This is a genomic window from Pseudomonas sp. NMI542_15 (assembly GCF_021283425.1).
GTDB classification, from domain to species: Bacteria; Pseudomonadota; Gammaproteobacteria; order Pseudomonadales; family Pseudomonadaceae; genus Aquipseudomonas; species Aquipseudomonas fortuita.
Genome location: NZ_JAJSRO010000002.1, coordinates 455,451 through 513,121 on the forward strand (window position 1 = coordinate 455,451; position 57,671 = coordinate 513,121).

The window sequence follows — 57,671 nt, forward strand, 5'->3', positions numbered from 1 at the left end:
ACCACCACGGCGGCATTGAAGCGCTCGACGCTGACCGCGATATTGACGAACAGCCCGGGGCGCCATGCGCCGTTGGGGTTTGCCAGGGTGGCGCGGACCGTGGCGGCGCGGTTCTGCTCGCCGAGCAGGCTGCCGACATAGTTGACCTTGCCCTCAACCTGGGCGCCCAGGTCTGGTGCGCTGACCGTGACATTGCGGCCGGTCACCACCTTGTCCAGATCACGCGGCGCCACGGCGAAGGTGGCCCAGACCCGGCTCAGGTCAGACAAGGTGAAGGCGTTGCTGGTCGCGTCGACCACCTCGCCCACGCTCAGATGCTTTTCCACCACCACCGCATCGAATGGCGCGCGCAATTCATAGCGGTTGCCAGCGCCCGCCGGGCCTACTGCGGCGACCTTTTGCCGGGCGTTGGCCAAGGCGATTTCGGCCTCCTGTAACACCTGCCGCGCTTGCAGGTAATCTTGCTCGGCACTGATACGCTCCTGCCATAACTGCTGTTCGCGCTGGAAGGTCAGCCGCGCCAGCTCCAGACGGCGCTGGGCTGCCTGCTGCTCGCTGCGCAGGTCAGAAATCTGCTGGCTGGCGATCACCGCCAATACCTGGCCGCGCTTGACCGCCTGGCCCAGTTCGGCTTGCACCGCCTCGACCACACCGGGTACACGCGGCACCACGTGGGCAGTGCGGTCCTCGTCGAAGCGGATTTCCCCCGGGAAGCTGAAGGCGGTACCCAACTCACGAGGGCCGGCGGCAGCCAACTGCACACCGGCCGCCTCGATCTGGGCGATGGACAGGTGCAATTGGCCCTCTTCTTCGCCGTGCCCTTCCCCTGCATGGCCTTCATCGGCCTTCTCGGCACCATGGCCGTGGCTGTCTTCGCCATGGTCGTCGTGGCGGGCCTGGGCATTCGACGCCTGGCCCAGGTTGCCGGTCCAGGCCAGGCCACCCAGGCCGAGCGCGGCCATGGCGGCGACCAGAAGGGCTATCTTGCGTGGGTTAGTCATGCTTGCTCCTGCTGTTCAAGGGGGTGCTCAGGTCATCGAGGTCGCCATAAATCCGCTCGACCTGCGCCCGTGCGTCGGTCGCCGAAGCCAGCGCCTCGAGGTACAACCCGCGGGCCTCGATCAGCGTGCGCTGAGCGTCGAGTACATCGAGGAACGCGAACTTGCCCATTTCGAAACCACGGGTGGCGGTGTCCACGGCCTGCTGCGCCGAAGGCAGGATGGTGCGGTCGTAGGCGTCCACCTCCTGCATCGCCGTGTGCCACTGGCTGACTGCGCTGCGGGTTTCACTGCGCAGGCGCAGTTCCACGGCGTTACGCAGGTCACGCGCCTGGTCGGCACGGCGTGCAGCCGCCAGCACGTTGCCCTGGTTGCGGTCGAACAGCGGCAATGGCATGGACAGGCCCACCACATTCACCCGCTCGCGGTCCTCGCGGCTGTACTGGCTACCGAGGCTGACAGTGAGGTTGGGAATACGCTGAGCCTTTTCCGACCCCAGGGACGCTTCGCCGCGCTCGACCTGTGCAGCAGCCAGACGCCATTCGGCGGTGTGTTCGACCCGGTCGAGCAAGGCATCGGCGCTGGGCGCGACGCCAGGCGAAAGGTTGGCAGCCTGCAACTGATCGAAGCTTGCCAAGGGGCTACCGGTCAGGCGTGCCAGCGCCTGATAAGCCACGCCGCGCTGGGTCTGCGCGCGTCGTACTTCAGCCTGGGCCTGGGCCAGTTGCACCTGGGCGCGGGTGGCCTCCACGGGGGATGACTGGCCAGCGATCACCCGCCCCTGTACCACGCGCAGCCCGCGCTCGGTCAATGCCTGCGACTGCTGCGCCAGTTCCAGTGCTGTCTGCGCGCGCAAGGCGGCGTGGAAGGCCTGCACCACATCGGCACGCAGGCCATTGCGCTGGCGCTCCAGGCCAAGCTGGGCAATGGCCTGGCCGGTGCCAGCCACAGCAATACGTGCGCCGCGCTTGCCGCCCAGTTCCAACGGCTGGCTGAGGGTGACGGTGGTGGTGCTGGTATCGCGGCGGGTGTCCTCGACCTCCCAGGCGAGCTCTGGGTTGGGGATCAACCCGGCCTGGCGCCGCTCGCCGTCGGCAATGCCGATTTCCCGGCCGGCTGCGGCCAGCTCCGGGTTTTGAGCAAGAGCGGCGGCAAGCGCCTGGGGCAGGCTCAGGCTCTGACTGGCCTGGGCACTGGTGACACTGGCCAGCAACAGGCAGAGCAAAGCGGTCTTGCGGGGGATGGGCACGTACAAATCCTCGTCGACGCGTTTAGGCGAAGGACTGTAGGAAGCCGTGCTTATCGGGGCGGTGGCAGGAAAATTACAATTTTGTAATGCAGGCGCAGAAAGCCAAATCCCCCGTAGGCGGGGGCCTGCACACCTCAACAGTTCGATAATCGCCCACTTTCCCGGTGCGGCGTTTTAGTCCAATTGACTAAACTAACCAGGCGGTACAAAACTAGGTGCATCCAACAACAACAAAGCGATGCTCGTCATGAACCCCCTTATTCTCGTGCTCAACGGCCCTAACCTGAACATGCTGGGTACCCGCGAGCCTGCTCAATATGGCCACGAAACCCTGGCTGACCTGGCCCAAAGCTGTGCCGACACTGCCCATGGCCAGGGCCTGGAAATCGAATTCCGCCAAACCAACCACGAAGGTGAACTGATCGACTGGATCCACGCCGCCCGCGGCCGCTGCGCCGGTATCGTGATCAACCCCGGCGCCTGGACCCACACCTCGGTGGCCATCCGCGACGCCTTGGTGGCCAGTGAACTGCCGGTCATCGAAGTACACCTGTCGAACGTGCACAAGCGCGAGCCGTTCCGCCATCTGTCATTTGTATCGTCCATCGCCGTCGGGGTGATTTGCGGGCTGGGCAGCCATGGCTACCGCATGGCCCTCAGCCACTTCGCCGAAATGTTCCAGGAGCGCACGGCATGAGCCAGCACGCCATCCTTGCCGGCTTGATCGGCCGCGGCATCCAGCTGTCGCGCACCCCTGCCCTGCACGAACACGAAGGTGACGCCCAGGCCCTACGCTACCTGTATCGGCTGATTGATGCCGACCAGTTGCAACTGGAGGACAGCGCCCTGCCCGGGCTGCTCGACGCCGCGCAGCACACAGGCTTTACCGGGCTTAACATCACCTACCCGTTCAAGCAGTCGATCCTGCCGCTGCTCGACGAACTGTCGGATGAAGCCCGTGGCATCGGCGCGGTGAATACCGTGGTGCTCAAGGACGGCAAGCGCGTCGGCCATAACACAGACTGCCTGGGTTTTGCCGAAGGCTTGCGCCGCGGCCTGCCTGATGTGGCCCGGCGCCAGGTGGTGCAGATGGGTGCCGGTGGCGCCGGGTCGGCCGTGGCCCACGCCCTGCTGATTGAAGGGGTCGAGCAACTGGTGCTGTTCGAAGTGGATGCGGCCCGCGCGCAAGCGCTGGTAGACAACCTGAATGAGCATTTCGGCACGGGCCGCGCAGTACTCGGCACCGACCTGGCCGCGGCGCTGGCCGAGGCAGACGGGCTGGTCAATACCACGCCGGTGGGCATGGCCAAGCTACCGGGCACACCGCTACCGGTCGAGCTGCTGCATGCGGACCTGTGGGTGGCGGAAATCATCTACTTCCCGCTGGAAACCGAACTTCTGCGCGCGGCTCGGGCACTGGGTTGCCGCACGCTGGATGGCAGCAATATGGCGGTGTTCCAGGCGGTAAAGGCGTTCGAGCTGTTCAGCGGGCGCCAGGCGGATGCGGCGCGGATGCAGGCGCACTTTGCCAGTTTCACCTGATAGGCAAGTGTTGGCTTCTTCGCGGGCACGCCCGCACCCACAGAGAGTGCGCATACTTCGCTGATTGCACTGTCGTTGTAGGAGCGGGCATGCCGGCGAAGAGGCCGGCACAGCCTAATCACCTTTCTCATACAGCAGTGCCTGTATCAGCTGTTCCTGCCCGCCATAATCGCCCTCGCCAAAGTGCACATGGCGCACCTGTCCTTCACGGTCGACAAAGTAATGGGCCGGCCAGAACTGGTTGCCCCAGGCATTCCAGACCTTGTAGTCATTATCCACCGCCACCGGGTAACCGATACCCAGCCCGGCCACCTTGTTTCGCAGGGTGCCCAGGTCATGTTCGTAGGCGTACTCCGGCGTATGCACGCCCACCACCACCAGCCCCTGATCGGCATAACGCCGCGCCCAGTCGTTCACATGAGGCAGGCTGCGCTGGCAGTTGATGCAGTCCCAGGTCCAGAAGTCCACCAGCACCACCTTGCCCTTAAGCGCCGGCCCATCCAGCGGGGTCGAGTTGAGCCACTGGCTGGCCCCCGACAGCGACGGCATGGCGCCGTAGCGGTCACGGGCCATCAGGTGCCCGGCCAACCCCAGCCCCGTCAGCGCCAGGGCTATGCCTCCCACTTTCAGCATCAGGCGGCGATCAGTTGTCATGGCAACCGCCAGTGGCGTAGGTGCGGTACTGCACGCTCTGCTGTTGGCCCTTGGAGTCGAGGTAGTCCATGCGGGTGTTCACCAGGCCGCAGGCGTTGCTCTGCTCGTCCTGTACCGACAGCACTTTCTTCACATCCAGATGCTCACCGTAGCGGTACTGCATGGCGCCGGCAGCGCCCATGGGTGCGGTGGTGGCCTGGGCGGCAATGGCACCAAAGCTGAGCACGGCGAACAGGCTGGCGCTGGCGACAGTCTTGAAATTCATGGCATCTCTCCTGTGTAACGTTTGGCAGTGGGGCGTGTTGTTCCCCGGTCAAGAGCCATTTGACGCCTGCCAAGTATCCCGTCTGTGTCACTCAACGCCGGGATGTGCGTCCTTCTGTAGCTGCATTCCTGTCAGCGAAACCTCGTAGAATCCTGGAAAACCCTGCGCGGGCAGGCCGTTATAAAAAAGAAGGCGCCCACGAAGGGCGCCCCGGCTGTACAAACGGATACAATAGCTTCAAGTTTTTAGAAACTAACGTTTGTTGTCACTCGCCGGTTCAACTTTATCGTGACGACTGTACAACTCAGCCCTCGACGCACGCTCTGTAAGCGGCCCCCTGTTTTCACCCTTGCTGGAACGCTGAGTGGATTTATTGTCGCCCTCATCCGAGCAACTACCGCGTTGAACAGTTTGCTTGTCTTTCATAAAAACCTCGATAAAGCCACCTGCTTACAATGGCTCATCATCATTTTCTTCGAGAAGTGGAGCGCTGGTAAAAGCATGGTTTGTCATGCGATCTGTCAGCGCAGGGCTAGTGCAGCCAAGCGCGTCTCCACGGGGTATCCGGGCCGTCAGAATAGCGGCTGAATTTCGGTGCATTCGAGGCCAAAAGCTTGTCTGCAGGCTCTGGCCCGGCCTCAGTAACAGGTTCAGGATCGATGTAATTATTCCGATCATCAGTTGTAGGCTGAACAAGACGATCATTGCCCAAACCTTGGCGATCCTGATCTATTTCCGGATCACGCTCCGATGAGCCCTGCCCTGCCTGGTTTTTACCGTACATAAGCACCTCTCATAAGCCCAGATAATCTGAGCTTAATGAGTATGCGCCCTGCCTGAAAATAAAAGACAGGTATCAGACCACTGGACACAATCTATTTATGAGCATAAATAACAACGACCTTCTTTACGTACAGTGCCTGTATTGAACCTTCCTCACGGTCCTACCTCGTCTGCCTGTCGGGTATCGCCAGGCGCTCGAGAGGCCTTCAACAAGAGTGTAAAACTGCCTGTGAGTTGATGACGAAGCGCTTTGGGCATGATGAAAGCGAAATGCACGAGCCATGAGCCGTCCCCCAGCAGAAAGCTCTCCCGCCGGTAGTGGGCCACTTGTTGCTCAGAAATACCTATGCAAACGGCGATTACACAATCGCTCGGCTCTTCGCTCACGGGCGTGCCCCTTCAAGAATGGGTATTGAAGCGCCTGAAGGGTGGTGGGTTCAGGCGCAAAGGCAGGCCATCAGGGCTTGGCTGCACGCTCCTTGTGCCACTGGACTTTAGCTACGCCATAAGGGGAACCGGTGACACCGATGGCTACGTGCTGGATCTGGCCGCCACGCTGGAGAAACGTCTCGATTTGCTCGCAGAGGCGTTCGTGGGCTCTTTGGGGCGTTCCGGGGTGTGTCTGGTACATGCAGGCTACTCGGTGATGAGCCACTGAAATACAGTTACCCGAAACGACATTGTACGCTTTGTTCTGCAACCAGGCTCCGAGCCGGAGCAGAACCCGGCTTTTATCGGCCAAGCGGTCAACTCCCAGTGCTGTGCTGCTTTGACCCGAGCCGCTTCACCCGCCCCCGCTACAGTTCTATACACCTGCCAGATACACTGCAATACAAACCCCCGCAGGCAAGCGCAAAAGGGCCGGGTACACTGCGCCAAACCCACTCGAACAGGAACGCTGCGCATGGAACACGTCGATCACATCCTGATCGTCGACGACGACCGCGAGATCCGCGAACTGGTCGGCAACTACCTTAAGAAGAACGGCCTGCGCACCAGCATCGTCGCCGACGGCAGGCAGATGCGGGCCTTCCTTGGAGCCAGCAGCGTCGACCTGATCGTTCTCGACATCATGATGCCCGGCGACGATGGCCTGCTGCTGTGCCGCGAACTGCGCGCCGGCAAACACCGCAATACGCCCGTGTTGATGCTGACGGCCCGCAACGATGAAACCGACCGCATCATCGGCCTTGAAATGGGCGCCGACGATTACCTGACCAAGCCGTTTTCTGCCCGCGAACTGCTTGCCCGTATCAATGCCGTGCTGCGCCGCACGCGCATGCTGCCACCCAACCTCACCATCAGCGAAAGCAGCCGCCTGCTGCGCTTCGGCCAATGGCGGCTGGACACCACCGCCCGCCACCTGCTCGACAACGAAGGCACCCTGGTGGCCCTGAGTGGCGCCGAGTACCGCCTGTTGCGGGTGTTTCTGGACCACCCACAGCGGGTGCTCAGCCGCGAACAACTGCTCAACCTGACCCAGGGCCGCGAAGCCGACCTTTTCGACCGCTCCATCGACCTGCTGGTCAGCCGCCTGCGCCAGCGCCTGGGCGACGACGCCCGCGAACCCAGCTGCATAAAAACCGTGCGCAGCGAAGGCTATGTGTTCTCGCTGCCGGTGCAACTGCTCGAGTCGCCGTCATGAAGTGGCCTCGTACCCTGGCCTCGCGCCTGGGGCTGATCTTCTTGACCGGCCTGATCCTGGCCTACGGCTTGTCGTTTGGGCTGCAGGCCTACGAGCGCTACATCAGCAGCCGCTCGATGATGCTCAGCAACCTGGAACAGGACGTGGCCACGTCAGTGGCCATCCTCGACCGCCTGCCTGCAGCCGAACGTGCGGCCTGGCTGCCGCGCCTGGAACGGCATACCTACCGCTACCGTCTCGACCAAGGCCTGGCCGGCGAGGCGATGCCCGGCAGCGACCCGCCCATGGCCGCCGAGTCGATCGTCAAGGCCATCGGCAGCGACTACCGCCTGACCTTCCAGGACATCCCCGGCCCGAATGCCCACTTCCAGGCCCACCTGAGCCTTGCCGACGGCGCGCCGCTGACCATCGACGTCACCCCATCGGCGGTCCCGGTGGCCCGCTGGCTGCCCATGGTGCTGCTGATCCAGCTGGCAGTCTTGTTGCTGTGCACATGGTTGGCCGTGCACCTGGCCATTGGCCCTTTGACTCGCCTGGCCCGCGCCGTGGACAACCTCGATCCGGACAAACCCGGCGTACAGCTGGATGAAAGCGGCCCGCGCGAGGTGCGCTACGCCGCGGCGGCCTTCAACGCCCTGCAGGCGCGTATCAGCGCCCACCTGAAGGAACGCATGCAGCTGCTGGCGGCCATCTCTCACGACCTGCAAACACCGATCACACGCATGAAGCTGCGTGTCGAAGTGATGGACGACGGGGTCGAAAAGGACAAATTGTGGAGCGACCTGGGCGAGATGGAGCACCTGGTGCGCGAAGGCGTAGCATACGCCCGCAGCATGGATACCAGCACTGAAGCCGCGTGCAGAATTGACCTTGATGCCTTCCTCGACAGCCTAGTGTTCGACTATCAGGACAGTGGCGCCCAGGTGCAGCGTAACGGCAGCACGCGCAGCCTGCTGGAAACCCGCCCGCACGCCCTGCGCCGAGTGCTGGTGAACCTTGTGGACAACGCCCTCAAGTTTGCCGGCGCTGCCGAGCTGGAGGTGTGCCGCGAGGGCGGCATGACCGTGATCCGCGTGCTCGACGATGGGCCTGGAATACCCGCTGACGAGCTGGACGAAGTGCTCAAGCCATTCTACAGAGTGGAGGGCTCACGCAATCGCAGCACCGGCGGCACCGGGCTGGGGCTGGCCATTGCCCACCAGCTGATCCAGGCCATGGGTGGTCGGCTGATCCTGAGCAACCGCGACAGTGGCGGGCTGTGCGCGCGAATCGAGCTCAACTGAAAGCCGAGCCACCACCTGCAATTCGGCACACAACCCCAGCACCGTCGATACACTGCTGCCCCCCACCGCTACACACGCCCGGTCGCACGGCCAGCCAATGCAGGTGTTCAGTCTTCCAGCGGCTTTGGCGGCGCAGCCGGCTTGGCTGGCTTGGCTGGCTTGCTGTCCTTGTCCTTGGCCTTGGCCTTGGTTTCCGGTGCCGCCGCTACCGGTTCAGGTGCAGTCACGGCCTTTTCGCTTGCGGGCAGTTCATCCACCGCCTTGAGGATCACCTGCGGGTCGATGGCCTCGCCTGAGTCGTCGTCCTTGAGCATGTGCCGCTCACCGTCCTTGCCCACCAGGATCACCTTGGTGCCCTTGCTCGCGCCCAGCTTCAGCTCACGAATCAGGGCCATGGTGGTCTGTTGTTCGAGGTTCTTGTCCTCGCGCTTGCCCATCATGTTGGCGACGCTGTACAGCACCAGATTGCGCTCCTTGAAGGCCGCCTGGGTGGCCGGGTCCTCCAGAGCCTTGTTCAATCCGCGCAAGGTTGGGTCTGCGCTGCTAGGCGCAATGACCACCAAGGGCCTGGCCTTGCCCACTTCCTTGGCCAGCGGTGCGTCACTGTCAGCCGCCAGCAGCGGGCCGGTGACAGCGAGCAAAGTAGCGAGGGTCAGTGACCGGACGAGCATGCGTATCTCCTTATTCTCTCGATAAACCAAAGACTACAGATCATGGAGAAAGATCCGACGCGGGAGACTAAACCAGCAGCCCCAGACGTGCTCGGCACAAAGGTAACTTCCGATTTCCATAACCGGCCGGCAACATCTGCGCAAACATCACCGCCACTCAGAGCATAGCGCAAAGCCACTGGCGCAACGCCCACCTGCCCGAGGTCTGAACCGCTACTGGAGAAGACGCGGCGAATGCATGTCCAGCGCTTCCAGCGTCAACTGCAGCAATACTGCGTGCTCCCGTTGCTGATTGCTGATCTGCAACCGTGCGATTTCCTCCTCCCGGCCACCCAGGGCCATCAGCCGCTCCAGTTCGTCGTGCATGTGATGCGGCACTTGCAGGCGAACGGGGAAGCGCTTGCGCAGGTAATCCTGCCAGAACCACTGACGTGACAGATAATGTGCAACGCCTTCCCGGGTCTGTGCCGCCAGGACCATGTCCCGGGCCACACGAATATCCTGCTTGCTTAGCGCAGCAATACCTGGATAGAGCATTTCGTCTGGCTGGCCAGGCAAATCCAAAGCCCTGCGCAAGGCGATCCGGTATGCCAAGGCGAATTCGATCGACTCATTGCCCGCCCCCTGCCGTTGGGCGTGTTCTGCGGCAATCTGATCGAGCAACGCCAACCGCCACAACCGACCACCGAGACAGAGCAAGGCCCGCTCAGGCTGCTGGGCAACCCCGCCGCGTTGCGCCCGCCATATCATCATCCGCAGTTCCAGATCAGCGAAGCGGGCCGTGGCGTTATCCTGGCAGTCGGTCGCCGCGGCGTGTTCGAACACTTCACGCTTGAGTGCATCATCCTCGTTCATCGCCTGGAACATGTCGAACACACGGGATGCGAGCGCGCACGCGGTCGAAGAGAACTTGAATGCTCCCGAGGCCGTGAGCACCGACAGGGTATTGAAGAAATCGGCCGATTGCTCGTCGGCTTCAAGATGGACCCACAGCATGGCCATTTCATCCCGACGTTCGGCTGCCGATACATCGAGAAAACGCAGCCGGTAGGGAACCCGGCTTGCCTCAAGCCAGTGCCAGGCCGAAAACCCTTCAGGCGTCGCCGCCAGCAGGTTGCCAGAAAGCCCGACTCTGCCTGCGCGCCATAGCTGCGACCGGTAAAAGCCATCGGGCAGTGCAGAGATACTGTTGTCACTCAGGTCAAGGGTTTGCAGGTCAGGCACCTCGAGCACCCCATAAGGCAACTCGGGCATTTGGGTGCCTGACAGGTGCAGCGCATGTAGCTCGGTCATTGCGAAAACGGAAAATGCCCTGCCCAGAGGGTTGTCCGAAAGGTTCAGGTATACCAGCGAACGACAAGCCGCAAGAATCAGTGCCTGGCTTTCGTCAAGCACGATCTGGTTACCCGACAGATCGAGCACCTCCAGCCTTTGGGTAAGCATCATCGGCAAAGGCAAACGCCTGAGCCGACAATGGGTGATTTCCAGGTTGCGCAAGTTGGGAAATGCCCTCAGGAACTCATCCGGAATCCGCTCCAGGCGCATGGAGCGCAAGGCCAGGATTGAGACGTGCGGAAAAGTTATTTGCGCCGGCAGTACTGGCAGTTGTTGCAAGCGGCTGCGGGTCTGGGTCAGCATGAAGCGCCCCCTCTGCACAGCCGCACTGTCTTGAAGCTCGGGGACAAGCAAGCGCCAGCAGTCGGTCAAGCCCTTTCTGAACTCACGCCGGGCGGCCAGCTCAGGTGTCGGAAAGGCATTGCGTACCCATCTGTTCAGGTGGGTGTTGAGCAGTGCGAATTGCTGTTCCAGCGTACGCAACCTGGCTTGCGCGTTGTCTTGCGCCAGCCAGCGGCCGATCTGCTCATCACTGAAGGCCGGGTACAGGTCTCGAAGCCGTGCCTGAGACGCCCTCGGTCTGGACAGCCCCAGCGCGGCCCATAACCGGCCGCCAGCAAGGGGGTAGCCAATCCGGCCATCATCAAGCCTTTGCGGCGCGAAAAACGAGCCGCTTGGCCGCTCCAGCCTGAGCAGACTTACCACCGCCTGCCTTTGACCGGTTGCAACATTCGCCAGCGCCTGGCGCAGTGCGGGCACGAAAGCATGGCCTTGGCCGATGGCCGCCTGAGACGGGTGGTCATAGGCTGCAGCCAGGGTCTCGAACAGCTCGCCCGCCTGACTGACAGAAGGCCGCGCAGGATCGCGCAAGCGAAACACCCCATGCTGGTGAAGCAGGTCGAATGTTTGCCCCGTTCCCTCGATCGTCAGCAACGGCTCGCTGGCATCCCCGTCAAACAATCTCCACCCAGGCCCCTGCGCACCCCGCACGTGGGCCAACAGATTCAGCACCACCCGCGCCAGGTCGAGGTTTTGCGGTGTATCAATGCTCAGCGCCTCATACACGCGCGCGATTCGGATCCGCGCAACCTGCAACCTTGCCGCCTCGGCCATGAACAAGGGCACGCGGCCGGTCTCGCGAAGCTGCTGCAGGTCATCCTCGCTGGCATCGCGCAGCACCTCATCTGCTGCCAAGCGGTGCAGGCTGGCAAAATCCCGGCGTAGCGAGCGACCCGTCGGCGTGTCGGGATTCTGCTCTTCGTACAATTCCTGGAACAGCTCTCGCCGCCCTGCCCAAGCCACATCAGCCAGTGCTGCACCCTGCATGCCGGCGGCCTGAGAAAGATTAATCACCCGCTCCAGCAACTGCGCATCAGCGGTGGCCACGCCTTCACGCAACTGATTGACCAACGTGCGGATGCGGCCGGCGAGGAGCACGCGGTAAACGGTGTCCACCAGCACGGCTTCTGGCGCCCGGCCATACACATGCCATGCCCGCAAGTGCTGGTCGTCAAGGCCATGGATGGCCAGCGACTGATCGATCTGCGCGTCATCGAGATCGCTCAATGGCCTGCCCAGACGACGAAACAGCTGGCGTGTGTCATCCCACTCGGCGGGCTGCTCGCACCACAGCCGCCACGCGCCGGCACCGTTGTGACGCAGCGGCGGTGCATACCCTTGATAAGGGAGCAGTTGCCACTGTTCATCGGCGTCGCGCCAACTCACCTCATACCAGTGCCCATCCATGCTGATCCAGCGACGCTCGCCCAGCTGGTGAACCCCCTCCGTGTCCAGCACTGCCGCGTCCGGCGGGGCTTCGCCGCGATAGGGCACCAGGTCTGCGTTCCACAGTTTTTCTTCACCGCTGGCCAACTGCGCCGGCACCAGCTTGTCCACCTCGATGCAGGCGCGACGCACCGTGGCGACCACGGCGACGGTTGCCCCGACAGCCAGCAGGCCTTTGCCTACATTCAGCAGGTGCGCCAGCGCCGCATTGCGCTCGTTGTCCTGCCAGTCCCCGACAGCCTGAAACGTCTGCTCAAGCAGCTCCCAGGCCATCACCCCCAGCAACACCGCGCCAATGCCGGGCACGAAGTACCCTGCGATCCCCGCCAGGGTCCAGCCTTCAGCGCGCAAACGGCGGTTATGCGCTGCCTGGACCTCGCGATCAAGCATGGCCACGGGTGGGGCAATGATTGCAGCATCGTCCTTGATCCGGGCGACCCAGTCGTCAGCGATATGTTCGAACAGCGGCAAGCGATACGCACAGGTTTGCTCATCCAGGTCCCTGGTTGCCCAGTCGCTAACGTCATCGAGCCGTTCGCTGACGGCCGAGAAGAATCGCTGGCTATCGCGACGGCGCACGAAGCGGTTGAAAAACCGCCGATAGCCCTCTTCGCGCAGGCGGTTGCCAAGCACCCGGCGGGCATAATCTTCCAGGTCGCTGCGCACGCTCCAGGGGCCGTGCGGGTCACCCGGTACATACACCAGCACTAGCTTGCTGGTGTTGTACAGCAAGCCCTCATCGATCACGTCCAGCACCACGATCTGCTGCAAGCTGCAACCGAACACCCTCAATTGCCGGATGTGAACAGGTGCGCCTTCGAGCTTGCCCAGCGTGCCCTGAAGGCAAAACTCCACCACCCACTGCAGCTGGCCTGCGCTCAACACATCTTGCGCCCTGGCTTGCAGAGCATCTACCAGCATGCTGTAACGTTCCCTTCGCGCCAGCAACCCTCTGACTTCGGGCTGCAGGACAGCGTCCAGATGCGCCTGGTACTTCTGCCCAAGGTCCAGCGCTCGACACATTTTGGCGAAGGCCGGTGCAGACAGTTCACTGCGCTTTACACCGTGCTCATCCACCAGGCAGTTGCCACGCGGCTGCTCGCGCAGCTGGTCTGCGGTAAAGTTGCCCAGAGCGGCCTCGAGCAAGGGGAGTTCGTAGTAGTCGCTGCCTACGACTGGGAGCCTGCTGGTCACATAACTGACGGTGGGCGAGGTGAAGGTGTACCACTGGCGAAAGTACAGCCGATCAGCGTCGAGTTCGCCGTGAGCGCCAAGCGCTTCTTGCAGCAAGGTCTGTGTGAATGCATCCAGGTTGCTTAGCTGCGCCAGCGCTGCCGACAGGCCTTCGCGGCAGGCCAGCAATTGCGTCAGCGCCTCAGTCAAGAGAGTGAATTCTGCCACGCTCAGCCGCATCATCCAGGTCGGCAGCCGCTGCGCGATGTACTGGTCCTGGCAGGCTTGCGCCCTGGCAAGGGTATCGGCCGCAGCTGGTAGTTGACTGCTAGTGTTCTGCATCTCTGCCTCCTTGATGGCATGGAGATGCGAGTCTGAAGACTGTTGCGCCGGGTTGACGCCTACCCGACTACCACCCGTTCAGAACAGCAGCAACTGTTGGTCGGTAAGGCGAGCGAAATCATCGCCGACAAAGGGCAGGATGGCATCTGCCACCGGTTGTAGCTGCCGGCTGATGTAGTGGTCGTAGTCGATCGGTGCCTGCAGGTTTTCCAGCGGCTCAGGGCCGGCGGTGGTAATCACGTAACTGATCCAGCCGCCACGTTGGTACTGCAGGGGGCGCCCCAGGCGCTTGTTGTACTCGTCGGCAAGGCGTGCGGCACGCACATGCGGCGGCACGTTGCGCTGGTAGTCGGCCAGCGGCCTGCGCAGGCGCTTGCGATATACCAGCAGTGCGTCCTGCTCGCCCGCCAACGTACACCGCACATACTCGCGGACATAATCGCGGTAGGGTTCGCCGCGAAACACACGGCCATAGAGCGCCTGCTGAAACGCCCGGGCCAGCGGCGACCAGTCGGTGCGTACCGACTCCAGGCCTTTGTAAACCATCTCTTCAGAACCGTCGGCCCGCTGCACAAGGCCGGCATAGCGCTTCTTGCTGCCTTCATCGGTGCCGCGGATGGTGGGCATCAGGAAGCGCCGGTAATGCACTTCGAACTGCAGTTCGAGGGCACTCTGCAGGTTCATGGTTTCGTGCAAATGTGCTTGCCACCATCGATTGACTTCGGCCACCAGTTCGCGGCCGATACGCGCCGCGTCTTCCTCGGCATGGGCACCCTTGAGCCAGACGAAGGTAGAGTCGGTGTCGCCATAGATCACGTCATAGCCGCGCGCCTCGATCAATGCCCGGGTCTGGCGCATGATCTGGTGCCCACGCATAGTGATGGACGAGGCCAACCGGGGGTCGAAGAAGCGGCAACCGCTGGAGCCCAGCACACCGTAGAACGCGTTCATGATGATCTTCAGTGCCTGCGACAATGCCGCGTTACCATCACGTTTGGCGGCCTCCCTGCCCTGCCACACACGCTCGACGATGGCCGGAAGGCAATGCTGGCTTCGCGAAAAGCGCCCACCCCTGAAGCCTTCCACCGAATGCTGGTCATCGGGAACACGCAAGCCTTCCACCAAGCCCACCGGGTCGATCAGGAAGGTACGAATGATCGACGGGTACAGGCTCTTGTAGTCCAGCACCAGCACCGAGTCGTACAGGCCTGGACGCGAATCCATGACGAAGCCACCGGGGCTGGCTTCGTCAGGGCGGCTGCCAAGGTTGGGGGCGACAAAGCCCATGCGGTGCATCTGCGGCATGTACAAGTGGCAAAACGCGGCGACCGATCCGCCGCTACGGTCTACCGCCAGGCCAGTGACCGACGAGCGCTCCAGGAGGAACTCGAGCAGGCGGGTGTGGGCGAAGATGCGAGTAACCAGCTCACAGTCCTTGAGGTTGTACCGCGCCAGGGCCGGTTTGTCCTCGGCGAAGCGCCGGTTGATCTCGTCCATGCGCTGGTACGGCGTGTCGATGGCTTTGCCTTCACCGAGCAGCGTCTGGGCAACGCTCTCGAGGCTGAATGACGGGAAGCTCCAGGTTGCCGAGCGCAGCGCCTCAATGCCGTCGATCAACAGCCGCCCCGGGGCATCGGCAAATACGTGGCCACCACCGGCATGGCTACGCAACGTCATCAGTGCACCCTTACGCCCCAACACCAGCGGTACCTCCAGCGATTTGGCGTGTTCATGCAGCAGGCGCAGGTCGAACTGGACCAGGTTCCAGCCGATGATTGCGTCCGGGTCATGCTCGGCCATCCACTGATTGAGGCAGCTCAGCAGTGCAGCACGGTCGGCGCAGTAGTGCAGGTCGAAATCGAGGCCGTGGACCGTGCCATTGGCCGGGCCGAGCATGTACACCTGGCGCTGGCCACAGCCTTCAAGGGCAATGCTGTACAGCTCGCCGCGCTCGCTGGTTTCGATGTCCAGCGACACCAGGCGCAGTGGCGGGCGATAACCTGCCAAGGGCTTGAGCTGAGCATCGCAGAGCACGCCCTGGGCATCGGGCTGGCCGGTGAACTGTACCGGGGCAGTGATGAAGCGCTCCATCAGGTAGCGTTCGGGTGGGCGGATATCCGCTTCGAACACCTCGATACCCGCCGTGCGAAGGCGTTGCTCGAGTTGCATCAGTTGCCGGTGCTGCCGGCAGTACAACCCCAGCACCGGGCGCTGGTCGAAGTCCTTCAGGCGCAGTGGCCGCAGCTCGACGCCGGGCTCGTTGGCCAGCAACACCCGCGCATGCGCCTCATGCACCTGCGGGATGAATGCCACCGAAACCTGTGGGGCCAGACGAAGCTGCCGTGGCCCATGATCAGTTGCCAGCCAGAACTCCACGCAGGTGCCTTCGGGCGTGTCATGCCAATGACGGGTCAGCACAAAACCCTGCTGCAACTCCACTGCGTCGACCTCTGCTGAAAAACGCAATTCTACGCTAGCGAGCCCCCGCCACGAAGCCACTTCTGCGCGCCGCCCAGGCCAGCGACCAAGCCACTGCGATCAACACCAACACCACTGCGCCAAAGGCTTTGGTCCCGCCCCCCGCGAGCAACACGCCCCCCACGATCCCGCCCAGGGCGATAGCACTGTTCCACACGGTCACCAGCATCGACTGCGCCACATCCCCCCCCCTCGCCCGCAGCATCGGCACAGGCGGTCTGCAGCAGGGTGGGTGCGCCACCGTAGGTCAGGCCCCACAGGGCGATGCTCAGGTACATCAACCACGACGACGCCTGCCCCAATGCCAGTGTGGCCAAGGCAAAACCGACCAGGCTGAGCAAGACCAGCGTGCGCAAATGCCGGTCGACCAGCAACCCCACCATGCCAATTCCGGCCAGAGCCGAAAGGCCAAACACCATCAGCACCGGGCCAATGTCGGCAACCATGCCGGCCGCCGCCAGCAGCGGCACAATGTAGGTGTAGAGAATGTTGTGGCCAAGGATCCAGCTCAGGATCACCAGCAGCACGAGCAACACCCCCGGCGTGCGCAGCACCTGCTTGGCCGCCCGGCGGTTGCCGGCGGCATGCCCCGGGTACTCCGGCACCGAGCGCAGCACCCACACCACCAGCAGCAACGCCACCACGGTGACCACAACAAACGTTGCACGCCAGCCCAGCCCGGCGCCCAGCCAGGTGGCAATCGGCAGCCCGAGCGACAAGGCAATCGGCTGCCCGAGCATGGCCAACGCCATGGCCCGGCCCTGCTGTGCCACCGGCACCATGCGCCGGGCATGGCCAGCGATCAGGCCCCAGGCCAGCCCGGCGGCAGCGCCGGTGAAAAAGCGCAGGACCAAGGTCACGCTGTTGGACGTCGACAAGGCAGTCAGCCCGTTGAACAGCACAAAGCCGATGATCGCCAGCAACAGGGCCCGCCGGCGATACCAGCCCTGGGTCAGGGTCACCAGCGGGATTGCCGTCAGCAACGAGCCAAGCGCATAGGCCGTGACCCATTGCCCGGCCATGGCCTGGCTGATGTGCATGCCGTTGGCGATCTGGTCGAGCAAGCCCGCCGGCAAGGTTTCGCTGAGGATGGCGATAAAGCCGGTCATGGCCAGCGCCAGCAGCCCGCTGACGGGCAGGCGTTCGCGGCTGGCATCCAGCAGCAGGGGGGAGGATGTCTGTGACATTGCAAGTGCCTTGAGCAGGAAAACAAGGCGGACAGTCTGCAAGGGAAGCCTACTGCGGAAAAAGGTGGCTACAATGCCGCTCACCCCGGACACCCATGTCCGCAATCAGGAAAGCAGCATGGACAGCCTCAGCGGCTTCTTGGTCTTCAACCGGGTGGCCGAAACCCGCAGCTTCGTCGCCGCCGGCCAGTCGCTGGGTATCAGTGCCTCGGCCGTGGGCAAACGCGTTGCGCGCCTGGAAAACCGCCTGGGTGTGCGCCTGTTCCACCGCAGCACACGCAGCATCACCCTCACCGCCGAAGGCACGCTGTTCCTCGAGCGCAGCCGGCGCATCCTGGCCGAAATCGAGGCCACCGAGCAGGCGCTGTCTCAGGCCAGCGTAAGCCCGCGTGGCCGCTTGCGCGTCAGCATGCCACAGGTCACAGCGCTGGTGATGCCGGCGCTGGCGGAGTTCATGGCGCTGTATCCGCAGGTGGAACTGGACCTGGACTTTTCCGACCGCATGGTGGATATCGTCGGCGAAGGCTTCGATGTGGTGATGCGCGGTGGGCAGCCGGTGGATTCGCGGCTCAACGCCAAATTCCTGGGGCACTTCCAGCACCGCCTGGTGGCCTCGCCCGAGTACCTGCACGAACGCGGCACACCCTTGCACCCGCGCGACCTGGCCGCGCATACCTGCCTGCATTATCGCTTCCCGAGCAATGGCAAGCTGGAAACCTGGCCGCTGCGCCAGGAGCACCCCGAACAAGCCTACGACATCCCCATCTCGATGGTTTGCAACCATGTCGAGACACGGGTCTGCTTTGCCTTGAACCACCGTGGCATCACCTGCCTGCCGGACTTCAACGTACGTCGCGAACTGGGCAACGGCTCACTGGTCAGCGTACTCGACAGCTTCATGGAGCGGCGTGGCAGTTTCTATCTGCTGTGGCCGTCCGGGCGGCAGGTGCCGCCGAAGTTACGGGTGTTCATCGATTTCATGCTTGAGCGGGTGTTCAACCGTACAGATAGTTGATGTCCTTGTGGGCCAGCGGTGGCACCTGGCCAAGCAGGAAGTCGCGCAGCTTGTGCATTTGCCGCGCTTTCGGGCTGGCCTTGAGCCAGGTCATGTAGTAACCGTCACCGGTGGCCACTGCATGCTTGAACGGCGTGGCCAGGCGCCCCGCCTGCAGGTCGGCACTGGCCAGCACCAGGTCGACCACCGAAATACCCAGGCCTTGCTGCGCAGCCGAAATACCTTGGTCGAGCGTATCGAACACCTGCCCCTGGTCGATGCTGATGTCCAGTGCGTCCATCCGCGCCAGCCAACGCCGCCAGTCGCGCCGGTCGGGTGACGGGTGCAGAATTTCGCAATGGGCGAGGTCGGCCAAGGCCGGTTGGGCCTGTGGCATGTAATCGGGGTGGCACACCGGGATCAACCACTCATCGAACAGCTTGAAACTCTCGATATCGGCGGGGAAACGCCCGCTGGCCAACAGAATGGCGCAGTCGTAGGGCTCGGAATAAAAGTCCACGGTGTCGATGTCCATCCACACGCTGGACAGTTGCACGCTGCAGTTGTCCTCGGCCTTCTTGAACGCATCCAGCGCCCGCAACAGCCAGCGCACGGTGAGCGTGGAAGGCGCCTTCAAGCGCAAGCCGTAGCGGTCCTGGCGCAGCAATGCGCAAGCATTTTCGATGATCTTGAAGCCAACTTTCAGCTCTTGCGCCAGCAGGCGCCCGTGCTCGGTCAGGCTGAGTTTCGGGCCACGCCGTTCGAACAAGTCGCAGCCAAACAGGGCTTCCAGGGTCTTGATGTGATGGCTGACCGCCCCCTGGGTCAGGGCCAGTTCTTCCGCCGCACGGGTAAAAGAGCCATAGCGAGAGGCCACCTCGAAGGCACGCAGGGCGTGCAAGGCCTGAATCCGTTCCGACATGGCGGCGTCCCGAGCATGAATAAGACTAATAGTAGGTCACAGTTCCACGCGTTTTACAACGTCGAGAGCGTCTCGGAAAATGCAGGTAAATAATAAAGATAACCAAGATCCTGCCTGCATATGACTGGAACGTTCACTTAATTAACGCCTGGGGAAATCATGTTTACGGGATATGGAACTTGCTATCGCCTGGATGCGCTAGAGCTGGCCGTTGAACATGGATGCACTACGCAACACTGGACTTTCAAAACCATAGAACACTTTCGCAGTATTCTCGCCAACCCCGACTTCCCTTGCCTGTTCGGCCGCAAGGCGGTAAACGGCGAAACCTGCCACATACTCTTCGCCCGTGCCGAGCAACTCGCCGATGATATCGCCCAGGGTCTGGCCGACTACGTGCGCGCCATCGCCCCGATCACACCCAAGCAGCGCATCGGCAGCCCGCTGGTGGTGTTTCTCGAAACCGCCGCCGATTACACCCTGGCCGAACAGCAGGCACTGGCCTGGAAGGTGCTGCGTGGCGTGCATGCGCGCGACCCGCACCCATGGCCGCAGGGCATGCCGACCGACCCCGACGACAACGGCTGGTCGTTCTGCTATGCCGGCATGCCCTTGTTCATCAACATGAACTTCCCCGGCCACCAGCAGATGAAAAGCCGCAACCTGGGGCATCACATCACCTTCGTCATCAATCCACGGGCGAACTTCGACGAAGTGGCCAACGCCAGTACCGAAAGTGGCAAGCGAATCCGCGAGCGTATTCGCGAGCGCGTGCACCACTACAACGACGGCGTCATGCCTGACACCCTGGGTTTTTTCGGCGATGACGACAACTTCGAGTGGAAGCAGTACCAGTTGCAGGAGGCTGGCTCGCTCAACCCGTCACGCTGCCCGTTCCACGCACATGCCGCATACCCGGCGACACCCGACCTACTGATCGAGAACTGACCGTGAATACCGCACTCACCGCCACCTATGCCCTCACCGTCCTGCTGCTCATCGCCACCCCAGGCCCCGTAGTGGCACTGATCGTCAACACCGCGGCTGCATCCGGTTCGCGCAAGGCCATGTTCACTGCCGTTGGCACCAACTGGGCCTCACTGGTGCTGATCGGTGCCGCAGCCTGGATCATCCTCACCAGTGCCGCCATCGACAAGGCATGGCTCAGCACCATGAGCCTGCTGGGCTGCCTGTTCATCGGCTACATCGCCGTGGGCACTTTAAGAGATGTGCTGCAGGCGCCGGTCCCGGACGCGACGAGCGAGGCACCCAAAACCGGGCGTGGCGGGCTGCTGCAAGGCTTCATGGTGGGCATTTCCAACCCCAAGGACATCATTTTCTTCATTGCCTTCTTCCCCCAGTTCATCCAGATCACCGAGTCATTCGGCAAAAGCATGGTGGTGTTGTCGCTGCTGTGGGTGGCCATCGATTTCGCCGTGCTCAGCCTGTACATCTTCGCCATCGGCAAGATCGCTTCGCAGCGCAGCAACCGGGTGATCAGCCTGGCTTCGGGCGTTGCCCTGCTGCTGATTGCCGCTGGCGGCCTGCTGTACAACCTCAACGAACTGGCGGCCTGAAGCGGATGCGAAACGCCCGGTGCAACAGAAGGAAAGACCATGACAGCGACTGATACAGGCCCGTCTCCTTCACCGTTGCAGCAGGACTACCAACGCTTTCTGCTGTTGGGCAGCCGCCGTGCGCCGCACACTGTGCACGTGCATGAAACCGGCTACCGGTCCGGAACCATCAACACTGATGCCCTTGGCCTGCGCTACAGCCACTTTGCCGGCAAGCGTTTTTCGGCGGCAGAACGCGGCGGCGCCTCACGTATCAACCTGCTGGTCGGCGGCTCGACCGCCCTGGGTATCGGCGCCAGCTCCGACGAGCACACGGTGGCCTCGCACCTGTCGGCCCTTACCGGCGAGGTGTGGCTGAGCCTGGCCGGTTGCGGTCTCAATGCTGGCCAGGAACTGCTGATGTTCCTGACTCACCAGCACCGCCTTGGCCAACTCGGCCACGTGGTGGTGCTCAGTGGCCTCAACAGCCTGGCCCATGAAGCGCTGTGCGAAGTCCTCGCCAGCCCCAACGACCCACAGCACGCCAAGGCCTACCAGGCCTTTCTCAACAGCTTCAGCGAAGGCATGCAGCCTGCCGCACCACCCCGCCGGCAGTCACTGTGGCGGCGCATCGGCCAGGCCCTGACCACACCTGCGACCGCCCCCCCGGCCTTCTGGCCGCTGTCACCCCCGGAGAAGCGCTTGGCTCGCGCGGCCGACAGCATTGGCCGGACCTTGCGTCAGTGGGACAGGTTGCTGGCAGACAGCCATGCCACCCTCACCTTCATCCTGCAGCCGCTGCTGCCCTGGTGTCGGGACACCTTGCCCGTTGGTGAGCAAGCCATGTTGGCCGCGCTGGAGCAACAACCGGCGAACTTCGACCGGCTGCTCGACGGCGCATTCGATAGCCAGTTGCACTCGGCCTTTTTCCGCCGTATCAAAAGCCAGGCCGACCCAGTGCCCTGCTACGACATGAACAGCATGCTCAGCAGCTCGCCGGTGTTCGGCGCGGACCTGTTCATCGACCGCCTGCACCTGAACGACCTGGGTAACAACGCCCTGGCCAAAGTGATTACCGCAAAACTTGGCCTCGCCCAGGAAAAACACGCTCAACGCAAGGTCACACCAATCAAGCTCGTCTGACAGTTGCCGAGTGGTCTTCCGGCCACCCCCCTTGGGTGGCTAGAATAGGCCGTCGTTCCGATTTTCCCGAGGCGTACGCTTGACCGCTATTAACATCGAAGCCGCCCCTCCTTGCCTGGCCGTCCACGGGGCTTGCCTGTGAGCCGCACGCGACGCCTGCCCCCGCTGTTGGTCGCCCTGATGCCGCTGGCTGCGCACGCGCTGGAGGTGAGCATCGACCCTCACGCCGACCTGCTCTACCGCCAGGCCTTGCCGCTGCTGGAGCAGGCCGATCGTCAGGGCGACGATACCAGCACCCTGCGTACCGCCCTGGGCAGCGACCCCGAGCTCAGCCGCCAGGGCCAAGCCATGGCCCACACGCTGCCGACAGCGGTTGCCCTGTTGAAAAAGTCGGTAGAGCTGGGCCACCCGGTTGCGCAGTACCGCCTGGCGCTGTACTACATGACTTATCTGCCCGCCACGCAAATACCGGATGCCGCCTGCCCGTTGCTCGAAGCCAGTCTCAAGCAGGGTTTTGCTGCACCCGCGCCAGCGATCGCTACCTGGTGCCGGCCCTACAACACCAGCAGCGAGTACCGTGCAGCGCTGGAAGCCATCCCCAGCATGGCCACCGTGTACGCCCCTTACTACCCGCAGCCGGCCACCCGCCTGACCTGCAGCCGCAGCCAGCCTCAGGGTCTCGAAATGCTCTGGGGCCGGCAGCGCGACTACCAGGCCGAGGTGTACCGCCTGCTCGGCGACCTGGACCCACCGCACCGTCTGAGCCTGCTGCAGAAAGCCGTGGACATCAACGGCTGCGTGACAGCGCAACAGCACCTGACCAGCCGCCCGTGATCCTCTGCCAGACGCGGTCCCTGTTGGGCAACTGTCTCACTCAAACTTTGGATTCCGCGCGATCACTGTAGGCGCAGCCTTGTGCTGCGAAGAGGCCGGTAAGGCTAAAGATTGTTTTCGGCTGCAATGACCTCTTCGCAGCACAAGGCTGCTCCTACAGGGCTTGTGGTTGCCTTGAAATCAAACCCGATCAGCAAGATCGTTCAAGCCATCCCCCGCCCCGTCTGGCATGCTGATCTGCCTCGTACACGCGTTGCAGCCATCATGCCCCACATCGCTCGCCAAGCCTTCCTCCACGGCGCTATCGCCATCATGCCGCTGTCCCTGGCCGTCGCCCCCTGGGGCCTGCTGGCCGGTTCCATGGCCATCGAGGCCAACCTCAGTGCCTGGCAGGGGCAAGGGCTATCGGCCATCGTCTTCGCCGGTGCCGCGCAATTGGTCGCCATTGGTATGCTCAAGGGCGGCGCCAACCTGGCGTCGATCCTGCTCACCACCCTGCTGCTGACCTCGCAGCACCTGCTGTATGGCCTGTCGATGCGCCCGGTGCTGTCCAGCCAGCCATTGCGCTGGCGGTTGGGCCTGGGCTTTCTGCTGACCGACGAATTCTTCGCGTTGACCAGCCAGTACGACCAGCAGCAATTCAACCGCTGGTACGCCTTGGGGGTAGGCCTGACGTTCTACGTCGCCTGGAACCTGTTCACCCTGGCCGGTATCCTGCTGGGCCAGAACATTCCCCACCTGGACCAACTCGGCCTGGACTTTTCCATCGTCGCCACCTTCGTCGCCCTGATTGCACCGCTGGTGCGCAACCTGCCGACCGTGGTGTGCGTCGCCGTGTCGCTGTTCTGCTCGGTCCTGTTCAGCCACTGGCATTGGGAAACCGCCCTGGTGGTCGCAGGCCTGCTGGGCATGAGCGCCGGGTTCATCTGCCAGAAATTTGCCGGAGCCCGAGCATGACCTGGATCCTGATTTTCGCCATGGGCGCCATTGTGTTCCTCAACCGCTACGCGTTCCTGGAGCCACGGCTCCCCTTGCGGCTGAGCTCCAACGCCCGGCAGTTCCTCGGCTTTGCCGTGCCGGGCATGCTCACTGCCATCTGCGGCCCGATCATCTTCATGCCCGACCACCAGCTCAACCTGAGCCTGCTCAACCCCTACCTGCTGGGTTCTCTGGTGGCGATCGCCCTGGTGCTGTTGACCCGCAGCGTGTTGCTGAGCATGCTGGTGAGCATGTTGATCTTCTTCCTTCTACGCAGCTGGCTGGCATGAACCCGCCCCTGCGCGAACAGACACACCTCTGGCAAGCGCCGGCCCTGGGCGACGTCGAGATGCTGCACGCGCGCTACGTCCAGCAGCGGTTCGCCCCGCATGTGCATGAAGGCTATGTATTCACCGTGATCGAATCCGGCGCCCAGCGCTTCTGGCACCGGGGCAGTGAGCACCTGGCGCCGGTCGGCAGCATGGTGCTGATCAACCCCGACGAGCTGCATACCGGCGCCACCGCCCATGAGGCGGGCTGGCGTTATCGCGGCTTCTACCCCGAGCACGATCGGGTCACCGGTGTACTGGACGAACTGGAACTGGGCCGCCACGGCATGCCCAGCTTCAAGGACAGCGTGATCCACGACCCGGCCCTGGCCATCGCCTTCAGCCAGCTGCATCAGTTGTCCGAAAACGGCGCCAGCGCCCTGCAGCAACAGACCGCCTGGCGCCAGGCGGTACTGGCCCTGGTGCAGCGGCACGGGCAATGCGCCGAACCCTCGGCCCCCGGCCACGAACCCCTGGCCGTGGCCCGCGCCCGCGAACTGCTGGAAAGCCAATTGGCCGACCCGCCCTCGCTCGAAGCGCTGGCGGCAGCCGTCAACCTGTCGCCCTTCCACTTCGCCCGGGTGTTTCGCCAGGCCACCGGCCAGCCGCCGCACGCCTGGCTGAAGCAGCGGCGCCTGGTCCGCGCCCGGGAAATGCTGAAGAGCGGCCTGGCCGCTTCGGAGGTGGCGTTCGACCTTGGCTTTGCCGACCAGAGCCATTTGAGCCGGCAGTTCAAGCAGGCCTACGGGGTGACACCAGGGGCGTATCGGCAGGCATGCGCTCACTCGGCATTACCCGCCTGACGCCCTGCAACTCAAGCTTGCCCCATGCGCCAACATCGCGCGTCGGGCTATTCACGATGGTCGCCATCAAGGGAATGTGCTTTCAGGTTCCAGCGCACTGGCGCGATGAACAGCATGAGCGTCATCCAGATCAAGGTGGCCGGCCCCGCAAGCACAAAGACCAGGCTGGCAACCAGCCCTGAAGCGGCGTCACCAATGACAGCTGTGAAGTAATGGAGGGAAAAATTTCTGCCAACTTCCTGCTCGTTCGACAAGCACTGGATGTTGGTCACGATCGCGATGTCGACAAATGCCCCCATGAAGCCGACCATGAACAAGAACAGCAGAAACAGCCAGCTGTTGAATTGCAGTGCCACGGCTGCAGCAAAAAACAGTGCGCCGTACAGCACCCAGTAACGCACCACCAGTCGTGCGGTTGTGCGCGGGTTGAAGCGTGTGTAGAGCATGCCACCCAATACGGTGCCTGCAGCAAGCAGTGAAAATACGTAACCCACCGCCGCTTCAGAGGCGAAGTGTTCCAGCACTGACGCAGGAAGAATGAAGCGAATCACCGACGTGGCGAACATCGCACAGAGCGTGGTGCAGCCAATAACAGCAAACAAAGGCGCATTGCTGACCCTGAGCTGACTTACACTGCGCGCCGCATCCCGGACAATGGCGCGCCCATCGAATACCTGCCGGACGCCCTGCCTGGCAGGCCCAAGGGTAGCGATGGAAATGGCCGACAACACCAGGCACGCCGCAAAGAACAGGAAGGTTGCTTCGCGAGACAGCAGTAACACACATGCCGAAAACACCAGAGGCCCGATAATCGAGGCAGCATCCTCGATCACCTGAATACCGCTGTTGACCGAGGCCAGCTGTTGCTTTGCGACAAGTTCGGGAAAGTACGCGCGAAACGCAGGCACATAAAGGCATTCGAGCGCTGTCATCACATCGCAAGGCCGACCAGGACCGGTAACACGGGTGAGGACAAGCTGAACAAGGTAAAGAAGGCAAGTGCCAGCAGGCCTTTGGCCGCCTCTACCGCCAAAAGTATTCGTTTCTTGTCGGCGCTATCTGCCAGCCAACCGCCCAAGGGTGAACACACCATGCTCGGCAAGTAGCGGAAGAAATAGGCGATGCCAATGAAAAGCAGATCCGCCTCGGTCATGGACACGATTGCCACAGCAAACGCAGCTTCGAACGCAAACTCACCACATTTGGAAAAGCAATAGCCCACCGCCAGAGAACGTGTTCCGGGGTTACGACTCAACGCCTGCATCATGGCTGTATTCCTGAGCCAGCGGTTTAGGTCGGCTGAATTTAGAGTTCATTCAACACCGGGCTCAACGCTAAAGTTGTAACCATTGCGGCACGGTCAGCGCAGGAAAATTCAGGCTTGGAATATTCCTACACCCATTAATTAATGCCGAAAGCAGGCCTACCCCTTGCAAAACTGCATCGCAGAACTATTCAGCACACCTGATCAAGCAGTGCAGGTTGGTACCGCATGCGGAGTGGTGGCAACGGTTTAAACATTGCGTTTATCCGCCCAAAATAGTAACTCAATGTTACTTGGGCAACGGAGCGTCCATTTTTCCGCGTTTTCGGCATGTCCTCCAGAGGCAGCAGAAGCCCCGCCAACCCTCTGCTACACTGACAAGGCTGAATTGGAGGATCCTGCCATGTCCGAAAGAGAGCTCACCACCCTCCTGTCGCTGATGAACCAGCGCCAGGCCTGCCTGAACAGCGCCTGCAAGGAGATTGCCGACTGGATCGACCGGCAGGGCGATGTGCCCGCCGCCGGCAAGATCCGCGCCAGCCTGAAGGCACTGGAGGCCGATGAGGCCCAGGTTCGAAAGACCCTGACCTCGCTGACGCTCGACAGGCCGCTGCCCAAGTTTCGCAGCTGATTGAACCAGGGGCCGCCGTGGGAGCGAGCTTGCCCCGCGAAGGAGACAACGCGGTGAATGGCACCGGCTTTGCCGGTGTTCGCGGGGCAAGCCCGCTCCCACAGGCTGCCCCGTTCAACGTTATCAGTGCTTCATGTGCATGTGGTCATGCCCACCGCCGGCCTCGGCGTTGAGCGGACGCACTTCGGCCTGCACGTCGAGGGTTTCCTTGGCCCCTTTGGCATCCTCGATGGTCAGGGTCAGCGGCACTTTCTGGCCTTCCTTCACCTGATTGTTCAGGCCCATCAGCATCACATGCAGGCCATTGGGGTCCAGGGTCACGGCCTTGCCGGCCGGCAACTCGACAGCCTTCACCTCACGCATGCCCATCACGTCGCCGTTCATGGTCATTTCGTGCACCTGCACGGTCTTGGCCACGGGCGAAGCCACGCTCACCAGCTTGCTGTCGCTGCTGGCGGTCAGGGTCATGAAGGCACCGGTGGACTGCTGGTGCGGCACGCTGGCACGGACCCAGGCATCGCTCACGGTAGTCTGGGCCAGGGCCGGCAGGGTCAGGCCCAGCAGCGCCAGGGCAGCCAGGCCGCGTTTGATCGGTTGCATCGACATTCAGCAGATCTCCATCAGGGTAACCAGGTCTTCAGCGCATTCCTTGGCATTCAGGGAATGGCCCAGGCTCAGGCGCAGGGTGCCACGCGTATCGTAGACGTAGCTGGTGGACGAGTGAGAAATCGTATAGGTGTCACCGGCCGGGACCTTCTCGTAGAACACCTTGAACTCCTTGGCCACTGCGGCGATTTCTTCCGGGGTGCCGGTGAGCGCGGTGAACGTGGGGTCAAAGGCCTTGACATAGGCATCGAGCACCTCGGGGGTGTCGCGCTCCGGGTCCAGGGTGATGAACACTACCTGGAACAGGTCGCGGTCGCGGCCTCTGAGCAGCTTGCGGATTTGTGCCGCGCGCGCCAGGGTGGTCGGGCAAACCGCCGGGCATTGGGTGAACCCGAAGAAGATCATCGGCATGCTGCCGTAGAAGCTCGACAGGGTGCGTACGTTACCTTGCGGGTCTTTGAGGCTGAACTTGCGCCCGAGGATTTCGTTGCTCATGTTCTTGCCGTACTTGAACTCGAGCCCCCGGGCCGGGCTGCAGCCTGCCAGCAGGCCAAGCCCGAGAACGCCCATCCCGGCGACAACGGCGCGCCGGGTGTATAGATCATTCATGAAACCATCCTTTACAGGGAAGGTGCCGACCCTCGGGACGGGCCGGCTGAAAAACCGGGGCATTCTGGCATGACACCCCAAGGGGTTCTACCCGACGAAGGCGGGGATGGCCTGCAGCCCTTTGAAACCGGGCTGCGGCCTGTTGTCGCAGGGGTTGAAACCGTAACAGTTTGTTGCTAAGAGAGCCGCATTTACGCGAACCCTACAGGAGCGCGTCGACGTCAGTAGTAGGCGTTCTCTTTCTGGGTGTGGTCAGTCACGTCACGCACGCCCTTGAGCTCCGGAATACGCTCGAGCAGGGTGCGCTCAATGCCTTCCTTCAGGGTGACATCTGCCTGGCCACAACCCTGGCAGCCGCCACCGAACTGCAGCACGGCAATGCCATCGTCGACCACATCCACCAAACTGACCTGACCACCGTGGCTGGCCAGCCCGGGGTTGATCTCGGTCTGCAGGTAATAGTTGATACGCTCGTTGATCGGGCTGTCTTCGTTGACCATCGGCACCTTGGCGTTAGGCGCCTTGATGGTCAGCTGGCCACCCATGCGGTCGGTGGCGTAGTCGACCAGTGCGTCTTCCAGGAACGGCACGCTGACTGCGTCCAGGTAAGCGGTGAAGCTCTTCAGACCCACGGCGGTGTCGTCAGGCTTCTCTTCGCCCGGCTTGCAGTAGGCAATGCACGTCTCTGCGTACTGGGTGCCAGGCTGGGTGATAAAAATGCGAATGCCGATGCCAGGCGTATTCTGCTTGGAAAGCAGATCGGCCAGGTAATCATGGGCGGCGTCGGTAATGGTTATAGCGCTCATGTAGGTTCCTCACAGACTTGCGGCCAAGTGTACGCCAACCCGGCCCTTGAACAAAGTCCTAGTAATTGACTCGGGAAAGCGCATATTCACGGGATGGCCCCCGTGGCGCCGCCAGCCAGGCCTGCATGCGCCGGTACAGGCCGCGCTCCAGCCACCGGTAGCTGAACCACGACATTAGTCCAATGGACGGCACGCACAGGGCAAATACCAGATACGGGTTCAGATGCAGGCGCTGGCTGGCGAACCAGCCGGCATACAGCACCAGGACATGAATCAGGTACACCGAGTACGAACAATCGCCAAGGGCCTTGAGCAGCCGATTGCCTTGGAACAGTGGCTCCAGGGCCACAAAGGCCAGCACGATCATCGCACTTGGCACCCCCCAATGCAGCAAGCGCTGGGAAGCGTCCAGGTGGTAGATCGCCAGGCTGGCCACGCCCAGCAAAGCCAGCGGCAACCACCTGCCCTGGCGGATCATCCCGCGACGGTACAGCACGCCCACACCGATGCCGAGCAGGAACTCGTAGATGATGTCGTTGTTGTAGAAGCGGCTGACCACACCCATGCGCCCCAGTACCTCGCTGACCAGTAGCAGAGCAACGGTAACCAACAGCAAGTGATGCCGTTGGCGTACCAGGAAGGCCAGGCCGAAAAGCAGGTAGAAAAACATCTCGAAGTTCAGCGTCCAGCCCACGTTCAGGGTCGGGTACAGGCCATAGCCTCCGGGGTTCTCCGCCGGGATGAACAACATTGACAAGAGCAGGTGATGCCAGGCGAATTCCTGATGCGGCATCCATTGGCTGAAGGCCAGCAGCAACGCGGCCATCAATGCGGTGTAGAACCAGTAGGCAGGAACAATACGCAGCACCCGATTGAGCAGGAACTGGCGCGGTTCGATGGTTTTGTCGCGGGTCGACAGGTAGATGACCAGCCCGCTGATGACGAAGAAGATGTCGACCCCCACGGCGCCACGGTCGGTGAGCAGTTGGCCGATGGGGCCGGTGGCGTGGAAGTCGAAGAAGATCTGCATGAAATGGTGGCAGACCACCACCCAGGCGGCGAACGCCCGCAGTGCCTGAAGCGAATACAGCATGAAATACCCTGCGCTTGCCGGTGTATTGAGGCCTTCGGGAGCGCTTTGCGCTCCATCGCCGGCACGCCAGCTCCCACAAAAACCGCGCACGCCTGAGCACTACGCAGGCCTGTGGGAGCTGGCTTGCCGGCGATTGGGCTGCATAGCAGCCCCCGGACCACCCACCATTTCCGACCGCAGGGTACTCGGAAAGGTCAGCCTACCCGATCAGAGGTTCTCATAGCGGTTCATGTCCAGCACACCCGCCTCGACCGGCGTGGTCTCCTTGATGAAGCTGTTCAGGTCATGGAAGTAGCGCCAGAACTCAGGGTGACTGCGGCGCACTCCCCAGCGCATGACGATGCGCTCGAACCTGGCTGCATCGTCTTTCGCATATTCCAGGTCCTCGACAAACTCCGCCACATCCTTGGTCGGCACGTTGAAGATGAAGTTGGGATAGCTGCTGAGCACGCCCGGGTACAGGGTCAGGGTATCCAACCCGGGCTGGTAGCGGTACGCCTCACCCAGCAGGAACGCCACGTTGCTGTGCGCGCGGTTGCGCAGCAGGCTGTACACCTGGCGCTGGCCGCCCTGCCCTTCGATGCGCAGCATGGTCGCTTCGGGCAACTGGTTGATCACCTTCAGCCCCGCAGCCGGGCGCGACACAAGGCGGCTGAGCGACTGCTCGGCATTGCGGAACTCTTCGCTCACCTGCGGCCGTGAGCAGAAGGCGCCCTGGCAGCGGTTTATCGGGTCGGGCGCAGCATTCAGGCTGCCGGTGCGCTGCAGCAGTTTCAGGCCAAAATCGCGCTTGGGGTTACGCGCGTCCAGCGAGATGCCACTGGGCGTGTCGGTATCGATGTCTTCATAATCCATCCACATCTTCACCTTGCCGCTGTTCTGGTACCAGTCGCCGAGGATGTCCTTGCGCTTTTCGGCCGGCATCAGGCGCAAGAAGTTGACTTCGGCGCCATTGCGGATCAAGTCAAAATAAAGGCGCGTCTGCAACTGGTGCGAAACATTGCCGTACACATCGAAGTTGACCGCCAGCTGGTAGTAGGTGCGCTCGAACAGCGGGTAGTCGAACAACCACATGGTCAGCGGCACATCACCGATCAGGCCCTTGGTCACCGAGGCACTGTCGAAGTGGCGGAAGATGCTCAGCAGCGCGTTGTCGTTACCGGCCCACAGCGTCGACCACCCTGGCGCCGGCATGTCGGCATAGGCGTCGCGACGCAGCTTTTCGTACTCGTTGCGCTTGTCGCGGTAGGCGTGCCACAGGCTCAGCACGCTGCCCACATCATCGATCTGCCCAGGCATGGCCAGCAGCGGGGTGGCCTCGCCACGGTACTTGGCATCCGTGATGTAGCGGTCGAAGGCGGGCTCCTGGAACAGTGCCCAGAAGTTGTCGCGGATCACGTCGGTAGCAATCTGCCCGCGGCACACCGGGCCACGGATGAACGTACGCACGAAGTACTCGGCGTTATCCAGCATGAACTGGTAGCGCGCCACTGCCGGGATTGCCTCGAACGTTTCAAACGGGTTGGCGCGGTGACGCGGGCCGTAGCCTGGCAGCGCGGTAGCATGCCAGTCACCGGCGTAGAACAGCTGCTTCACCCGCTTGAGCTTCTGCGGCCCCATCGGGTAGGTGATGTGCGTCTTGTGCACGATCACGCCCTGCACCGGGATCAGGCGGTAATAGAAGTCGGTGCCGGGTGGGTCGTTGGGGCGACGCGTGGCAATGATGTCGGCCGGCTGGCCGCTGGGGGTACGTGAGCGTACCCACTGGAAGAAGTGGCCCTGCTCGCCGCCCACAAAGTAGATGTGCGCCAGGAACAGGTGCTCGTAAAGCCAGCGGCCGACCAGGGCCTCGGTGGAACCCGGGCGGTTGAGCAGTTCTTCCCACTCGGCGATCTGCCTGGCTTCGGTTTCGCTTGGCTTGATCGGTTGATACTCAACAGGCGCCCCGGCCGCCAGCCAGCGGCGCATGGTGTCGTATTCCTTGTCGGTCAGCCCGGTAACGGCCAAGGGCATGCCCTCCTTGGGATGGGCACCGGCATAGGCGTCGAACTCATGGGGCAACGGGCACATGTTGTTGCGGCTCAGGCCCAGCACAATGTCCTCGGGCAGTTTGGCATTGGGCGTGAGTGGGGTCTTGTGCCCCAGCTCCAGCATGCGCGCCATCAGCGCGGCCTGGCTGCCCTGGTTGTCGAGCACCGAGTAAAAGCCTTTCTTGCGCCATTGCTCCTCGCTATGGGCGTCGTAGAACAGCCGCGTGGTAGGCACCGCCTTGCTGCGGTCGCCCTCGTAAACCGGGACCTTGCTGGCACCGCGTACCGCGCCTTCCGGGCTTTCCAGCTTCAGCTGGCAGGCGGCGTCGTTGCAGGCGTGGCAGGCCACGCATTTCTCGGTGAAGATCGGCTGAATGTCCCGGGTATAGGAAATGGCCGGGCTCGACTGGGGGGCTTGCCCGAACACCACGCTGCTGATGAGCAGAGCGAAGGCGCCGGCAAGAATACGATGCACCATGTGCGAAAAGTCCTGGGTCCTGAAAGCTGTCACTGTTGTTGCCTGGTCGTCTTTGGGTGCTGTTAATCGCGCCAGCAACATGAGCAGTTTTCATGCAAATGGGCGGTGCGCCTAAAAACCGCGCAACTTTGATATGATTCTGCACCTTCTGATATTTGCCCGACCAGGTAGTTCCTATGTCCGACCGCAGCGCTCGTCTCCAAGCACTCCAGAACGCCCTCAAAGAGCGCATCCTGATCCTCGACGGCGGCATGGGTACTATGATCCAAAGCTACCGTCTCGAGGAACACGACTATCGTGGCACGCGCTTCGCCGATTGGCCAAGCGATGTAAAGGGTAACAACGACCTGTTGCTGCTCAGCCGCCCGGACGTGATCGCCGCCATCGAGAAAGCCTACCTCGATGCCGGTGCGGATATTCTAGAAACCAACACCTTCAATGCCACGCAGATTTCCCAGGCCGACTACGGCATGGAGTCGCTGGTCTATGAGCTGAACGTGCAAGGCGCGCGCATTGCCCGCCAGGTAGCCGATGCCAAGACCCTGGAAACGCCCGACAAGCCGCGCTTCGTCGCAGGTGTACTGGGCCCTACCAGCCGCACCTGCTCGATTTCCCCGGACGTCAACGACCCCGGCTACCGCAACGTCACGTTCGATGAGCTGGTAGAGAACTACATCGAGGCCACCCGTGGCCTGATCGAGGGCGGCGCGGACCTGATCCTGATCGAAACCATTTTCGACACCCTCAACGCCAAGGCGGCCATTTTTGCCGTGCAGCAGGTGTTTGAAGACGACGCTATCGAACTGCCGATCATGATCTCCGGCACCATCACCGACGCCTCTGGCCGCACCCTGTCGGGCCAGACCACCGAAGCGTTCTGGAACTCGGTGCGCCACGCCAAGCCGATTTCCGTGGGCCTGAACTGCGCCCTCGGCGCCAAAGACCTGCGCCCTTACCTGGAAGAGTTGTCGACCAAAGCCGACACCCACGTTTCCGCCCACCCCAACGCCGGCCTGCCGAACGCCTTCGGCGAGTACGACGAAACCCCGGCCGAAATGGCTGCGGTGGTCGAAGAGTTCGCAGCCAGCGGCTTCCTCAACATCATCGGGGGTTGCTGCGGTACCACCCCGGGCCACATCCAGGCCATTGCCGAGGCCGTGGCCAAATACAAGCCACGCGAGATCCCGGAGATTGCCAAGGCCTGTCGCCTGTCCGGCCTGGAACCGTTCACCATTGATCGCCAGTCGCTGTTCGTCAACGTCGGCGAGCGCACCAACATCACCGGTTCGGCCAAATTCGCCCGGCTGATCCGTGAAGAAAACTACACCGAAGCCCTGGAAGTCGCCCTGCAGCAGGTCGAGGCCGGCGCCCAGGTGATCGACATCAACATGGACGAAGGGATGCTCGATTCCCAGGCGGCCATGGTCCGTTTCCTCAACATGATCGCTGGCGAGCCGGACATTTCCCGCGTGCCGATCATGATCGACTCCTCCAAGTGGGAAGTGATCGAAGCCGGCCTGAAGTGCATTCAGGGCAAAGGCATCGTCAACTCCATTTCCATGAAAGAAGGCGTCGAGCAGTTCAAGCACCATGCCCGCCTGTGCAAGCGCTACGGTGCCGCCGTGGTGGTCATGGCCTTCGACGAAGTCGGCCAGGCCGACACCGCCGCGCGCAAGAAGGAAATCTGCAAGCGCAGCTACGACATTCTGGTCAACGAAGTGGGCTTCCCGCCCGAAGACATCATCTTCGACCCGAACATCTTCGCCGTTGCCACGGGTATCGAAGAGCACAACAACTACGCCGTCGACTTCATCGAGGCCTGTGCCTATATCCGTGACCACCTGCCCCATGCGCTGAGCTCGGGCGGTGTGTCCAACGTGTCGTTCTCGTTCCGTGGCAACAACCCGGTGCGCGAGGCGATCCACTCGGTGTTCCTGTTCCACGCCATCCGCAACGGCCTGACCATGGGTATCGTCAACGCCGGCCAGCTGGAGATCTACGACGAGATCCCGGCCGAGCTGCGTGAAAAGGTCGAGGACGTGGTGCTCAACCGCACGCCGGAAGGTACCGATGCCCTGCTGGCCATTGCCGACGACTACAAAGGCGGCGGCGCCACCAAGGAAGTCGAAAACGAAGCCTGGCGTTCGCTGCCGGTCGGCAAGCGCCTGGAGCACGCACTGGTCAAAGGCATCACCGCGCACATCGTCGAGGACACCGAGGAGTGCCGCCAGCAATGCGCACGCCCCATCGAGGTCATCGAAGGCCCGCTGATGAGTGGCATGAACGTGGTTGGCGACCTGTTCGGTGCAGGCAAGATGTTCCTGCCCCAGGTGGTCAAATCGGCCCGCGTGATGAAGCAGGCGGTGGCGCACCTTATCCCGTTCATCGAAGCCGAAAAAGGTGACAAGCCAGAAGCCAAGGGCAAGATCCTGATGGCCACGGTAAAAGGTGACGTGCACGACATTGGCAAGAACATCGTCGGCGTGGTGTTGGGCTGCAACGGCTATGACATCGTCGACCTCGGCGTGATGGTGCCGGCCGAGAAAATCCTGCAAACCGCCCGCGACGAAAAATGCGACATCATCGGTCTGTCCGGCCTTATTACCCCGTCGCTTGACGAGATGGTCCACGTTGCCCGCGAAATGCAGCGCCAGGGCTTCGAACTGCCCCTGATGATCGGCGGCGCCACCACGTCCAAGGCGCACACCGCAGTCAAGATCGAACCCAAGTACAGCAACGACGCCGTCATCTACGTCACCGATGCCTCGCGGGCGGTCGGCGTGGCCACCCAGTTGCTGTCCAAAGAGCTCAAGCCGGGCTTCGTCGAGAAAACCCGCCTGGAATACGTGGATGTGCGCGAGCGCACCGCCAACCGCAGCGCCCGTACCGAGCGCCTGAGCTACGCCCAGGCCATCGCCGCCAAGCCGAAGTACGACTGGGCCGGTTACCAGCCAGCAGTGCCCTCCTTCACCGGCGTCAAGGTACTGGAAGACATCGACCTGCGCACCCTGGCCGAATACATCGACTGGACCCCGTTCTTCATTTCCTGGGACCTGGCTGGCAAGTTCCCGCGCATTCTCACCGACGAGGTGGTCGGTGAGGCTGCCACCGCGCTGTACAAGGATGCCCGCGAGATGCTCGACAAGCTGATCGACGAGCAGCTGATCAGCGCCCGCGCGGTGTTCGGCTTCTGGCCGGCCAACCAGGTGGCCGATGACGACATCGAGGTGTACGGCGAGGACGGCCAGGCGCTGGCCACGCTGCACCACCTGCGCCAGCAGACCATCAAGCCCGACGGCAAACCCAACTGGTCGCTGGCTGACTTTGTCGCGCCAAAAACCAGCGGCGTCACCGACTATGTGGGGGGGTTCATCACCACTGCCGGCATTGGTGCAGAGGAAGTGGCCAAGGCTTACCAGGACAAAGGCGACGACTACAGCTCGATCATGGTCAAGGCCCTGGCCGACCGCCTGGCCGAAGCCTGCGCCGAGTGGCTGCACGAGCAGGTGCGTAAAGAGCACTGGGGCTATGCCCGCGACGAACACCTGGACAACGAAGCGCTGATCAAGGAGCAGTACCGCGGCATCCGCCCGGCCCCGGGCTACCCGGCCTGCCCCGACCACACCGAAAAAGAAACCCTGTTCCGCCTGCTCGACGGCACGGCCATCGGCGAAACCGGGCCGAGCGGTGTGTTCCTTACCGAGCACTTTGCCATGTTCCCGGCGGCGGCGGTGAGTGGCTGGTACTTTGCCCACCCGCAGGCGCAGTACTTTGCCGTTGGCAAGGTCGACAAGGACCAGATCGAGCGCTACAGCGCGCGCAAAGGGCAGGATGTGAGCGTAAGCGAGCGCTGGCTGGCACCGAACCTCGGGTACGACAGCTAAGACTGTGCCGGCTTCCTCGCGGGCAAGCCCCCCACAGGTAAATCACTGCCCTGGCGGTTTGTGCCGAACCTGTGGGAGCGGGCTTGCCCCGCGAAGAGGCCGGCACAAGCAACCTTAGCGCCATTGCCTACACTGTTCCTGATTGCCTCTGATCTTCAGGAGCTACCATGGATGATTCCAGCCAGGGCAAACCCCCAACCTTCTGGCAGATGCTGCACAGCATCCTCGCCGCCGCCTTCGGCGTGCAAAGCGGCAAGAACCGCACCCGCGACTTCACCCACGGCAAAGCCAGCCATTTCATTGCACTGGGGACGCTCTTCACCCTGATTTTCATCATGGTGCTGATCGGCCTGGTGCAACTGGCCCTGCACCTTACCCGCTAGCCTGCCCCGGCCTCATCGCCGGCAAGCCAGCTCCCACAGGTTTTCTGCAGCCTCAGGGCCTGCGCTGTACCTGTGGGAGCTGGCTTGCCGGCGATGAGGCCGGGACAGGCCACACAAAAACGCCCGCAGGACATACCCCCGCAGGCGCTGTTGCTACATCACGGTCTGAAAGAGAAGTCTACTGGTGGCTGACCCAATACACGGCAGTGACCACCACCAGGACGATCAGGCAGAGGATCGCCCAGGCGTCGACACTGCTGTCAGCTTTGCGGACCTTGGTTGAGTTTCCCATTGCATTGCCTCTTGTAGTGGTTATGGGAATGCACTTCACAACCAGCAGTTAAGACGAGCAATGCCCTTCCCTCAAGCAGGGTCTTTCAATACTCGACCGGTGACGTCAGGAACGGGTACTGGTAACTGGCCGGCTGCCCTTCGGCGCTGTAATTCAGAAAATCGACGCCGTAGTCGTCCCGCTCCAGCAGTTTCAGCCACCGCCTGGCCTTGGCCTGATCGATCGCCTGCAACACTGGGGCACTGTGCACACGCTGGCCGTCGCGGTTCAGCGCCACCCCGTGGGCATCATCGTGCAGCATCACCATGGCCCAGCCACCCAGGGTGAAATGCCCACCCATCAGCACGCTCAAGCGCCCATCGATGCGCGCACGCAAGGCCTCAGGCGAACTGTTGACGACGCCGAACAGCACATCACGCCCCGGTGTGTGCCCTGCTTCCTCGAACGCCTGCATGGCGCCAAAGCCCATCTCGTCGTTGGCCGACCACACCAGGCGGGTGGCCGGGTAACGCTCCAGCAATTGCTGCGCCTGTTCATAGGCACGCTGGCGGCTCCAGCCGCCGTATACCACCTGACGCAGGCGCACCTGAGGGAAGTCGGCCAGGGCGCGGCGCATGCCCTCCTCGCGCAACTGCGAGGCCGGTGTGGTCTTGAGCCCGGCAAAGGCCACCAGGTCCACCGGCCCTGCGTCGCGAGGCAGTTGCGCGACCATCAGGCGCAACATCTGGAAGCCCGCCTGCTCATCGTTGCTCATCAGGGTACCCAGGGGCTCGGCGTACTTGTCCGGCTGGGCCTGTATGCTGCGGGCCTGGCTGGCGGTCAGGCCGTTGTTGACCAGCAACAGCTTGACCCCGGTACCACGCGACAGGCGCAGGATTTCCGGTGCCACGTACTGCTCATTGACCAGCACCAGGTAGTCTGGCCGCTGCGCCCCACTCAAGATCGCGCGGGCCTGGGTCAGCACCCGGTCGGCTCGGCGCTCGCTGTACTCAACGCGCAGGGACATGCCCAGTTCGTCCGCAGCGGCCTGCATGAAGCGGGTGTAGCTGGTCCAGAATGTCTCGGTGGACAGCCCCGGATTGAGGAACACCACCGAGGCCGGCTGCGCATTTGCCGCCAGTGGCAGGGCAAGACACAAGCTTTGGCACAGGGCCTTGAGCATGGGGTCACATCTCTGCGAAGCAAACGCCGGATTATAACCGCCTGGCTGCGCCCGGCGTACAAATGGCAGTCAGTCTCACATAGTCCATTTGGTTCTTTTCATATGCAAAAACATCACTTTAGCGCATAACCGCAACCTGATATCGTTCCACGGCTCCGTACCGGAGTGCGCGGCCGTGCGCGCGAATAGCTGCATGCCTGAGACAGGACTTTTATGTACGTATACGACGAGTACGATCAGCGGATCATCGAGGACCGCGTCAAGCAGTTCCGTGATCAGACCCGCCGCTACCTGGCCGGTGAGCTGAGCGAAGAAGAATTCCGCCCTCTGCGCCTGCAGAACGGCCTATACATCCAACGTTTCGCACCAATGTTGCGTGTCGCCGTGCCGTACGGCCAGCTGAGCGCCCGCCAGGTCCGCACCCTGGCGAAGATCGCTCGCGACTACGACAAAGGCTACGCGCACATCTCCACGCGCCAGAACGTGCAGTACAACTGGCCGGCACTGGAAGACATTCCGGACATTCTCGCCGAGCTGGCTACCGTGCAGATGCATGCGATCCAGACCAGCGGCAACTGCCTGCGCAACACCACCACCGACCAGTTCGCCGGTGTGGCCGCAGACGAAATCATCGACCCGCGCCCATGGTGCGAGATCGTCCGCCAGTGGACCACCTTCCACCCGGAATTCGCCTACCTGCCGCGCAAGTTCAAGATCGCCATCAACGGCTCGCAGGAAGACCGCGCCGCCATCGAAGTGCACGACATCGGCCTGGAGCCGGTGCGCAACGCTGCTGGCGAACTGGGCTTCCGCGTGCTGGTTGGCGGCGGCCTGGGCCGTACCCCGGTGGTCGGCTCGTTCATCAACGAATTCCTGCCGTGGCAAGACCTGATCAGCTACCTGGACGCCATCCTGCGCGTGTACAACCGTTACGGTCGCCGTGACAACAAGTACAAGGCGCGGATCAAGATCCTGGTCAAGGCGCTCACACCTGAAGTGTTTGCCGAGAAGGTCGAGGCCGAAATGGTCCACCTGCGCGGCGGCAGTACCACCCTGACCGAAGACGAAGTACAACGCGTATCGCGCCACTTCGTCGACCCGGAGTACCTGGCCCTCGACAATGTCGACTACGCCGCCCAGGACGCAGAAAACCCAGGCTTCGCCCGCTGGCGCTCGCGCAATACCCGCGCCCACAAGCGCCCTGGCTACGTGGCCGTGACCTTGTCGCTCAAGCCTACCGGCGTTGCCCCGGGCGACCTGACCGACAAGCAGCTGGACGCCGTCGCCGACCTGGCCGAGCGCTACAGCTTCGGTTTCCTGCGCACCTCGCACGAGCAGAACATCATCCTCGCCGATGTCGAGCAGCGTCAGTTGCATGCGCTATGGCTGGAGCTGCGCGAAAGCGGCTTCGCCACCCCGAACATCGGCCTGCTGACCGACATCATCTGCTGCCCGGGCGGTGACTACTGCTCGCTGGCCAACGCCAAGTCGATCCCGATCGCCGAGTCCATCCAGCGCCGTTTCGACGACCTGGACTACCTGTTCGACATCGGCGAAATCGACCTCAACATCTCTGGCTGCATGAACGCCTGCGGCCACCACCACGTGGGCCACATCGGCATCCTCGGCGTGGACAAGAAGGGTGAGGAGTTCTACCAGGTGTCGCTGGGCGGCAATGCTGCGCGCGGCGCAAGCCTGGGCAAGATCCTCGGCCCGTCCTTCGCCCAGGATGCCATGGCCGATGTGATCGAGAAGCTGATCGCCGTGTACGTCGAGCAACGTACCGAGGAAGAGCGTTTCATCGACACCTACCAGCGTATCGGCATCGACCCCTTCAAGGAACGCGTCTATGCAGCGAATCATTAAGAACAACCAGATCGTCGACGAAACCTGGCACTTGCTGCCCAAGGAAACCTCGTTCGACGAGCTGACCAACTGCGACGACTACATCGTGCCGCTGCAGCTGTGGCGTGACCACGCCCATGTGCTCAAGGCCCGCGACGGCGGCCTGGGCGTGTGGCTGGACAGCGACGAAGAAGCGGAAGAAATCGGCGAAGACGTGCAGTACTTCCAGGTGATCGCGCTCAACTTCCCGGCCTTCACCGACGGGCGCAGCTATTCCAATGCGCGCCTGTTGCGTGACCGCTACAAGTTCAAGGGCGAGCTGCGTGCCATCGGCGACGTACTGCGCGACCAGCTGTTCTTCATGGCCCGCTGCGGTTTCGATGCGTTCGCCATCCGGGCCGACAAGGACCCGGAAGACGCGCTGCAAAGCCTCAAGGACTTCTCGGTGACCTACCAGGCCGCCACCGACGAGCCGCTGCCGCTGTTCCGCCGCCGCTGATCGTCCCGCTCCAGCGAACAGCCCGCCACCCGGCGGGCTTTTTCGTTCCTGGCCCCTGGCGTTGAAGGGCCTTACGACTCGAATCAAGTTAAACCTGCCGTTGCGCTACCTCACGCTCTGAACAGATGTGCGCGGAATCATTCTTGCCTACAGTTCAAATGACTTTGACGCAGCAGCGGCTTATTCGCTGCCTTGCGAACCTGCACACTGGCCGTCACATGATTTCCCCCACTATTCAGGAGTAACTCAATGAGCGTTCCTTCCTTCGGGCTCGGCACCTTCCGCCTCACTGGCCAAACTGTCATCGACTCGGTCAAGTCGGCCCTGGCGCTGGGCTACCGCGCCATCGACACCGCACAGATCTACAAGAACGAAGCCGAAGTCGGCCAGGCCATCGCCGAAAGTGGCGTGCCGCGCAACGAGCTGTTCATCACCACCAAGATCTGGGTCGACAACTATGCCGCCGACAAGCTGATTGCCAGCCTGCGCGAGAGCCTGGAGAAGCTGCGCACCGACTACGTCGACCTGCTGCTGATCCACTGGCCGGCGCCGGGCAACGGCGTGGAACTGCGCGAATACATGACTGCGCTGGCCGAAGCGAAGAAGCTGGGGCTGACACGCCAGATCGGTGTGTCCAACTTCAATATCGAGCTGACCCGCCAGGCCATTGATGTAGTCGGCAAAGGCGAAATTGCCACCAACCAGATCGAGCTGAGCCCGTACTTGCAGAACAGCAAGCTGGCAGCATTTCTGAATGAACAGGGCATTACCGTGACTTCGTACATGACCCTGGCCTACGGCAAGGTTCTGAAAGACCCGCTACTGGCCGAAATAGCAGCCAAGCACAAGGCCACCGTCGCCCAGGTTGCGCTGGCCTGGGCCCTGCAGCTGGGCTACGCGGTCATCCCGTCTTCGACCAAACGCGAAAACCTGGCCAGCAACCTGCTTGCCCGTGACCTGAAGCTGGGCGCCGACGACATGGCACGCATCGCCACACTCGAACGCAATGGCCGAGAAGTCAGCCCTGACGGCCTGGCGCCGGTCTGGGACTGACACCCCAACTTTTCAGCCTTGATACAGGCATTAAGGGCCGCCTTGCGGCCCACTGCCGCACAGCCAGGCCCGACTGCGCGCGGCAAGGCCATGGCTTCGTTCACAAGCCTGTATTGTTCCACGCACCGCAATTATGAAGTGTCGCGCACATCCATTCTCTGTCCAGGCACCGGCAGCTAACCTGCTAAAAACCAAACGACCTGAGGAGTACGCCGATGTCCCGACCACCACTACCGCCCTTCACCCACGAAAGTGCCATCGAAAAGGTGCGCCTGGCCGAAGATGGCTGGAACGGCCGCGACCCGGCCAAAGTCGCCCTCGCGTATACCCCTGACACGGTCTGGCGCAACCGCGTCGAGTTCCCCCGTGGGCGTGCCGAGGTCGAGGCGTTCCTCACCCGCAAATGGGACCACGAACTGGAGTACCGCCTGATCAAGGAGCTGTGGGCCTTCACCGGCAACCGTATTGCCGTGCGCTATGCCTATGAGTACCACGACGACAGCGGACAATGGTTCCGCGCCTACGGCAACGAGAACTGGGAGTTCGCCGACGATGGGCTGATGCAGAACCGCCACTCGAGCATTAACGAACACCCCATCAGCGAAGCCGAGCGCAAGTTCCACTGGCCGCTGGGGCGGCGCCCGGATGACCACCCCGGGTTGAGCGAGCTGGGTCTCTGAGCTACCAGCGGGGGTTGGAACAGCGGTGCGGGCACGGATGCCCGAAACGCGACAGTGGCTGCCTGTTCGGCGGGAGACAGGCAACCTGGGTACTGGCTAACCTGCGGCGGCAATGCCTTGTTCCCTTGCCACAGAAGAACCTTGCCCATGACAACTTCCGCCGCCTTGGCCGCCGCCCCGCCTGCCGACCAACCTCAGGGCTTTGTAGTCCGTATCGTCGGTGCTGCCGCTTTCGCCCACCTGCTGAACGACCTGATCCAGGCCGTACTGCCGTCGATCTACCCGATGCTGAAAAGCGACTTCGCGTTGAGCTTTGCCCAGATCGGCTGGATCGCCCTCGTCTACCAGGTAACAGCCTCTCTGCTGCAACCCTGGGTCGGGATGTACACCGACAAGCACCCGCAACCGTACCTGTTGCCAGCCGGTATGCTGGTGACATTGGCGGGCATCGCCCTGCTCGCCTTCGCGGGCAGCTATGAAATGCTGCTGGTGGCTGCTGCGGTGGTCGGCGTAGGTTCGGCAACCTTCCACCCCGAAGCTTCGCGGGTGGCCCGCATGGCCTCAGGCGGGCGCTTCGGCACCGCCCAGTCGACCTTCCAGGTGGGTGGCAACACAGGCTCCGCCCTCGGCCCGCTGCTGACCGCTGCCATCGTCATACCACACGGCCAGCCGGCCATTGCCTGGTTCATGCTGGCGGCTGCGCTGGCCGTGCTGGTGCTGCTGCGGGTGACCGGCTGGAGCATGCGCCACGGCCAGGCCCGGCTCAAGCGTTTCGCCGGCCAGCAGGCCCCCGGGCTGTCGCGGGGCGCCATGTGGCGCGCCGTGGTGGTGGTCGCCGTGCTGATGTTCGCCAAGTTTGTTTACATCGCCTCGTTCACCAACTACTTCACCTTCTACCTGATCGAGCACTTCGGCCTGAGCGTGCAACACAGCCAGCTGTATCTGTTCGTGTTCCTCGCAGCCGTGGCATTGGGCACTTTTGCCGGTGGCCCGGTGGGAGACCGCATCGGGCGCAAGGCGGTGATCTGGGTTTCGTTTCTTGGCGTGGCACCCTTTGCCCTCGCCCTGCCCCACGCCAACCTGGCCTGGACAGCGATACTGGCGGTGGCCATCGGCCTGGTAATGTCCTCGGCTTTCGCGGCGCTGGTGGTGTATGCCCAGGAAGCGGTGCCGGGCCGGGTCGGCATGGTTTCGGGGGTAATGTTCGGGCTGATGTTCGGCATCAGCGGCATTGGTGCCGCCGGCCTGGGTGAGCTGGCCGACCGCCATGGCATCGAGTGGGTATACCAGGCGATCGCGTTCCTGCCGCTGCTGGGCCTGGTAACCGCGCTGTTGCCAGCAACCCGTTCGAAGGCCCCGCCCAGCCGCTGCTGCTAAAGTGGCGCTGCCAGGCTGCATCTATACGAGGTCACGATGGTAAAACCGCAGCGCGAATTGCTGGTGGAGGTCGATCAGTGGACCTGGGAAGTGGGTAGCCGTGCAACGGACTACCCCAGCGACTGGTTCATCGAGCCCCATACCCATGCCAAGCATCAACTGATCTATGCCATCAAAGGGCTGATGATCGTCGAGTCCGGCAACGAATGCTGGACAGTGCCACCCAGCCGCGGGGTGTGGATGCCTTGCGGCCAGGTGCATGCCATCCGCTGCGTGGGCGATGTGAAGATGCGCAGTGTGTTCGTGCGCACCGATGCGGCAGCGGGCCTGCCCCTGCAGAGCAAGGCCATCAGCATCTCGCCGCTGCTCAGCGAATTGATCAAGGCTTCGGTGGGCTTTACCGCACCCTTTGCCGAGGACTCGCGCGAAGCCCGGGTAATGCGCCTGATCCTCGACGAGATCAGCGTACTGCCGACCTTGCCGCTTAAGCTCTCGCAACCCAGCGACAAGCGCCTGCGGGTGATTTGCACGGGATTGCAAGAGCGGCCCGACGATAACGCCACCGTGGCCGACTGGGGCCAGCAACTGGGGGTGGACGAGAAGACCATCCAGCGGTTGTTCCGCAGCGAAACCGGCATGACCTTCGGCCAGTGGCGCCAACAGGCGCGGCTGATGCAGGCACTGGAGCGGATTGCCCTGGGCGAGCGGATCATCGACGTGGCGGGGGCACTGGGGTATGACAGCCCCAGTGCCTTTGCCAGCATGTTCAAGCGCCACTTCGGTACTACGCCCAGTCAGTTCTTCAAGTAGCCCTCAGTTTACAGACTGTCGGCACCGGCCTCTTCGCGCGTATCCTCAGTCAGCAGCGTGCGGCTCGAACACCGTCACCGCACGCGCATCCACCGGTTTGGGCAGCAGCCCTTCGCGGTAGAAGGCATCGGCAATACGCTGTTGCTCACCCAGGTTGCCCAGTTGCACCGGCTGCACGTCATAGCTGCGTCGGCCATTGGCCTGCTGCACCGTCGCGCTGTCCAGGTTGCCCCACAGCGGCCCCAGTACCCGGGCAGCCGCTGCAGGGTTGGCCTTGGTCCAGGCCCCGATCTCGCGCAGCGCCTGGTACACCTGCTGCAGCACTTCAGGATGCGCCTTGGCGTAATCGCTACCGGCCAGGTAGTAGCGCTGGTAACTCGCCAGCTCGCTGCCATCGGCCAGGATGCGCGCGTTCTGCTGGCGCTGGGCGCTGGCCACATACGGGTCCCAGGTGACCCAGGCATCGACCTTGCCGTTCTCGAACGCCGCCCGGCCGTCGGCGGGAATCAGGTACGCCGGGGTAATGTCCTTGAAACCAAGACCGGCCTTGGCCAGGGCCTGGATCAACAGGTAATGGCTGCCCGCCGCCTTGGTCACCGCCACACGCTTGCCCTTGAGGTCGGCCAGGGTCTTGAGCGGCGAGTCGGCTGGCACCAGGATGGCCTGGGCCGAGGGGGATGGCGCCTCACGAGCAAAATAGGTGAGCTTGGCGCCAGCTGCCTGGGTGAATACAGGCACGGTGTCGGCCACATCCGCCGACAGGTCTATATTGCCCAGGTTCAGCGCCTCCAGCAGCGGCAGGCCACTGGGGAACTCGTGCCAGCTGACGCGGATACCTTCGGCCTGCAGGCGCTGCTCCAGGGTGCCACGGGCCTTGAGCAAGGTCAGCAGGGTTGAGGATTTCTGGTAACCGATGCGCAGGGTCTGATCGGCGCTGGCGAGCGACGGCAGCAGGCAGCCGAGCAGCAGGCCCAAGGCCAGGTGGCGCAGGCGTTTGCGGTGCAGCATGGGACGTCTCCGGGTCAATGTTGGGCCAGTGAGTCAGGGGCGGGCACGCTAAAGCCACTGGCAAAGGTCGGGGCCACGTCCAGGCGTTGATTCATCAGGCCGTGGGCGTGGTAAAAGTCGGCGGTTTCCTGCTGTTCGCCGATGGTCTTCGCGTCAATCGCCTGCCAAACCAGTTGGCGCCGCTCGAACTGCAGGCGGGCAGCATCCTGCGGAAAGCCGATGATCGCAGCCAGGGTTTGTGAATAGCTGTCCAGATGCTGGTAAGCCCAGACCTGGGCGCCGGCCAGGCGCACAAGGTAGTCCTGCAATGCGGCCTTGCGAGCCGGATCACCCAGCGCCTTGTCGGTGGCGGCCAGGAAACTGTTGCCACTGGACAACCCCCGACCGTTGACCAGCACTTTGCCCTGGCCGCTCTGCTCGGCCAGCGCGGTGTAGGGTTCCCAGGTCGACCAGGCGTCCACCGAGCCATTGGCCAGGGCGATCTTGGCGTCGACGGGGCCGAGGAAGCGAAACTCCACGTCCTTTTCGCTGAGCCCGACCTGATCCAGCGCCTTCAACGCAAGGTGGTGGCCTATAGAGCCACGGCCCGTGGCGATCCGCTTGCCCTTGAGGTCGGCAGCGCTGTGCAGCGCTGCGTCGGGGCGCACCAGCAGCGCCGTGCCATACGGGTCGGACTTGTCCACGGCAATGGCCTTGACCGGCGCACCAGAGGCCAGCACGAAGAGCAATGGTGCATCGCCAATGATGCCAGCATCGATCGCGCCGGCATTCAGTGCCTCGGCCAAAGGCGCGGCGGCGGGGAATTCGGCCCAGCGGATGTCGTAAGGCAAGTCACGCAGGGCATCGGCTGCCTCCAGCTGGGCGCGCATGTTGCCTTTTTGGTCACCGATGCGCAGGGTCAGGCGGTCACTGGCAAATGCCTGAGTAGCCAGCAGTGTGGCAGCCGCGAAAAGCAGCAGGCGAAATCGAATGGACATCCGCAGTTCCTTGCAGGTTGAAGAAACTGCGAATGTAGCCGGCTAGATCAAATAAATAAAAGTAATTAAATTCATAAGCTAATATGCAAAAAACAAAAACAGGCAAACCCTCGCCTCAGCCGAAATGAAAGCAACCCTGCGTTCCAGGTCTGGCCAGTGTGTGATTAACGGGGCGCTTTGCGCCCCAGTCGCCGGGACAGAAGACGCAAAACAAGGACAGATCGCGCAAGCCTTTGCACATCACCGCAAAATGTAACATTCAGTTTCATGTTGCCCCAGGACAGTAGACAGCCTAACCCACTGCCTGAGGCCTGATCCGTGCTGCAACGTGTGCTCTGCTCCCTGTCCCTGCTTACCCTTGCCATTTCCAACGCCCATGCCGCCGAAGCGCTCGCCACCCCACGCCTGGCCGGTATGGATAATTTCCGCGACCTCGCCGGCACCACCAGCGCCTACCCGACCAGCCATGACGGCACAATGCGGGCGGGCGTGTTCTACCGTGCCAACGCCCTTACCCCGACCGCCGCCGACCTGGCCACCCTCAATGGCCTGGGTATCAGCAATGTGTACGACCTGCGCACCCCAAGCGAAATCGCCAGCACGCCCGATACGCTGCCGGGCGGCGCCAGCTACACCAACATCGACATCATTGGCAGCACCACATCGGGCTCCAACATCACCAACATTTCCTTCAGCAGCGCAGAACAGGCGCGGGCGATGATGCAGGAGACCAACCGCGCCTTCGTCAGCGACGCCGGCATGCGTGGCCAGTTTGCCGTGCTGTTCAACGAACTGGCGGCTGCCGATGGCGCCGCGCTGTTTCATTGCACCGCGGGCAAGGACCGCACCGGCTGGACGGCAGCGGTGCTGCTGAGCATCGCCGGGGTGGACGAGGCCAGCATCATGAGTAACTACCTGGCCACCAACGGCTACACCGCCGCCCGCGTGGCTGCCACGCTGGCGGCGATGCCGGCGAGCATGGCCGAAATCTATGCACCGTTGCTGGGGGTCGAAGCCAGCTACCTGCAGGCTGGCCTCGATGAAATCAGCGCCAACTACGGCAACATGGACAACTACCTCAAGCAGGGCCTGGGCCTGAGCCAGGAAACGATCTACGTGCTGCGCGGCAAGATGGTGCGCTATGGTTCCCTGCCCGGCGAGGCAGGCCTGCTGGGCAACGCTGCCGCCGGCGCGCAATTGTTGCGCGAGCTGCAGGACACCTCGCTGTCGGGCAGCTACAGCGCCTACAACTACTACCTGCAATCGGCCATCGATGCCGGCAGCTTGGGCGGCGTGACCTCGACCGTTGGCGGCCAGGTGCACGCGGATGCCGCCAGCTACCTGCTGCGCCAGGGCGCCATGGTCGAGCGTGCGGCTTCGCCCTTTGCCGACAGCAGCGGCCTCAAGGTCGGCCAGGCGCGCCTGTGGAGCACGGCGCTGGCCGGCTACCTCGGCACTGACGGCTCAGCCCATGCGGCCAGCAGCAACGCGCATAGCCAGGGGTTGATGGTGGGCATGACCCAGCGCTTTTCCGAGCAGCTCAGCGGCCATGCCGGTTTTGGCTATAACCGTGGCAAGGTGGGCGGGGCCGGTGGCGAGGCCGATACCGACCTGACCTTCCTCAGCCTGGGCGCACGCTTCGCCCCTGGCGGCCTGGAGCACGGACTGTTCATCGATGCCGACATCAGGGGTGGCTGGCTCGACTACTCCAGCAAACGCGAACTGGGCGGCGGCCTGGGCACGGCCAAGGGTGACAGCCACGGTACGCTGGCTGGCGCCAGCCTGGCGCTGGGTTATCGCCTGCCCACCCATGGCGTGGTGCTGGAGCCGAGCATTGGCGTGCGGGTCAGCCACGTCGACCTGAACGGCTTTACCGAGAAAGGCAGCGAACTGGCCCTGCAAGTGGACGACCTCAAGGCAACCCGCCGCAGTGCAGGGGCCAACCTGAAGGCGTCTTTCACGCCCATCCCCGTCGGCAGCTGGCAGTGGGTGCCTGGGGTGGAAATGGGTTACGAACATGCCCTGGGGGATCAGCAAGTGGACAGCCAGGGGCATCTGCTGGGGCTGGATATCGAGCAACGTGCGGCGTTCGACAACCGCGACCAGTTTACTGGCGGGGTGAGCCTGATGGCCAACCTGGGTGCGTTGAGTGTGGGCGGCGAAGTGGCGGCGATGGGCGCAGGCGACAGCCACGGGGTGAGTGGCAGCCTCAAGGCCAGCTACGCGTTCTGAACCATATCATTGGGGCCGCTTTGCAGCCCCGATTGGCTTTACTGACTGGTATCAGGCCTTACCTGCCGCGCCTCAACTCAGCCGGGCTTACCCCGAACGCCTGCTGGAAGTACTGGGCAAAACGCCCCGCGTTGCTGAACCCATGGCGCAAGGCTACTTCGGCCACCGACCCGCCCTCCCCGCGCGCCAGTACCTGGCGCGCGCTTTCCAGCCGTACCTGCCGCTGATAACCCACAATTGATGTGCCAGCAAAACGGCGAAAGCCATCCTGCAAGGCGCGCAGGCTGACATTGACCAACCCCGCCAGCTCAGTGCCACTGACCAAGCGCGCCGGGTGCTCGTGCAGATAGGCCATCGCCAGCTTCACATGGCGCGGCGCCAACGCAGGTGCGGGGCTGCGCAAAGCATCGCTATAGGTGTGCGGCCACGCCTCCAGCACCGCATCCACCACCATTTCCTGCAGCCGGGTAGGCATCAGCATGCCGGTATTGATCAGTTGGTCGAACTGCGTACCGGTGGCCATTTCCAGCAACGCGCGTATGCCCTGGAACACCGGCAACGCCAGGTCGACCACTGGAGCAAAACACACCGGTGCCGCCAAAGGCTGGCCCAACAACAGTGACAAGCGCTCAGCAAACAACGCGCGCCGTATCGACATGCCGCACTGGGCATGGTTTTCGGCAAAACGCACGGTGCGAATGTCGCGCTTGTCGACCGCCAGCCCCACGTGGGCACCACCAATCGACTCGCCCCGGTGATCGAAAATGATCTTGCCAGCGGTGGGCAGCACGAAGGTGATCTCATCCTGTGGTGTGGGCAGGGTGATGCTGAAATCGCCGCCGTACTGCATGCGGCGCACGCTCATGCCTTCGAAGCGCCCATACACGCCCCCAATGCTGATGCCTTGGGCCAGCGGCGGCATGTCGGCATACAAGCTACCGAACATCTGGGTGAACAGGGCACCGAAATCATCGCTGCGCATGTCGCTTGTGCGAAGCATGAAGGGCTTGCGGGTCAGGCCGGAGTGCACTGTGGTTTCACCTGTGCGAAGGGGGACCCGGATGCTGCCATGGCCGTATGACAGTGACGTTAAAGCGCATTCAGCCCAGCGAGCGTACCCGCGCAGGGCCCGCGTATCACCTGATCGCGCGCAGTAACCCTGCCAAGCCGTGTACAGTACCCCTACAACAACGCCCGCAAAGGAGCCCGGCACATGACCGTGACGCTGTCCCCCCTGCAGATCGACTGCGCTTTCGATTCCGGCAACATCCAGGTACTGGATGCCAGCAACCCTGCCCAGGTGCACCTGGCCATCCGGCCGGATACCCACAGCGGCCACTACCAGTGGTTCCACTTCAAGGTCAGTGGACTGACGCCGGGCCAGGTCCATCGCTTCAGCCTCGACAACGCTTCCGGCTCCTCGTACAAAAACGCCTGGAGCGGTTACAACGCGGTGGCCTCCTACGACCAGCAAACCTGGTTCCGCGTGCCCAGCCAGTTCGACGGCACAGCGCTGTCGTTCGAAGTGACAGCGGAGCAGGACCAGATCTGGTTCGCCTACTTCGAACCCTACCCACGCGCGCGTCACAACCAGCTGATCGAGCGTGCTCGCCAAATCCCTGGGGTCGAGTTGCTGGCCAGCGGTCGCAGTGTGCAGGGCCGCGATATTCCCCTGCTGCGAGCCGGCGATGGCGCGGCTGGCAAGCGCAAGCTGTGGCTGATTGCCCAGCAGCACCCGGGTGAGCACATGGCCGAATGGTTCATGGAAGGCGTGATCGACCGCCTGCAAGCCAACGACGAGGTGCTCCAGGGCTTGCTGGCCAAGGCCGACCTGTACCTGATCCCCAACATGAACCCCGACGGCGCGTTCCTCGGTCACCTGCGCACCAATTTCAAGGGCAAGGACCTCAACCGTGCCTGGCAGGACGCCAGCGTCGAGCTGACGCCGGAGGTATTCTTCGCCCAGGCGCAGATGAAGCAGTACGGCGTGGATGCGTTCATTGACGTGCATGGTGACGAAGAAATTCCGCACGTATTCACCGCCGCCTGTGAGGGCAACCCGGGCTACACCCCACGGCTGGCAAAACTCGAAGAGCAGTTCCGCAGCCTTTTGTGCAGCGTGACCCGCGACTTCCAGACCGTGCACGGCTATACCCGCGACGAGCCCGGGCAGGCGAATACCACGTTGGCCTGCAATGCCGTGGGCATGGCCCATGACTGCCTGTCGCTGACGCTGGAGATGCCGTTCAAGGACCACGACGACGCGCCCGATGCGGTTGCCGGCTGGTCGGGGGCGCGCTCGAAGGCACTGGCCGGAGCGGTGCTGAAGACCCTGGCGGAGATGGTTGGCGACTTGCGCTAGCCTTGCCTCACGCGGCCCCGGCAATCGGTGCTGGGTCTGCCATCTCGGGGCTGCTGCGCAGCCCTGTCGCGACACAAGGCCGTTCCTACAGGGAACCGAGGCAGGAATGGGGTTCAGTCAAAACTGCACATCCAGTATCACGCTGTCGGAATAGGTGGCTGCCGGCGGTGTAGCCTGGTCGGTATAGACCTTGGCGTTGTAGTTGAACACCTGGCTACCCGTGCCTGTACCCGCGCCGGGGTTTACGTCGGCATCCGTGCTGGAGCGTCTGGCGGCACCCGATGAACCCCAGCGCACCGTCCCGGAACTTTTGAAGATGTCGTACGCCAGGTAGTTGTTGGCCGCCGACTTCATTCGCCGGCGACCATTGGCCACGTTCTGCCCATCATTCAAGCCCACCGTATAGCTGCTGCCCTTGGTGCACGAAACGCTCAGGCTCTGGCTTACTGTGCCGAACCCGGCCACCACCGGGGCGCTGGCGAAATTGATGTCAGGCGTGGTGATCTGGCAGTCGTTCGTCACGGTCAGGCTCACGGTAAGGCTCGCAGAGCCAGCGCTATTGTCACGCCCGATGCAAAGCCCACCGATGGCAATCCCTTCGCAATAGTTCCATGCCCACCCCAGCGACAGGGTTTCCTGGTACAACCCCGCTGCAACGTTACTGCCAATCTGTGTGCGGATATAGAGCGGCACCGCCTTGGGCGTGCCGTTGAGCAGGCCGAGCAGGTCGAGAATACCGGTGCGACCAAACTCGAAGGCTACATTCCGGGTAATCGGGAAGTTGGTGGTGGCATCGGCATACAGGGTGTAAGGGATAACATCACCGGTAGGCCCTACCAACCCGCCAGTGGCCGGGGTCACGGTCAGCTTGAACGAGTCACTGCTGCTGAGCACACTCAGCACCGTTCCGTTGCACTGCAAGCCCGCGTTGCTGGTAGAGGCGGCTTGGCTGGCCAGGCGTACCTGGGTCGAATTGACTGCGCCGAACAGCACCGGCAAGGTCGACACTACCGTGCACTTGGCCCAGGCCGAGCCAGCCCACAGCAGCAGTATAACGGCCGACAACATGCGCCAACCCGTCTTCATCTGCATACCAACGGGCCAATCAGGGGGATCGAACCTTCAGCCTTGGGCAGGTCGAAGGCCACCTCACAATGTCCACCACCCTCAACCTCTACCTGCAGGCTGTTATGCGGCGAGAGGTTCTCCAGGTACACCAGCCCATCCCAACCGACCACCGCCTGGCTGCCGCTTTCAGCATGGGTAACGCGGCTACCCAGCTTGAGCGCCTGCTGGTTGCTGTCCACCAGTTCGACACTGGCCGCCATCACACGCTTGAGCGGGAACTCCAGCAGGTAGCCACTGCCCCGTCGTACCGCCACCCGCTGCTCGACGCTTGGCGCGAGGACGTCCGGCGGCAGGTCCATGGGGTCGATTTCATATTTGCCACGGTAGTAACCGCTGCTGTACGGCACCAGCAAGTGCCCATTGCCATCGGTACGGCCGACCTCCTGGTTTTCATAGCGCACCGGCACATCGGCGTAGCCTGCGGTACTGACCACCACGAAGGCATCGTCGATGCGGTTGGCGGCGAACACCCCGGCATCCATCCACACCAGGGAGCCACTGGCATCGGCCCAGCGTGTCATCTCGCCGCTGCTGCCATACACACCGGCTTGCAACTGCACCGACTGCAAGCGCCAGGTGACGTCTGCCTGCCGGTAGGCATCACGGTCGCTGCCTGCCGCATAGCCCAGGTTGTAGCCGACGCCGACACCCGCCGGCACCGCATGGCTGTAGTTCACCCGTTGCAGGGTCTCGCCTTCTTTGCTGCGCTCCATGCCCAGCGCCAGGGTGCCGTGCAGGTCGAACGGGATCACCAGTTGCGCCTGCACGGCCCACTGGCTGTCACCCACTTCACGGTTGGCAGACAGGTACACACTGCTGCTGCCCCATAGCGGCCTGCTGTAGCTCAGGTTGATCAGCCGGGTACGCGTGCCATCCCCGGCGCGCACGTCGAAGTAACCGGCGCCAATGCTGCCGTACTCGTTCAGGTTGAGGCTGAGGGTGACCTGTTCGCTGCTTTTGCTCAGTTGCATGTCCTGGGAGTCGACCCGGGTCAGGTCGGCATAGTCGCCGCGGCGTTGCAGGCGCTGGTAGCTGAAGCCGATGCGCTGGCTGTTGTACTGGTAACCGAGGGCAACCTGGTGGCCTGTGTCACCGTCGAAGCGGCTTTGCGCCAAGGCGGCGTTGAGCACGCCGAAGGTGCCCAGGCGCATGTTGCCGCCCAAGCCGCCAAGCATTAGCGACTCGGCTGTTTCGGCGTGGGTTTCCAGGGTGAAGGTGTCGCTGAGCCCGTAGCGCAGGCTGCCCGAGGCAACACCCGGCCCGTAGCTGAAATCGCGCACGGCGTAATCACGCCGCAGGCTACCGGCGGCCACCGAGTAGTCAGAAAGGCCCTTCTGCAGCAAGCTGCTGGTGACATAGAACGGTAAGGTGGTCGACACCTGCCGGCCCAGGGCGTCCGTGGTGACCACCACCGCCTCCCCGGCACCATTGATGAACGGCACGTTGGTCAGGGTGTACGGGCCCGGCTGCAGCTCGGTGGTGCTGGACTTGAACCCGTTTATGAACAGGTCGAGCGATGTCGGCACCGCTGCTTCGCCTGCGAACGCCGGCAACGGGTAAGTGACCAGATCGGGGCGCGCAGCGAAGTCGCGCGACAGCTGCACGCCGCCTACCCGCACAGAACTGCTCCATGGCAAGGCCCCGGTCACGAAATCACCGGCTTCGTAAGTGAGCAGGCGCTGTTCGTCGGTGAAGCGCCAGGTGGTGTCGTAACGCATGAAGCCTTGGCGGGTATCGTCCGCCTGCGCGCCATTGAATGACTGGCGCCATTGCCCGGTACTGGAAAAGGTCCCCCAACTGTCGAACAGGCGCAGCTCGTTCCAGGCTGCCAGGTAGGTGCCGCCTTCATCGGTGTCGTTCAGGTAGAGGTCGTAATTGAACAGGGCGCCGAAACTGCTGCGCGCGTCGCTGGCCGGGTACAGGTTGCGATCACCCACCTGCTGGTCTGGCAACCAGGCCGGCGGTACCTGCAACAGCAAACGCTGGTTCTGGCTGTCATAGTCGGTGTGTAGCCCCGCGATGCTTTCCAGGGCTACCTCGCCTTGGGGGTTGCCCGGCAACGAGATACCGGCTGCCCGCAATACCTCGCTGCCCAGGTACAACTGCCCGGCCCGCTGCTGCACCGGCACCAGTTCAGCCCTTGGCATCTGGTTCACCACCAGGTCGAGGTACAGGGTAGCGTCGGCGATGGCGGACATCTCCGTGGGTGGCGGGGGCAGGTCGTCGGCCAGCGCCAGCACCGGGCTGGCCATGGCCAGCAACAGGCACCTGCGGCGCGTCGTCGCCAAGAGCCATTTCACACACGGTTTCCAACCATTGCCGGGTCCTCCCTGGCCCCTGCACTGCATTCAATCGTTGACTCATTGGCCTTGGCGGATGGCGTCCGCTGCGCTCTGGCCATTGACCCTGCCCTTCAGCACGCTGCCGCTGGAGGCCGCCATGGGAGCAGGCCAGCGCATGCTGGCGCCCGGTAGCACATAGCCCAACAGGCCTTCAGCCAGTGGCTTGCTCTGGCTGCCTTGCTGCACCACTACATCGGTCAGCCGCGCATGCACGGGGCCGGTGTTACGCAGTTCAACGTAAGGTTTGCCCTGCACCGTCACCGGCCGCCAGCTGACCTGCGGCTTGCCCACGCCCTCGGCATTGCGTTTGCCTTCAGGGTCGGCCTTACCCCAAAGCCCTTCGCCATAAACGAACAGCGGCACCGAATAACGCATCTGCAAACGAATGGCCGCCGTGGCACCGGGCTCGGCCTTGTCGACCGGGATGGCGGGCGGGATCTCGTCGATGATGATGCGGTAGGCCTGCTCCTGGCCGGCAGGTGAAGGGCCAGTTCGGGTCAGGCGGATCAGCTGCTTTTGCCCGGGGGCAATGTTCGCGACAGGCGGGCTGCCGATGATCTCGCGCTGCGCCTGGAACTGCTCCTGATAATCACCCTGGCGCCAGGCGAATACCCGCACCTGCAGGTTGGCCGGCGCAGTGCCCCGGTTTTCCAGCCACAGTGCACCGGCCTTCTGGTCGGCCTCCAGCACCGGGTCGATCGGCCAGATCAGCACCGAGGTGGCTGCCCCGGCCGGCAGGCTCGCCAGCCAGAACAAGCCTATCAATCCACGCGCCCACTTCGCGCCTGCCCGCATGCAGCTCTCCTTAGACACTTGTCGTTGGTGGCGCTGGCGATTACCAGGTCACCGTCACTTGCACCACATCGGTGTAGGTCCCAGCCGGCAGCACGCCGGTCAGCTGGACCCGCCCGTAGACCGGCAGCTTGATCGCCGTCGGGTCGGAATAGCTCACGGCCACGCTTTGGCCGATGCCCAGGCTCTGGCTGTAGGCCGCGTCCCGGTACAACTGGTAAGCCAGCACTTGCGTGCCGGAGGTGCGCTTCAAATTGCGTGTGCCACTGGCACTGTTCTGCCCACCGTCCAGGCTCATGCTCATGGCCACGCCCGGCGTGCACTGGAAGGTCACTGTAGTGCCACCCAGCGACGTGCTGAGCAACCCCTTGGAAAGCGCCGACTGCGAGCCATAATCGAGCGTGCCGTAACTGGTGACACCGCCCACCACCAGGCACCCGGCAACCACCTGCGCTGTGACTGTGAAGGTACTGGTGGTCACCGCCCCCAACGGGGCGGCCAACAGCATGCCGACTCCGGTCATGCCACCTGCCAGCCAGCCGCGCATGGCTCAGAACGACAGTTCGACCGAGATGGTGTCGCTGTAGACTCCTGCAGGCAGGCCCGCCTTGCCCACGGCCTTGCCGTAGAGGTTGACGGTCTGGGCCACGCCCGTGCTGGTCGGCAGGGTGATGGTGCCGTCAATGGCCAGTAAGGTCGTGCGCCCGGTGTCGGTGTACAGGTCATACGGCACAAAGTTGCCGGCCCCATCGGCGAGCGCACGCGTGCCACCGCTCGACTGGCCGTCATGCAGGCCTGCGCGCACCTTGATCGCAGGCACCGTACCCGCCGAGCACAGGATGCTCATGGCACCGCCGCCGCCGCCGAGCACCTGGGCATTGGCGGTGACGAACAAGGCATCCTGGGTACCGAAGTTCAAGGCACCGAAGTTGAGCCCCGACGTCCCCGAACTACCATTTACCTGGCACGCCGAAATCAGCGTCAGGGTCGAGTTGATGCTGCCGGTCACCGTGGCGGCCTGGGCCTGTGAAGCCAAGGCCAGGCCCAGGCCTGCGAGCATGCAGCATGTAAGGTTCGTTCGCATCGGAGTCTCCTTGCGTGGTTACCAGTCCAGGGTCACTCTGAGGGTGTCGCGGTACAGCCCGGCCGGCAGTGCACGCGCTGGTGCCACTACCACGCCATAAATCGGGATTGGCACCTGCTGGGTGCTGTTGATGGTAAAAGCACGCGCTTGGCCGATGGCGTAGCGGCTATTACCGCCTGGGTCGACCGCCAGTTGATAAGGGATGAGTTCTCGGCCATTACTCAACCGGCGCACCCCGTCGTCGCCATTCAGTCCACCATTGATCCGTACATTAAAGGCCCGCACTTCGGGCGTGCAGCTGATCTGCAGGGTGCCCGCGCCGCCCGCCTCATCAACCCGGCTGCGCAGGGGCTGGTCCCAGTTCGGGCCGCGCTCGCCAAAATCCAGCACCCCTGGGTTGCCCAGCACAGCCGGTTGCGTGTCGTTGCTGCTGATCTGGCAGGCTGCACTGATCACCAACCGCGCCTGGATGAAACCGGTGGTGCTGCCGTGCACCTCACCGCCGGGAACCAGCAGCGGGCCAAGGGTTAGCAACAAGATCGAGATGCGGTTCATGGCGTGGCGTCCTTGAGCATGGCGGCGTCCCTACCAGGTGACCGTGACTTTAAGCAGGTCGGCGTAAACCCCTGCATTCGGCACCCACGCCAGTTTGTCGATGCGTGCGTACAACGGCAGCTCCACCGAGCCACTGCCCGGCACCCTTGCCGACTGGGCGACCCCTACCGCAAGCGGCTCACGCCAGGCAGCGTCGCGGTACAAGCGATAGGGGATGGGCCGAGCCGTGCGGTCGTCGCTGGCCAGGTAGCGCAGCTCGCCGGCGCCACCATGCTGGCCACCATCGACACGCACCTGATACGGCGTGTCCGGATTGCATTCAAGGCGCGGGGGACGCTGGCTGAGCAAAACACCGCTCATCGGCGCGCCGGGGCCGTCCAGGCGTGCCGACGAGCCCAGGTCAATGCGCCCGAGGGCCTGGGCACCCGCGTCGCGGGGCTGGTTGACCAGCATGCAACCGCGCTGCACCAGCACACGCACTTCCACGAGAAAATCCGCTGCTACGGTACTGCCGCTGAACAACAGGCCCAATACCGCTGCCATTAAGCGCTCCGTCACCTTGTTATCCTTGTCGAAACGTCCTGAACAGAGCGTAGCAGTGAGGCAGGGCAACGACGGTGGCACCCAACCGTTTTTTGGTATTAGCGATAAAGCGATAGCGCCCCGTTAAAAAAAACCCGAAACGGCGCAGAACCACAGGCGAACTCCATGTCTCCAATGGCCGAGGGCCGGTAAATGTG

At 62.9% G+C, this 57,671-nt stretch carries 48 protein-coding genes and 2 pseudogenes (1 of these 50 only partly in view); 23 read left to right on the top strand and 27 right to left on the bottom strand.

The genetic code is table 11. The features are described 5' to 3' along the window. Together LU684_RS05295 and LU684_RS05300 are read right to left on the bottom strand one after the other, a co-directional pair. On the bottom strand, positions 1–1,001 hold the 5' portion of the coding sequence (locus LU684_RS05295; RefSeq protein WP_095114827.1) for an efflux RND transporter periplasmic adaptor subunit. It extends 214 nt beyond the left edge of the window; the window shows 1,001 of its 1,215 coding nt (coding positions 1–1,001); its start codon is at positions 999–1,001; its stop codon lies off the left edge, out of view. Further along, the gene (locus tag LU684_RS05300; RefSeq protein WP_232894230.1) at positions 994–2,247 is read right to left on the bottom strand and encodes a TolC family protein; all 1,254 of its coding nucleotides are present in this window, start codon (positions 2,245–2,247) and stop codon (positions 994–996) included. Before LU684_RS05300 ends, LU684_RS05295 begins: the two co-directional genes overlap by 8 nt. A 247-nt stretch (positions 2,248–2,494) precedes the next feature. Between LU684_RS05300 and aroQ the strand changes: the two genes are divergently transcribed. Together aroQ and LU684_RS05310 are read left to right on the top strand one after the other, a co-directional pair. Next, entirely contained in the window at positions 2,495–2,944 is a 450-nt protein-coding gene (aroQ, locus tag LU684_RS05305) for a type II 3-dehydroquinate dehydratase (RefSeq protein WP_095114825.1), read from the top strand. Continuing rightward, entirely contained in the window at positions 2,941–3,789 is an 849-nt protein-coding gene (locus tag LU684_RS05310; protein WP_232894231.1) for a shikimate dehydrogenase, read from the top strand. Before aroQ ends, LU684_RS05310 begins: the two co-directional genes overlap by 4 nt. Positions 3,790–3,903: 114 nt before the next feature. Here LU684_RS05310 and LU684_RS05315 read toward each other — a convergent pair whose 3' ends face one another. The 3 genes from LU684_RS05315 to LU684_RS30665 form a co-directional block, all read right to left on the bottom strand. Then, complete coding sequence (locus tag LU684_RS05315; RefSeq protein ID WP_232894258.1) at positions 3,904–4,422, bottom strand: thioredoxin family protein; 519 nt, start codon at positions 4,420–4,422, stop codon at positions 3,904–3,906. Positions 4,423–4,432: 10 nt separating this feature from the next. After that, positions 4,433–4,708 (bottom strand): DUF2790 domain-containing protein, encoded by a 276-nt coding sequence (locus LU684_RS05320; protein WP_016485973.1) that lies wholly within the window; start codon positions 4,706–4,708, stop codon positions 4,433–4,435. 1,240 nt (positions 4,709–5,948) lie between these two features. Then, on the bottom strand, positions 5,949–6,122 hold the full coding sequence (locus tag LU684_RS30665) for a hypothetical protein (protein WP_349816354.1): 174 nt from the start codon (positions 6,120–6,122) through the stop codon (positions 5,949–5,951). Positions 6,123–6,395: 273 nt separating this feature from the next. On the opposite strand from LU684_RS30665, the gene LU684_RS05330 reads away from it, so the two are divergent. Together LU684_RS05330 and LU684_RS05335 are read left to right on the top strand one after the other, a co-directional pair. Next, positions 6,396–7,136: a response regulator gene (locus LU684_RS05330; RefSeq protein ID WP_016485970.1), complete on the top strand. Its 741-nt coding sequence runs from the start codon at positions 6,396–6,398 to the stop codon at positions 7,134–7,136. After that, positions 7,133–8,419, top strand: coding sequence for a sensor histidine kinase (locus LU684_RS05335; RefSeq protein ID WP_095114823.1), 1,287 nt, complete (start codon positions 7,133–7,135; stop codon positions 8,417–8,419). The genes LU684_RS05330 and LU684_RS05335 overlap by 4 nt, the downstream gene beginning before the upstream one ends. Positions 8,420–8,526: 107 nt before the next feature. On the opposite strand, the gene LU684_RS05340 is transcribed toward LU684_RS05335, so the two are convergent. The 4 genes and pseudogenes from LU684_RS05340 to LU684_RS05355 all read right to left on the bottom strand — a co-directional run bounded on the left by LU684_RS05340 (position 8,527) and on the right by LU684_RS05355 (position 17,390). Continuing rightward, entirely contained in the window at positions 8,527–9,090 is a 564-nt protein-coding gene (locus tag LU684_RS05340) for a DUF4174 domain-containing protein (RefSeq protein ID WP_232894233.1), read from the bottom strand. Between the two features lie 213 nt (positions 9,091–9,303). Then, positions 9,304–13,725 carry an NEL-type E3 ubiquitin ligase domain-containing protein gene (locus tag LU684_RS05345; protein WP_232894234.1) on the bottom strand — a complete coding sequence of 1,474 codons (4,422 nt, stop codon included), beginning with the start codon at positions 13,723–13,725 and terminating at the stop codon, positions 9,304–9,306. A gap of 78 nt (positions 13,726–13,803) precedes the next feature. Next, on the bottom strand, positions 13,804–16,164 hold the full coding sequence (locus LU684_RS05350) for a DNA polymerase II (RefSeq protein ID WP_232894259.1): 2,361 nt from the start codon (positions 16,162–16,164) through the stop codon (positions 13,804–13,806). A gap of 34 nt (positions 16,165–16,198) precedes the next feature. After that, positions 16,199–17,390: pseudogene (locus tag LU684_RS05355) on the bottom strand (MFS transporter). Positions 17,391–17,508: 118 nt separating this feature from the next. On the opposite strand from LU684_RS05355, the gene LU684_RS05360 reads away from it, so the two are divergent. Continuing rightward, on the top strand, positions 17,509–18,405 hold the full coding sequence (locus tag LU684_RS05360; protein WP_232894260.1) for a LysR family transcriptional regulator: 897 nt from the start codon (positions 17,509–17,511) through the stop codon (positions 18,403–18,405). Here the strand turns inward: LU684_RS05360 and LU684_RS05365 are convergent. Then, the gene (locus LU684_RS05365; RefSeq protein ID WP_232894235.1) at positions 18,386–19,306 is read right to left on the bottom strand and encodes a LysR substrate-binding domain-containing protein; all 921 of its coding nucleotides are present in this window, start codon (positions 19,304–19,306) and stop codon (positions 18,386–18,388) included. The genes LU684_RS05360 and LU684_RS05365 overlap by 20 nt on opposite strands. 159 nt (positions 19,307–19,465) lie before the next feature. On the opposite strand from LU684_RS05365, the gene LU684_RS05370 reads away from it, so the two are divergent. From LU684_RS05370 to LU684_RS05400, 7 genes are all read left to right on the top strand, one after another. After that, complete coding sequence (locus LU684_RS05370; protein ID WP_016485962.1) at positions 19,466–20,254, top strand: YqcI/YcgG family protein; 789 nt, start codon at positions 19,466–19,468, stop codon at positions 20,252–20,254. A gap of 2 nt (positions 20,255–20,256) precedes the next feature. After that, entirely contained in the window at positions 20,257–20,883 is a 627-nt protein-coding gene (locus LU684_RS05375) for a LysE family translocator (RefSeq protein ID WP_096425880.1), read from the top strand. A gap of 39 nt (positions 20,884–20,922) precedes the next feature. Beyond that, positions 20,923–22,005, top strand: coding sequence for a hypothetical protein (locus LU684_RS05380; protein WP_060518814.1), 1,083 nt, complete (start codon positions 20,923–20,925; stop codon positions 22,003–22,005). Between the two features lie 138 nt (positions 22,006–22,143). Continuing rightward, on the top strand, positions 22,144–22,839 hold the full coding sequence (locus LU684_RS05385) for a sel1 repeat family protein (protein WP_210668176.1): 696 nt from the start codon (positions 22,144–22,146) through the stop codon (positions 22,837–22,839). A 264-nt stretch (positions 22,840–23,103) separates the two neighbouring features. Then, positions 23,104–23,796: an AzlC family ABC transporter permease gene (locus tag LU684_RS05390; protein ID WP_024717703.1), complete on the top strand. Its 693-nt coding sequence runs from the start codon at positions 23,104–23,106 to the stop codon at positions 23,794–23,796. Continuing rightward, a complete protein-coding gene (locus LU684_RS05395; RefSeq protein WP_010953340.1) occupies positions 23,793–24,107 on the top strand; it encodes an AzlD domain-containing protein in 315 nt (104 codons plus the stop codon). Before LU684_RS05390 ends, LU684_RS05395 begins: the two co-directional genes overlap by 4 nt. Next, positions 24,104–24,949, top strand: a complete 846-nt coding sequence (locus LU684_RS05400) for an AraC family transcriptional regulator (protein ID WP_232894236.1) — start codon at positions 24,104–24,106, stop codon at positions 24,947–24,949. Before LU684_RS05395 ends, LU684_RS05400 begins: the two co-directional genes overlap by 4 nt. Before the next feature lie 47 nt (positions 24,950–24,996). Here the strand turns inward: LU684_RS05400 and LU684_RS05405 are convergent. Beyond that, positions 24,997–26,213, bottom strand: a pseudogene (locus LU684_RS05405) (MFS transporter). A gap of 403 nt (positions 26,214–26,616) precedes the next feature. Here LU684_RS05405 and LU684_RS05410 point away from each other — a divergent pair. Then, complete coding sequence (locus LU684_RS05410; RefSeq protein WP_024717704.1) at positions 26,617–26,844, top strand: hypothetical protein; 228 nt, start codon at positions 26,617–26,619, stop codon at positions 26,842–26,844. A 123-nt stretch (positions 26,845–26,967) separates the two neighbouring features. Here LU684_RS05410 and LU684_RS05415 read toward each other — a convergent pair whose 3' ends face one another. From LU684_RS05415 to LU684_RS05435, 5 genes are all read right to left on the bottom strand, one after another. Then, positions 26,968–27,450: a copper chaperone PCu(A)C gene (locus tag LU684_RS05415; RefSeq protein ID WP_232894237.1), complete on the bottom strand. Its 483-nt coding sequence runs from the start codon at positions 27,448–27,450 to the stop codon at positions 26,968–26,970. Next, positions 27,451–28,059, bottom strand: a complete 609-nt coding sequence (locus LU684_RS05420; RefSeq protein WP_016485954.1) for an SCO family protein — start codon at positions 28,057–28,059, stop codon at positions 27,451–27,453. Positions 28,060–28,280: 221 nt separating this feature from the next. Next, entirely contained in the window at positions 28,281–28,865 is a 585-nt protein-coding gene (nfuA, locus tag LU684_RS05425) for a Fe-S biogenesis protein NfuA (protein WP_012271640.1), read from the bottom strand. Positions 28,866–28,923: 58 nt separating this feature from the next. Then, positions 28,924–29,958 (bottom strand): acyltransferase family protein, encoded by a 1,035-nt coding sequence (locus tag LU684_RS05430; RefSeq protein WP_016485953.1) that lies wholly within the window; start codon positions 29,956–29,958, stop codon positions 28,924–28,926. A gap of 207 nt (positions 29,959–30,165) precedes the next feature. After that, on the bottom strand, positions 30,166–32,466 hold the full coding sequence (locus LU684_RS05435) for a fatty acid cis/trans isomerase (protein ID WP_016485952.1): 2,301 nt from the start codon (positions 32,464–32,466) through the stop codon (positions 30,166–30,168). 176 nt (positions 32,467–32,642) lie between these two features. Here LU684_RS05435 and metH point away from each other — a divergent pair, with 176 nt between their 5' ends. Together metH and LU684_RS05445 are read left to right on the top strand one after the other, a co-directional pair. After that, positions 32,643–36,350 carry a methionine synthase gene (metH, locus tag LU684_RS05440; RefSeq protein WP_016485951.1) on the top strand — a complete coding sequence of 1,236 codons (3,708 nt, stop codon included), beginning with the start codon at positions 32,643–32,645 and terminating at the stop codon, positions 36,348–36,350. 167 nt (positions 36,351–36,517) lie between these two features. Continuing rightward, positions 36,518–36,733, top strand: coding sequence for a DUF2970 domain-containing protein (locus LU684_RS05445; protein ID WP_016485950.1), 216 nt, complete (start codon positions 36,518–36,520; stop codon positions 36,731–36,733). Between the two features lie 377 nt (positions 36,734–37,110). Here the strand turns inward: LU684_RS05445 and LU684_RS05450 are convergent, their stop codons facing one another. After that, positions 37,111–38,187 carry an ABC transporter substrate-binding protein gene (locus LU684_RS05450; RefSeq protein WP_016485949.1) on the bottom strand — a complete coding sequence of 359 codons (1,077 nt, stop codon included), beginning with the start codon at positions 38,185–38,187 and terminating at the stop codon, positions 37,111–37,113. A gap of 213 nt (positions 38,188–38,400) precedes the next feature. Here LU684_RS05450 and LU684_RS05455 point away from each other — a divergent pair, with 213 nt between their 5' ends. The 6 genes from LU684_RS05455 to LU684_RS05480 all read left to right on the top strand — a co-directional run bounded on the left by LU684_RS05455 (position 38,401) and on the right by LU684_RS05480 (position 44,451). Beyond that, positions 38,401–40,053 carry a nitrite/sulfite reductase gene (locus LU684_RS05455; protein ID WP_016485948.1) on the top strand — a complete coding sequence of 551 codons (1,653 nt, stop codon included), beginning with the start codon at positions 38,401–38,403 and terminating at the stop codon, positions 40,051–40,053. Then, positions 40,037–40,531 (top strand): DUF934 domain-containing protein, encoded by a 495-nt coding sequence (locus LU684_RS05460; RefSeq protein WP_016485947.1) that lies wholly within the window; start codon positions 40,037–40,039, stop codon positions 40,529–40,531. The genes LU684_RS05455 and LU684_RS05460 overlap by 17 nt, the downstream gene beginning before the upstream one ends. A 249-nt stretch (positions 40,532–40,780) precedes the next feature. Further along, positions 40,781–41,584, top strand: a complete 804-nt coding sequence (gene dkgB / locus LU684_RS05465; protein ID WP_023047804.1) for a 2,5-didehydrogluconate reductase DkgB — start codon at positions 40,781–40,783, stop codon at positions 41,582–41,584. Between the two features lie 215 nt (positions 41,585–41,799). Further along, complete coding sequence (locus LU684_RS05470) at positions 41,800–42,264, top strand: nuclear transport factor 2 family protein (protein WP_016485945.1); 465 nt, start codon at positions 41,800–41,802, stop codon at positions 42,262–42,264. 147 nt (positions 42,265–42,411) lie between these two features. Continuing rightward, positions 42,412–43,641 (top strand): MFS transporter, encoded by a 1,230-nt coding sequence (locus LU684_RS05475; protein WP_016485944.1) that lies wholly within the window; start codon positions 42,412–42,414, stop codon positions 43,639–43,641. A gap of 36 nt (positions 43,642–43,677) precedes the next feature. Next, the gene (locus LU684_RS05480; protein ID WP_016485943.1) at positions 43,678–44,451 is read left to right on the top strand and encodes an AraC family transcriptional regulator; all 774 of its coding nucleotides are present in this window, start codon (positions 43,678–43,680) and stop codon (positions 44,449–44,451) included. 45 nt (positions 44,452–44,496) lie between these two features. Here the strand turns inward: LU684_RS05480 and LU684_RS05485 are convergent, their stop codons facing one another. Next, positions 44,497–45,459 (bottom strand): aliphatic sulfonate ABC transporter substrate-binding protein, encoded by a 963-nt coding sequence (locus LU684_RS05485; protein WP_060518820.1) that lies wholly within the window; start codon positions 45,457–45,459, stop codon positions 44,497–44,499. A 14-nt stretch (positions 45,460–45,473) separates the two neighbouring features. Further along, entirely contained in the window at positions 45,474–46,430 is a 957-nt protein-coding gene (locus LU684_RS05490) for an ABC transporter substrate-binding protein (protein ID WP_442964198.1), read from the bottom strand. Positions 46,431–46,754: 324 nt separating this feature from the next. Here LU684_RS05490 and LU684_RS05495 point away from each other — a divergent pair, with 324 nt between their 5' ends. Continuing rightward, on the top strand, positions 46,755–48,668 hold the full coding sequence (locus LU684_RS05495; RefSeq protein WP_232894239.1) for a tyrosine-protein phosphatase: 1,914 nt from the start codon (positions 46,755–46,757) through the stop codon (positions 48,666–48,668). 58 nt (positions 48,669–48,726) lie between these two features. On the opposite strand, the gene LU684_RS05500 is transcribed toward LU684_RS05495, so the two are convergent. After that, positions 48,727–49,698 carry an AraC family transcriptional regulator gene (locus tag LU684_RS05500; RefSeq protein ID WP_191087474.1) on the bottom strand — a complete coding sequence of 324 codons (972 nt, stop codon included), beginning with the start codon at positions 49,696–49,698 and terminating at the stop codon, positions 48,727–48,729. A gap of 183 nt (positions 49,699–49,881) precedes the next feature. Between LU684_RS05500 and LU684_RS05505 the strand changes: the two genes are divergently transcribed. Next, positions 49,882–51,030 (top strand): M14 family metallopeptidase, encoded by a 1,149-nt coding sequence (locus tag LU684_RS05505; RefSeq protein ID WP_060518824.1) that lies wholly within the window; start codon positions 49,882–49,884, stop codon positions 51,028–51,030. A 117-nt stretch (positions 51,031–51,147) separates the two neighbouring features. Here LU684_RS05505 and LU684_RS05510 read toward each other — a convergent pair whose 3' ends face one another. The 7 genes from LU684_RS05510 to LU684_RS05540 form a co-directional block, all read right to left on the bottom strand. After that, positions 51,148–52,122 carry a Csu type fimbrial protein gene (locus LU684_RS05510; protein WP_023049350.1) on the bottom strand — a complete coding sequence of 325 codons (975 nt, stop codon included), beginning with the start codon at positions 52,120–52,122 and terminating at the stop codon, positions 51,148–51,150. Next, positions 52,113–54,410 carry a fimbria/pilus outer membrane usher protein gene (locus tag LU684_RS05515; RefSeq protein ID WP_095115093.1) on the bottom strand — a complete coding sequence of 766 codons (2,298 nt, stop codon included), beginning with the start codon at positions 54,408–54,410 and terminating at the stop codon, positions 52,113–52,115. Before LU684_RS05515 ends, LU684_RS05510 begins: the two co-directional genes overlap by 10 nt. 108 nt (positions 54,411–54,518) lie before the next feature. Further along, on the bottom strand, positions 54,519–55,295 hold the full coding sequence (locus LU684_RS05520) for a fimbrial biogenesis chaperone (RefSeq protein ID WP_016485935.1): 777 nt from the start codon (positions 55,293–55,295) through the stop codon (positions 54,519–54,521). A 40-nt stretch (positions 55,296–55,335) separates the two neighbouring features. Continuing rightward, the gene (locus LU684_RS05525; protein WP_016485934.1) at positions 55,336–55,839 is read right to left on the bottom strand and encodes a Csu type fimbrial protein; all 504 of its coding nucleotides are present in this window, start codon (positions 55,837–55,839) and stop codon (positions 55,336–55,338) included. Between the two features lie 3 nt (positions 55,840–55,842). Further along, positions 55,843–56,376, bottom strand: a complete 534-nt coding sequence (locus LU684_RS05530) for a Csu type fimbrial protein (protein WP_016485933.1) — start codon at positions 56,374–56,376, stop codon at positions 55,843–55,845. Between the two features lie 18 nt (positions 56,377–56,394). Further along, positions 56,395–56,931, bottom strand: coding sequence for a Csu type fimbrial protein (locus tag LU684_RS05535; RefSeq protein ID WP_016485932.1), 537 nt, complete (start codon positions 56,929–56,931; stop codon positions 56,395–56,397). 30 nt (positions 56,932–56,961) lie between these two features. Further along, positions 56,962–57,489, bottom strand: coding sequence for a Csu type fimbrial protein (locus LU684_RS05540; RefSeq protein ID WP_016485931.1), 528 nt, complete (start codon positions 57,487–57,489; stop codon positions 56,962–56,964). Between the last annotated feature and the right edge of the window lie 182 nt (positions 57,490–57,671).

Excerpts from the sequence above, each read along its gene's own strand:
- aroQ (WP_095114825.1), top strand. The coding sequence starts at position 2,495 with ATGAACCCCCTTATTCTCGTGCTCAACGGCCCTAACCTGAACATGCTG.
- LU684_RS05310 (WP_232894231.1), top strand. The coding sequence starts at position 2,941 with ATGAGCCAGCACGCCATCCTTGCCGGCTTGATCGGCCGCGGCATCCAG.
- LU684_RS05315 (WP_232894258.1), bottom strand. The coding sequence starts at position 4,422 with ATGCTGAAAGTGGGAGGCATAGCCCTGGCGCTGACGGGGCTGGGGTTG.
- LU684_RS05320 (WP_016485973.1), bottom strand. The coding sequence starts at position 4,708 with ATGAATTTCAAGACTGTCGCCAGCGCCAGCCTGTTCGCCGTGCTCAGC.
- LU684_RS30665 (WP_349816354.1), bottom strand. The coding sequence starts at position 6,122 with ATGTACCAGACACACCCCGGAACGCCCCAAAGAGCCCACGAACGCCTC.
- LU684_RS05330 (WP_016485970.1), top strand. The coding sequence starts at position 6,396 with ATGGAACACGTCGATCACATCCTGATCGTCGACGACGACCGCGAGATC.
- LU684_RS05335 (WP_095114823.1), top strand. The coding sequence starts at position 7,133 with ATGAAGTGGCCTCGTACCCTGGCCTCGCGCCTGGGGCTGATCTTCTTG.
- LU684_RS05340 (WP_232894233.1), bottom strand. The coding sequence starts at position 9,090 with ATGCTCGTCCGGTCACTGACCCTCGCTACTTTGCTCGCTGTCACCGGC.
- LU684_RS05345 (WP_232894234.1), bottom strand. The coding sequence starts at position 13,725 with ATGCAGAACACTAGCAGTCAACTACCAGCTGCGGCCGATACCCTTGCC.
- LU684_RS05360 (WP_232894260.1), top strand. The coding sequence starts at position 17,509 with ATGGACAGCCTCAGCGGCTTCTTGGTCTTCAACCGGGTGGCCGAAACC.
- LU684_RS05365 (WP_232894235.1), bottom strand. The coding sequence starts at position 19,306 with ATGTCGGAACGGATTCAGGCCTTGCACGCCCTGCGTGCCTTCGAGGTG.
- LU684_RS05370 (WP_016485962.1), top strand. The coding sequence starts at position 19,466 with ATGTTTACGGGATATGGAACTTGCTATCGCCTGGATGCGCTAGAGCTG.
- LU684_RS05380 (WP_060518814.1), top strand. The coding sequence starts at position 20,923 with ATGACAGCGACTGATACAGGCCCGTCTCCTTCACCGTTGCAGCAGGAC.
- LU684_RS05390 (WP_024717703.1), top strand. The coding sequence starts at position 23,104 with ATGCCCCACATCGCTCGCCAAGCCTTCCTCCACGGCGCTATCGCCATC.
- LU684_RS05395 (WP_010953340.1), top strand. The coding sequence starts at position 23,793 with ATGACCTGGATCCTGATTTTCGCCATGGGCGCCATTGTGTTCCTCAAC.
- LU684_RS05400 (WP_232894236.1), top strand. The coding sequence starts at position 24,104 with ATGAACCCGCCCCTGCGCGAACAGACACACCTCTGGCAAGCGCCGGCC.
- LU684_RS05410 (WP_024717704.1), top strand. The coding sequence starts at position 26,617 with ATGTCCGAAAGAGAGCTCACCACCCTCCTGTCGCTGATGAACCAGCGC.
- LU684_RS05415 (WP_232894237.1), bottom strand. The coding sequence starts at position 27,450 with ATGTCGATGCAACCGATCAAACGCGGCCTGGCTGCCCTGGCGCTGCTG.
- LU684_RS05420 (WP_016485954.1), bottom strand. The coding sequence starts at position 28,059 with ATGAATGATCTATACACCCGGCGCGCCGTTGTCGCCGGGATGGGCGTT.
- nfuA (WP_012271640.1), bottom strand. The coding sequence starts at position 28,865 with ATGAGCGCTATAACCATTACCGACGCCGCCCATGATTACCTGGCCGAT.
- LU684_RS05430 (WP_016485953.1), bottom strand. The coding sequence starts at position 29,958 with ATGCTGTATTCGCTTCAGGCACTGCGGGCGTTCGCCGCCTGGGTGGTG.
- LU684_RS05435 (WP_016485952.1), bottom strand. The coding sequence starts at position 32,466 with ATGGTGCATCGTATTCTTGCCGGCGCCTTCGCTCTGCTCATCAGCAGC.
- metH (WP_016485951.1), top strand. The coding sequence starts at position 32,643 with ATGTCCGACCGCAGCGCTCGTCTCCAAGCACTCCAGAACGCCCTCAAA.
- LU684_RS05445 (WP_016485950.1), top strand. The coding sequence starts at position 36,518 with ATGGATGATTCCAGCCAGGGCAAACCCCCAACCTTCTGGCAGATGCTG.
- LU684_RS05450 (WP_016485949.1), bottom strand. The coding sequence starts at position 38,187 with ATGCTCAAGGCCCTGTGCCAAAGCTTGTGTCTTGCCCTGCCACTGGCG.
- LU684_RS05455 (WP_016485948.1), top strand. The coding sequence starts at position 38,401 with ATGTACGTATACGACGAGTACGATCAGCGGATCATCGAGGACCGCGTC.
- LU684_RS05460 (WP_016485947.1), top strand. The coding sequence starts at position 40,037 with ATGCAGCGAATCATTAAGAACAACCAGATCGTCGACGAAACCTGGCAC.
- dkgB (WP_023047804.1), top strand. The coding sequence starts at position 40,781 with ATGAGCGTTCCTTCCTTCGGGCTCGGCACCTTCCGCCTCACTGGCCAA.
- LU684_RS05470 (WP_016485945.1), top strand. The coding sequence starts at position 41,800 with ATGTCCCGACCACCACTACCGCCCTTCACCCACGAAAGTGCCATCGAA.
- LU684_RS05475 (WP_016485944.1), top strand. The coding sequence starts at position 42,412 with ATGACAACTTCCGCCGCCTTGGCCGCCGCCCCGCCTGCCGACCAACCT.
- LU684_RS05480 (WP_016485943.1), top strand. The coding sequence starts at position 43,678 with ATGGTAAAACCGCAGCGCGAATTGCTGGTGGAGGTCGATCAGTGGACC.
- LU684_RS05485 (WP_060518820.1), bottom strand. The coding sequence starts at position 45,459 with ATGCTGCACCGCAAACGCCTGCGCCACCTGGCCTTGGGCCTGCTGCTC.
- LU684_RS05505 (WP_060518824.1), top strand. The coding sequence starts at position 49,882 with ATGACCGTGACGCTGTCCCCCCTGCAGATCGACTGCGCTTTCGATTCC.
- LU684_RS05510 (WP_023049350.1), bottom strand. The coding sequence starts at position 52,122 with ATGCAGATGAAGACGGGTTGGCGCATGTTGTCGGCCGTTATACTGCTG.
- LU684_RS05515 (WP_095115093.1), bottom strand. The coding sequence starts at position 54,410 with ATGGCCAGCCCGGTGCTGGCGCTGGCCGACGACCTGCCCCCGCCACCC.
- LU684_RS05520 (WP_016485935.1), bottom strand. The coding sequence starts at position 55,295 with ATGCGGGCAGGCGCGAAGTGGGCGCGTGGATTGATAGGCTTGTTCTGG.
- LU684_RS05525 (WP_016485934.1), bottom strand. The coding sequence starts at position 55,839 with ATGCGCGGCTGGCTGGCAGGTGGCATGACCGGAGTCGGCATGCTGTTG.
- LU684_RS05530 (WP_016485933.1), bottom strand. The coding sequence starts at position 56,376 with ATGCGAACGAACCTTACATGCTGCATGCTCGCAGGCCTGGGCCTGGCC.
- LU684_RS05535 (WP_016485932.1), bottom strand. The coding sequence starts at position 56,931 with ATGAACCGCATCTCGATCTTGTTGCTAACCCTTGGCCCGCTGCTGGTT.